At 66.5% G+C, this 57,492-nt stretch carries 48 protein-coding genes, 4 tRNA genes and 1 pseudogene (2 of these 53 only partly in view); 20 read left to right on the top strand and 33 right to left on the bottom strand.

Annotation, left to right across the window (positions count from 1 at the left end; all coding sequences use genetic code 11):
- Nucleotides 1-2,325, bottom strand: the 5' portion of a protein-coding gene (locus tag NJF35_RS07150) for an NAD-glutamate dehydrogenase (protein WP_253090880.1). 2,544 nt of this gene lie to the left of the window's left edge; the window shows 2,325 of its 4,869 coding nt (coding positions 1-2,325); its start codon is at nt 2,323-2,325; the stop codon falls past the left edge of the window.
- Between the two features lie 352 nt (nt 2,326-2,677).
- On the opposite strand from NJF35_RS07150, the gene NJF35_RS07145 reads away from it, so the two are divergent.
- Nucleotides 2,678-3,031 carry a hypothetical protein gene (locus NJF35_RS07145; RefSeq protein ID WP_225786977.1) on the top strand — a complete coding sequence of 118 codons (354 nt, stop codon included), beginning with the start codon at nt 2,678-2,680 and terminating at the stop codon, nt 3,029-3,031.
- Nucleotides 3,032-3,105: 74 nt separating this feature from the next.
- Here the strand turns inward: NJF35_RS07145 and hutH are convergent, their stop codons facing one another.
- From hutH to NJF35_RS07110, 7 genes are all read right to left on the bottom strand, one after another.
- Nucleotides 3,106-4,647, bottom strand: a complete 1,542-nt coding sequence (hutH, locus tag NJF35_RS07140; protein WP_225786978.1) for a histidine ammonia-lyase — start codon at nt 4,645-4,647, stop codon at nt 3,106-3,108.
- A gap of 95 nt (nt 4,648-4,742) precedes the next feature.
- Nucleotides 4,743-5,519, bottom strand: coding sequence for an ABC transporter ATP-binding protein (locus tag NJF35_RS07135; protein WP_225786979.1), 777 nt, complete (start codon nt 5,517-5,519; stop codon nt 4,743-4,745).
- 1 nt (nt 5,520) lies between these two features.
- On the bottom strand, nt 5,521-6,261 hold the full coding sequence (locus tag NJF35_RS07130) for an ABC transporter permease (protein WP_225786980.1): 741 nt from the start codon (nt 6,259-6,261) through the stop codon (nt 5,521-5,523).
- Between the two features lie 13 nt (nt 6,262-6,274).
- The gene (locus NJF35_RS07125; protein WP_253080989.1) at nt 6,275-6,979 is read right to left on the bottom strand and encodes an ABC transporter permease; all 705 of its coding nucleotides are present in this window, start codon (nt 6,977-6,979) and stop codon (nt 6,275-6,277) included.
- 107 nt (nt 6,980-7,086) lie between these two features.
- Entirely contained in the window at nt 7,087-7,929 is an 843-nt protein-coding gene (locus tag NJF35_RS07120; protein WP_253090879.1) for a transporter substrate-binding domain-containing protein, read from the bottom strand.
- A gap of 86 nt (nt 7,930-8,015) precedes the next feature.
- Complete coding sequence (locus NJF35_RS07115; protein ID WP_253090878.1) at nt 8,016-9,128, bottom strand: FAD-binding oxidoreductase; 1,113 nt, start codon at nt 9,126-9,128, stop codon at nt 8,016-8,018.
- Nucleotides 9,121-10,185 (bottom strand): aromatic ring-hydroxylating dioxygenase subunit alpha, encoded by a 1,065-nt coding sequence (locus tag NJF35_RS07110; protein WP_253090877.1) that lies wholly within the window; start codon nt 10,183-10,185, stop codon nt 9,121-9,123. Before NJF35_RS07110 ends, NJF35_RS07115 begins: the two co-directional genes overlap by 8 nt.
- A 153-nt stretch (nt 10,186-10,338) precedes the next feature.
- Here NJF35_RS07110 and NJF35_RS07105 point away from each other — a divergent pair, with 153 nt between their 5' ends.
- The 4 genes from NJF35_RS07105 (at nt 10,339) to NJF35_RS07090 (ending at nt 14,728) form a co-directional block, all read left to right on the top strand.
- Nucleotides 10,339-11,274, top strand: coding sequence for a LysR substrate-binding domain-containing protein (locus tag NJF35_RS07105; RefSeq protein ID WP_225786985.1), 936 nt, complete (start codon nt 10,339-10,341; stop codon nt 11,272-11,274).
- Nucleotides 11,275-11,348: 74 nt separating this feature from the next.
- On the top strand, nt 11,349-12,059 hold the full coding sequence (locus NJF35_RS07100; RefSeq protein WP_253080986.1) for a FadR/GntR family transcriptional regulator: 711 nt from the start codon (nt 11,349-11,351) through the stop codon (nt 12,057-12,059).
- Between the two features lie 103 nt (nt 12,060-12,162).
- A complete protein-coding gene (gene lhgO, locus NJF35_RS07095; protein ID WP_225786987.1) occupies nt 12,163-13,356 on the top strand; it encodes an L-2-hydroxyglutarate oxidase in 1,194 nt (397 codons plus the stop codon).
- Nucleotides 13,357-13,399: 43 nt separating this feature from the next.
- The gene (locus NJF35_RS07090; protein WP_225786988.1) at nt 13,400-14,728 is read left to right on the top strand and encodes an MFS transporter; all 1,329 of its coding nucleotides are present in this window, start codon (nt 13,400-13,402) and stop codon (nt 14,726-14,728) included.
- A gap of 127 nt (nt 14,729-14,855) precedes the next feature.
- Here the strand turns inward: NJF35_RS07090 and NJF35_RS07085 are convergent, their stop codons facing one another.
- Nucleotides 14,856-16,163, bottom strand: a complete 1,308-nt coding sequence (locus NJF35_RS07085) for a T6SS phospholipase effector Tle1-like catalytic domain-containing protein (protein ID WP_410900207.1) — start codon at nt 16,161-16,163, stop codon at nt 14,856-14,858.
- Nucleotides 16,164-16,391: 228 nt separating this feature from the next.
- Here NJF35_RS07085 and NJF35_RS07080 point away from each other — a divergent pair, with 228 nt between their 5' ends.
- The 9 genes from NJF35_RS07080 (at nt 16,392) to NJF35_RS07040 (ending at nt 28,888) form a co-directional block, all read left to right on the top strand.
- Nucleotides 16,392-17,351: an AAA family ATPase gene (locus NJF35_RS07080; RefSeq protein ID WP_225786990.1), complete on the top strand. Its 960-nt coding sequence runs from the start codon at nt 16,392-16,394 to the stop codon at nt 17,349-17,351.
- A 4-nt stretch (nt 17,352-17,355) separates the two neighbouring features.
- Nucleotides 17,356-18,300: a DUF58 domain-containing protein gene (locus NJF35_RS07075; protein ID WP_225786991.1), complete on the top strand. Its 945-nt coding sequence runs from the start codon at nt 17,356-17,358 to the stop codon at nt 18,298-18,300.
- Nucleotides 18,297-18,791: a DUF4381 domain-containing protein gene (locus NJF35_RS07070; RefSeq protein WP_225786992.1), complete on the top strand. Its 495-nt coding sequence runs from the start codon at nt 18,297-18,299 to the stop codon at nt 18,789-18,791. Before NJF35_RS07075 ends, NJF35_RS07070 begins: the two co-directional genes overlap by 4 nt.
- A complete protein-coding gene (locus NJF35_RS07065) occupies nt 18,784-19,860 on the top strand; it encodes a vWA domain-containing protein (protein WP_225786993.1) in 1,077 nt (358 codons plus the stop codon). Before NJF35_RS07070 ends, NJF35_RS07065 begins: the two co-directional genes overlap by 8 nt.
- A complete protein-coding gene (locus NJF35_RS07060) occupies nt 19,857-21,575 on the top strand; it encodes a vWA domain-containing protein (RefSeq protein WP_253090876.1) in 1,719 nt (572 codons plus the stop codon). Before NJF35_RS07065 ends, NJF35_RS07060 begins: the two co-directional genes overlap by 4 nt.
- Nucleotides 21,572-23,191 (top strand): BatD family protein, encoded by a 1,620-nt coding sequence (locus NJF35_RS07055; RefSeq protein WP_225786995.1) that lies wholly within the window; start codon nt 21,572-21,574, stop codon nt 23,189-23,191. The genes NJF35_RS07060 and NJF35_RS07055 overlap by 4 nt, the downstream gene beginning before the upstream one ends.
- A gap of 221 nt (nt 23,192-23,412) precedes the next feature.
- Complete coding sequence (locus tag NJF35_RS07050) at nt 23,413-24,651, top strand: exonuclease SbcCD subunit D C-terminal domain-containing protein (RefSeq protein WP_225786996.1); 1,239 nt, start codon at nt 23,413-23,415, stop codon at nt 24,649-24,651.
- Nucleotides 24,648-28,298, top strand: a complete 3,651-nt coding sequence (locus NJF35_RS07045; RefSeq protein ID WP_253090875.1) for an AAA family ATPase — start codon at nt 24,648-24,650, stop codon at nt 28,296-28,298. The genes NJF35_RS07050 and NJF35_RS07045 overlap by 4 nt, the downstream gene beginning before the upstream one ends.
- Nucleotides 28,295-28,888, top strand: coding sequence for a glutathione S-transferase (locus NJF35_RS07040; RefSeq protein WP_225787155.1), 594 nt, complete (start codon nt 28,295-28,297; stop codon nt 28,886-28,888). The genes NJF35_RS07045 and NJF35_RS07040 overlap by 4 nt, the downstream gene beginning before the upstream one ends.
- 178 nt (nt 28,889-29,066) lie before the next feature.
- Here NJF35_RS07040 and NJF35_RS07035 read toward each other — a convergent pair whose 3' ends face one another.
- From NJF35_RS07035 to NJF35_RS06985, 11 genes are all read right to left on the bottom strand, one after another.
- Nucleotides 29,067-29,246 (bottom strand): hypothetical protein, encoded by a 180-nt coding sequence (locus NJF35_RS07035; RefSeq protein WP_225786998.1) that lies wholly within the window; start codon nt 29,244-29,246, stop codon nt 29,067-29,069.
- Nucleotides 29,247-29,369: 123 nt separating this feature from the next.
- Entirely contained in the window at nt 29,370-30,500 is a 1,131-nt protein-coding gene (locus NJF35_RS07030) for a lactonase family protein (RefSeq protein ID WP_225787156.1), read from the bottom strand.
- A complete protein-coding gene (locus NJF35_RS07025) occupies nt 30,466-30,756 on the bottom strand; it encodes a DUF5629 family protein (RefSeq protein WP_225786999.1) in 291 nt (96 codons plus the stop codon). The genes NJF35_RS07030 and NJF35_RS07025 overlap by 35 nt, the downstream gene beginning before the upstream one ends.
- Before the next feature lie 65 nt (nt 30,757-30,821).
- Nucleotides 30,822-33,224: an efflux RND transporter permease subunit gene (locus NJF35_RS07020; protein WP_225787000.1), complete on the bottom strand. Its 2,403-nt coding sequence runs from the start codon at nt 33,222-33,224 to the stop codon at nt 30,822-30,824.
- A complete protein-coding gene (locus NJF35_RS07015; protein WP_225787001.1) occupies nt 33,221-34,249 on the bottom strand; it encodes a WD40/YVTN/BNR-like repeat-containing protein in 1,029 nt (342 codons plus the stop codon). Before NJF35_RS07015 ends, NJF35_RS07020 begins: the two co-directional genes overlap by 4 nt.
- Before the next feature lie 228 nt (nt 34,250-34,477).
- Nucleotides 34,478-37,150 carry an aminopeptidase N gene (gene pepN, locus NJF35_RS07010; protein ID WP_253090874.1) on the bottom strand — a complete coding sequence of 891 codons (2,673 nt, stop codon included), beginning with the start codon at nt 37,148-37,150 and terminating at the stop codon, nt 34,478-34,480.
- 13 nt (nt 37,151-37,163) lie between these two features.
- Nucleotides 37,164-37,994 (bottom strand): DUF2797 domain-containing protein, encoded by an 831-nt coding sequence (locus tag NJF35_RS07005; protein ID WP_225787003.1) that lies wholly within the window; start codon nt 37,992-37,994, stop codon nt 37,164-37,166.
- Entirely contained in the window at nt 37,991-38,251 is a 261-nt protein-coding gene (locus NJF35_RS07000) for a YeaC family protein (RefSeq protein WP_225787004.1), read from the bottom strand. The genes NJF35_RS07005 and NJF35_RS07000 overlap by 4 nt, the downstream gene beginning before the upstream one ends.
- A 13-nt stretch (nt 38,252-38,264) precedes the next feature.
- Entirely contained in the window at nt 38,265-39,143 is an 879-nt protein-coding gene (locus NJF35_RS06995; RefSeq protein ID WP_225787005.1) for a rhomboid family intramembrane serine protease, read from the bottom strand.
- On the bottom strand, nt 39,140-40,111 hold the full coding sequence (locus NJF35_RS06990; protein ID WP_225787006.1) for a metallophosphoesterase: 972 nt from the start codon (nt 40,109-40,111) through the stop codon (nt 39,140-39,142). Before NJF35_RS06990 ends, NJF35_RS06995 begins: the two co-directional genes overlap by 4 nt.
- Complete coding sequence (locus NJF35_RS06985; RefSeq protein WP_225787007.1) at nt 40,111-41,001, bottom strand: NAD(+) kinase; 891 nt, start codon at nt 40,999-41,001, stop codon at nt 40,111-40,113. Before NJF35_RS06985 ends, NJF35_RS06990 begins: the two co-directional genes overlap by 1 nt.
- Nucleotides 41,002-41,058: 57 nt before the next feature.
- Here NJF35_RS06985 and NJF35_RS06980 point away from each other — a divergent pair, with 57 nt between their 5' ends.
- Together NJF35_RS06980 and NJF35_RS06975 are read left to right on the top strand one after the other, a co-directional pair.
- The gene (locus NJF35_RS06980) at nt 41,059-42,048 is read left to right on the top strand and encodes a DUF1853 family protein (RefSeq protein ID WP_253090873.1); all 990 of its coding nucleotides are present in this window, start codon (nt 41,059-41,061) and stop codon (nt 42,046-42,048) included.
- Between the two features lie 487 nt (nt 42,049-42,535).
- Complete coding sequence (locus NJF35_RS06975; RefSeq protein ID WP_253080976.1) at nt 42,536-43,081, top strand: cytochrome b; 546 nt, start codon at nt 42,536-42,538, stop codon at nt 43,079-43,081.
- On the opposite strand, the gene NJF35_RS06970 is transcribed toward NJF35_RS06975, so the two are convergent.
- Nucleotides 43,072-43,971 (bottom strand): 1-aminocyclopropane-1-carboxylate deaminase/D-cysteine desulfhydrase, encoded by a 900-nt coding sequence (locus NJF35_RS06970; RefSeq protein ID WP_225787010.1) that lies wholly within the window; start codon nt 43,969-43,971, stop codon nt 43,072-43,074. The genes NJF35_RS06975 and NJF35_RS06970 overlap by 10 nt on opposite strands.
- A 135-nt stretch (nt 43,972-44,106) precedes the next feature.
- On the bottom strand, nt 44,107-46,143 hold the full coding sequence (locus tag NJF35_RS06965) for an NADPH-dependent 2,4-dienoyl-CoA reductase (protein WP_225787011.1): 2,037 nt from the start codon (nt 46,141-46,143) through the stop codon (nt 44,107-44,109).
- Nucleotides 46,144-46,569: 426 nt separating this feature from the next.
- On the opposite strand from NJF35_RS06965, the gene NJF35_RS06960 reads away from it, so the two are divergent.
- Entirely contained in the window at nt 46,570-47,538 is a 969-nt protein-coding gene (locus NJF35_RS06960; RefSeq protein ID WP_253080994.1) for an acetoacetate decarboxylase family protein, read from the top strand.
- A 39-nt stretch (nt 47,539-47,577) separates the two neighbouring features.
- Here the strand turns inward: NJF35_RS06960 and NJF35_RS06955 are convergent, their stop codons facing one another.
- Complete coding sequence (locus NJF35_RS06955) at nt 47,578-48,042, bottom strand: MerR family transcriptional regulator (protein WP_225787012.1); 465 nt, start codon at nt 48,040-48,042, stop codon at nt 47,578-47,580.
- Between the two features lie 132 nt (nt 48,043-48,174).
- Between NJF35_RS06955 and NJF35_RS06950 the strand changes: the two are divergent.
- The 3 genes and pseudogenes from NJF35_RS06950 to NJF35_RS06940 all read left to right on the top strand — a co-directional run.
- A pseudogene (locus NJF35_RS06950) lies at nt 48,175-48,512 on the top strand (alpha/beta fold hydrolase); the annotation flags it as partial.
- A gap of 272 nt (nt 48,513-48,784) precedes the next feature.
- The gene (locus tag NJF35_RS06945) at nt 48,785-49,906 is read left to right on the top strand and encodes a carbon-nitrogen hydrolase family protein (RefSeq protein ID WP_253090872.1); all 1,122 of its coding nucleotides are present in this window, start codon (nt 48,785-48,787) and stop codon (nt 49,904-49,906) included.
- A 4-nt stretch (nt 49,907-49,910) separates the two neighbouring features.
- A complete protein-coding gene (locus NJF35_RS06940) occupies nt 49,911-50,954 on the top strand; it encodes an AraC family transcriptional regulator (RefSeq protein ID WP_253080974.1) in 1,044 nt (347 codons plus the stop codon).
- 235 nt (nt 50,955-51,189) lie between these two features.
- Here NJF35_RS06940 and NJF35_RS06935 read toward each other — a convergent pair whose 3' ends face one another.
- The 10 genes from NJF35_RS06935 to NJF35_RS06890 form a co-directional block, all read right to left on the bottom strand.
- Nucleotides 51,190-52,110 carry a DUF2242 domain-containing protein gene (locus NJF35_RS06935; protein ID WP_253080973.1) on the bottom strand — a complete coding sequence of 307 codons (921 nt, stop codon included), beginning with the start codon at nt 52,108-52,110 and terminating at the stop codon, nt 51,190-51,192.
- Between the two features lie 200 nt (nt 52,111-52,310).
- Nucleotides 52,311-52,387, bottom strand: a tRNA-Asp gene (locus NJF35_RS06930).
- Nucleotides 52,388-52,525: 138 nt separating this feature from the next.
- Nucleotides 52,526-52,602, bottom strand: a tRNA-Asp gene (locus tag NJF35_RS06925).
- A gap of 102 nt (nt 52,603-52,704) precedes the next feature.
- Nucleotides 52,705-52,781, bottom strand: a tRNA-Asp gene (locus tag NJF35_RS06920).
- A gap of 79 nt (nt 52,782-52,860) precedes the next feature.
- Nucleotides 52,861-52,936, bottom strand: a tRNA-Val gene (locus NJF35_RS06915).
- 198 nt (nt 52,937-53,134) lie between these two features.
- Nucleotides 53,135-53,908 carry an SDR family oxidoreductase gene (locus NJF35_RS06910; RefSeq protein WP_225787016.1) on the bottom strand — a complete coding sequence of 258 codons (774 nt, stop codon included), beginning with the start codon at nt 53,906-53,908 and terminating at the stop codon, nt 53,135-53,137.
- Nucleotides 53,905-55,116, bottom strand: coding sequence for an O-succinylhomoserine sulfhydrylase (locus tag NJF35_RS06905; RefSeq protein WP_225787017.1), 1,212 nt, complete (start codon nt 55,114-55,116; stop codon nt 53,905-53,907). Before NJF35_RS06905 ends, NJF35_RS06910 begins: the two co-directional genes overlap by 4 nt.
- Before the next feature lie 15 nt (nt 55,117-55,131).
- The gene (purF, locus tag NJF35_RS06900; protein ID WP_253080971.1) at nt 55,132-56,637 is read right to left on the bottom strand and encodes an amidophosphoribosyltransferase; all 1,506 of its coding nucleotides are present in this window, start codon (nt 56,635-56,637) and stop codon (nt 55,132-55,134) included.
- A 42-nt stretch (nt 56,638-56,679) separates the two neighbouring features.
- Nucleotides 56,680-57,234: a CvpA family protein gene (locus NJF35_RS06895; RefSeq protein WP_225787019.1), complete on the bottom strand. Its 555-nt coding sequence runs from the start codon at nt 57,232-57,234 to the stop codon at nt 56,680-56,682.
- Nucleotides 57,235-57,406: 172 nt separating this feature from the next.
- Nucleotides 57,407-57,492, bottom strand: partial view of an SPOR domain-containing protein gene (locus NJF35_RS06890; protein WP_225787020.1) — the 3' end only. Its footprint extends 568 nt past the window's final position; only the last 86 of its 654 coding nucleotides appear in the window; its start codon lies beyond the right edge, outside the window; its stop codon occupies nt 57,407-57,409.

Below are 57,492 nucleotides of genomic sequence, written 5' to 3'. Positions count from 1 at the left end.
GTACGGCTTGTTCTGGCCATTGGCGTCCGGCTGGTAGAAGTTGGTGCGCAGGGTGGCCTTGATCAGGTCCAGGTAGCGACGCAGGATGCGGTCCTCGTTGAGCACCTGGACCTCGTCCAGGGCGCTGAGGATGGCCTGCTCCAGGCGCTGCTGCTTGTCGTCCAGGTCGTCCTGGGTGAGCTTGCGCGCCAGGTAGAAGCGGGTCTTGAACAACCGGGTCAGCTCGCGGGCGATGTCGGTGTGGTTGTTCAGGGTCGCGGCGATGTAGCCCAGGTCGAAGCCCAGGCGGATCTGCTTGAGGTAGCGGGCGTAGGCGCGCAGCAACGCCACGTCGCGCCACGGCAGGCCGGCGGTGAGCACCAGGCGGTTGAAGGCGTCGTTCTCGGCGTCGCCCTTGACGATGTGGATGAAGGCGTCCTGGAGGATGTCGTTGAGTTGCTGGATGTCCAGCTCCATGCCTTCGCTGTAGGTGAAGGCGAAGTCGTGGATCCAGAACTCACGGCCACTGGCGTGGCGCAGGCGATAGGGGAACTCGCCGAGCACGCGCAGGCCGAGGTTCTCCAGGATCGGCAGCACGTCCGACAGGGCCAATGGCGTGTCGGCGTGGTACAGTTTGCAGTGCAACTGGCGCTCGCTGAGCTGGGTCAGCGGTTGGTAGAAGCTCATCGCCAGCGGCTTGCTCTCGGACAATGCCAGCACGTGCTGCATGTCGACCACCGCCGAATGGGCGGCGAAGCGCTCGCGGTAGCCGGCCGGGAAGCCCTTGGGGAAGTCGGCGAGGATGTTGGTGCCCTGGGCCTCGCCGAAGTTCTCGATGACCAGCGCCGAATAGTCGTCGTGCCACGAGCGGCAGGCCTGGATCACCTCGTTCTCCAGCTGCTGCGGGTCGATGTCGATGCGGTTCTTCGGATCGACCCGCAGGATCAACTGCACCCGCGCCAACACCGACTCGGAGAAGAACGTCCAGAACTCGCAGTCGCTGGCCTTCAGGCGCTCCATCAGCACCTGCTGGATCTTCTGCCGCACCTCGGTGGAGTAGATCTCCCGCGGTACATAGGCCAGGCAATAGCAGAAGCGCCCGTACGGGTCCTTGCGCAGGAACACGCGGATCTTGTTGCGTTCCTGGATCTGCACGATGGCCATGACGGTGCTGAACAACTCGTCGATCGGCGTCTGGAACAGGTCGTCGCGCGGCAGCACCTCCAGCACCTGGGCCAGCTCCTTGCCCAGGTGGGCCTTGGGATCGAAGTGCGAGCGGCGCTCGATCTCGGCCACCTTGCCACGGATGTAGGGGATGGTGCGCACGCTCTCGCCGTACACCGAGGAGGTGTACAAGCCCATGAAACGGCACTCCTTGACCACCTTGCCATCGTCGTCGATCTGCCGGATCGACACGTAGTCGGGGTAGGCCGGACGATGCACGCGGCTGGGTTGCGAGGCCTTGGCGAACGACAGCAGGCGCGGCTCGCGCAGGTAGGCGACGGCGTAGTCCTCGATGCGCAGGTCATCGATGCCGAGCCCGGCGCGCAGCAGGCGGGTCAGGCCAAGGAACGAGCCCTCGTCGTAGACCAGGTGGCCGCCATCGGCGTCCGACTCGACGGTGAACTCCTCGTAGCCGAGGAAGGTGAAATGGTTGTCCAGCAGCCACGACAGGAAGCTCTGCACCTCGGCCTTGTCATGCTGCTCCGGGCCGAACCCGGTCTGCTCCACCAGCGCCAGCAGGTCGCGGACCTTGGCCTTCATCGGCTCGAAGTCGTCCACCGCCACCCGCACCTCGGCCAACACCTGGTCCAGCTCGCGGGTCAGGGTGTTGAGCTCGGCGGCGTTGGCGCAGCGGTCGATCTCCAGGTACATCAGCGACTCGTGGCTGATGCCCTCGCCCTGGGTACCCTTGGGCAGCAGCTCGAGCAGCTCGCCCTTGGCCCCGCGCCGAGCGCTCAGCACCGTGGTCTGCAGGGTGTGGATGCTGTAGCCGCGACGGTTGAGTTCGGTGCGCACCGAATCGACCAGGAACGGCAGGTCGTGGTGCAGCACCTCGACCACGGTGTGGGTCGACTGCCAGCCGTGGCGCTCGTAGTCGGGGTTGTAGACCCGCACCTGTGGCTGCGCGGGGTCGAAGCGTTCGATGATGCGCCAGGCAGAGAGGGTGCAGCCGGCCAGGTCGGACAGCCTGCGTTGGGTGAGTTCGTCCAGAGAGATGATGCCGAAGAACTGTTCGGCGAACAGGGCCACTTGTGGCAGTGCCTGTTCGCTGATGTGCTGCGCCAGGGCCGCTTGCAGTTGATGCTGGAAGTCGGCTTTGCTGGCTGCCGTGAAGAACGCCATCTGTGGTACTCCGCTTGGGCTTTGTTATGTGTGAAGCGTCGCGTGCGTCCGCCGTGTACGGATCAACGATAGCCAACCCGTGGCGACAGGACGATGAAAACCAGGCGTTTGGACGTGACCGGCACGCCCATCCGTTCCATGGATGGGCACCTGCAAAGACGACTGCCGCCTCGGGCCGTGGCTTTACGGGTGACCATCGACTGGGCAGCTTAACGACTGAGCGGTCATCACGGCTTGCAGCGCTGCGACAATTTCGGTCAAGGGGCGGTAACTTTCCGTTTATGGATGTTCGCGGGGCTGTCAGAATGGCCTTTCGTCCCCCGACCCCGCTCCATGCAACGGAAGCCACCCCATGCAACTGAAAACCGCCCTGCTCTTCGCCACCCCTTGCGACGAGGAGGAAGACAACATGGCGACCCTGTGCTGCCACAGCGACAGGGGCCAGATGTTCTTGCTCACCCGCTACCCGGACGAGGACACGGTGGACCTGACCCTGGACGACGAGCCGTCGACGCTCGATGGCCTGAAGGTGACCTTCAGCGCCACACGCCTGCTGATCGAGGTGGCGGCGGGGGATCGCGATGCACTCAAGGGCGCATCGCAGCTGGAAATCGTCCTGACATCGCCGGGGACGGACCTGATGGAGGTAGAGCAGACCCTGCGCAATATCCTCGACGGCACCGGCACCTACGTCAGCGAGCTTTAAGCTGCAAGCTTTCCGAGCCGCAAGCAGGCCTGTGTGAAGGCTGCTTGCGGTTTTTCAGTCCCTGCGGCTTGCAGCTATCCGATAGCCCCCTCGACCACGGCCAACACCTCGCCCTCGCGCAACTGCTCGGTCACCGCGACGATGTCCGGGTAGAACGCCCGGTCTTCGTCGGCCACCGGCACCCGGCTGCGTACCAGCTCATACAAGGCGCGGGTGGCGCTGGAGGCCTTGGCCGGGTCGTGGAAGTCCAGGGCCTGGCAGCCGACCAGCAGCTCGATCGCCAGCACCGACTCCAGCTTGCGCGACACCTGGTAGGCCTTGATCGCCGCGTTGAAGGCAAAGCTGACCGGGTCTTCCTGGTTGCCACAGGTCGAAACGCTGTCGATCGTCGCCGGGTGCGACAGCACCTTCATCTCGCCCAGCAACCCCGCCGCGGTGTATTGGATGATCATGTAGCCGTTGTTCAGGCCCGGGTTGCGCACCAGGAACGCCGGCATTTCGCTGAAGTGCGAGTTGACCATGCGGTCGGTACGCCGCTCGGAGATCTTCGCCAGGTTGGTCATCGCATTGCACAGGGTGTCGGCAGCCATGCCCACGAAGGAGCCGTCGAAATTCGCCCCGGAGATGGCGATGCCATTGCCCTCGGTGGTCGGGTAGATCACTGGGTTGTCGCCGGACGAGGCGATCTCGTTGTCGATGCAGGCCTGGGCATAGGCGATGAAGCGCTTGGAGGCGCCATGCACCTGGGGGATGGCGCGCAGGCTGTAGGTGTCCTGCAGACGGTAGTCGATGTGTTCTTCGATCAACCGACTGTCGCCCAGCAGGCGCTTGATGTAGCTGGCGGTCTGGGCCTGCTCGGCGTAGGCCTTGACCGAATGGTAACGGGGGTCGAAGGCGCGGATGGTCCCCTTGAGCACCTGCAGCGAGATCGCCGCGGCCACGTCTGCCGCCTGGGCGGCCTGGTTGGCGTTGTACTGGGCCAGGGTGGCGATGGCGGTGACCGAGGTCGTGCCGTTGAGCATCGCCAGGCCTTCCTTGCACTGCAGCTCGATCGGCTGCAGGCCCACTTGGCGCAGCGCCGCCGCGCCATCGATCCAGTCGCCCCCCGCGACCCGGGCCTTGCCCTCGCCGATCAGCACCAGGGCCAAATGGCCTTCAGGGCCCAGGTAGCCCACCGAGCCCTCGCCCGGCGCGAATGGCATGACATCGTGGTTGAGCAGGCCGGCAATCTGTTCGAGCAAGGCCATGCGCACGCCGGAGAACCCCTTGCCCAGGCTGACCAGGATCATCAACTGGATCGCCCGCACCTGCTCGCGATTGAGCGGCTCGCCCACCGACACCGCATGGGAGCGCACGATGTTCACCTGCAGGGTCTGGGCATCTTCCGGCGAAATGACATGGCGGACGTTGTCGCCAAAACCGGTGGTCACGCCATAGACCAGGCGGTTTTCCGCCAGAAAACGCTCGACCAGGCCGCGCGAGCGGTCGACCCGGGCGCGATAGGCATCGGAAAACCGCACCTTCGCCGAGTAACGGGCGACCGCGATGAACTCCTCGAGGGAAGGCTTGGCGTCGTCCAGGGTAACGGTGGCAATGTCTTTCGGGTGAATACGCATGATGCTCTGCTCTCTCTACTCATTGGCCTTTTTCAGGGCGCAGGAAGCCCGTCCTGTTCAGGGACAGGCGAAAAACGTCGGGTAACCGGGGGGGCTCAGGCCTGGCTGAGGATGAACCGGCTGAAACGCTCCGAGCGCTGGTCCTTGAACATCTCCTCTGGCGTGCCCTGGGCTTCGATCAGCCCCTGGTGCATGAACACCACGCGGTTGGAGACGTTGCGGGCGAAGCCCATCTCATGGGTCACCACCAGCATGGTCCGACCCTCTTCGGCGAGCGCTCGCATCACCTTCAGCACTTCGCCGACCAGCTCCGGGTCGAGCGCCGAGGTGGGCTCGTCGAACAAGATGACCCGTGGGCGCATCGCCAGGGTGCGGGCGATCGCCACGCGCTGCTGCTGGCCCCCCGAGAGGAACGCCGGGTAGTGGTTGCGCTTGTCCGCCATGCCGACCTTCTCGAGCAGCGCCTCGGCCTGTTCGAGGCACTCGGCGCGCGGCCGCTTCTGCACATGCAGCGGCCCTTCGATGACGTTCTGCAACACCGTCATGTGCGACCACAGCCCAAAGCTCTGGAACACCATGCCAAGCTCCGGGCGCAGGCGGTCGACCTGGCGCCGGTCGGCGGGCACCGGCAGCCGGTGGCGCCCCCGCTTGAACGCGATCTGCTCGCCGGCGACACGGATCTCGCCGGCGTCCGGGGTTTCCAGCAGGTTGATGCAACGCAGGAAGGTGCTCTTGCCCGAGCCACTGGAGCCGAGGATCGACACCACATCGCCCTGGTACGCCTCCAGCGAGATGCCCTTGAGCACCTCCAGGCTACCGAAGGACTTGCGGATATGTTTCACCTGCAGTACCGGATCGTTGCCAATAGTCATGTCAGTTACCCCTTCGCACGCTGAATGCGTACTTTCTTGTCGTTGTTCGCGTGGCCGCCGGCTGCCGGGGAGACAGCCAGCGCTCGAGCCACGCCAGTGTGCGGACGATCAGGAAGTTCAGAACCAGGTAGATGAGCGCTGCGCAGAGGAACACCTCGAGCGTGCGGTAGGTTTCCGAGATGATTCGCTGGGCCACGCCCGAGATCTCGTAGACCGTCACCAGGCTGGCCAGCGAGGTGGCCTTCATCATCAGGATGATTTCCGTGGAGTAGGCCGGCAGGCAGCTGCGCAGGGCGATCGGGATGATGATCCGCCGCGCCAGCAGCCCGCCAGACATGCCCGCCGCCCGCCCCGCTTCGACCTGTTGCGCCGGCACCGCCAGCAGGCCACCGCGGAAGATCTCCGCCATGTAGCCCGCCGTGCACAAGGCCAGGGCGATCACCGCGCAAGCCAGCGGGTCGCGCAGCACCGGCCACAACGGGCTCTGGCGCACCTCGGGGAACTGGCTCAGGCCGTAGTACAGCAGGAACAGCTGGATCAACAACGGCGAGCCGCGAAACAGGAAGATGTAGCCACGCGCCAGGTGACGCAACGCGGCCACGTCGCAGACCCGCAGCCACACCACCAGCAGCGCCAGCAGCGTGCCAACGGCCACCGAGGCGGCGAACAGCACCAGGGTGGTCGGCAAGGCCCGCAGCAGTTGCAGCAGGGTGTCGCACAAGAACGCAAAGTCGATGGACATGTCGAGCCCCTCTTCAGCCGCGGCGCAAGGTTCTGCCAAGCCGCAGCTCGGCACGTGAGAACACCAGGTTGGAAACCCCCGTGAGCAGCAGGTAGAGCGCGCACCCGGTCATGAAGAACAGCACGAACTCCCCGGTGGAGGCCGCGGCGACCCGGCTGGCGCGCATCAGCTCGACCAACCCGGTCACCGAGATCAGCGCCGAGTCCTTCAGGCTGATCTGCCAGACCCCGCCAAGCCCCGGCAAGGCAAAACGCAGCACTTGCGGCGCGATGATCCGGCGAAAGCGCATCAGCATCGGCATGCCGATCGCCTTGGCCGCCTCCAGCTCGTTGCGCGAGACGGCCTGGAAGGCGCCACGGTAGACCTCCGCCTGGTAGGCGCCAGAGACCACGCCGACCGCCAGCGCCCCCACCAGGAAAGCCGGCATGCCGATGAAACCCTCGGCGCCGAACAGTTGGCCGACCTGGCCCACCAGGGCCGAACCACCATAGAAGAACAGATAGATCACCAGCAGTTCAGGTACCCCCCGAAACACCGTGGTGTAGGCATCGCCCAACACCCGCAGCAGGCCGTTGTCCTGAAGTTTCGCCGCCGCCACCAGCGCGCCGAGCAGCGCACCGACCAACAAGGCGGCCAGGGTCACCAATAGCGTCATGAGCGCGGCCAGCAGCAGCACGCCGCCCCAGCCCTGTGCGCCAAATCCGAGCAAATCGATCACGTGTACGCCCACCCATAGCCATGTCAGGGAGCGGTCGGCCGAGGCCGCCGCGTGCAGTGCCTGCGTCGCCGGGCCTCAGGGCCGGTGCCCGGCGACGCCCCAGAGGTTCAGGGGGTTGGCGGGGTGAAGTCGTGCTTGAACCACTTGCGGCTCAGCTCGCTGATGGTGCCATCGGCGATCAACGAGGCAATCGCCGCATCCAGCTTGGCCTTAAGCTCCGGCTCGCCCTGGCGGATGCCGAAAGCCTCGCCTTCGCCCCAGATCGACCCGTTGATCGCCGGGCCCACCAGCACCACCTCGCTGCCGGCGCGTTGCATTTCCCCGGCGAGAAAGCCCAGGTCCTCGAACACCACGTCGACGCGACCGTTCTTCAGGTCCATCAGCGGCTCCGGTGGGGTCTTGTACTCGCGGATGGTCGCCACCTTGCCGAACTGGTCATGGATGAACGTGCTGTACACGGTGCCCGAGACGATACCTATGAGCTTGCCTTCGAGCCGTTTGCGCAAGTCATCGACCCTTGGCGTGTCCTGCGCCGGGTCGCCCTGCAGTTGCAACGTGCCATCACCCAGGTCGATGCCGCTGGAGCGCAGGGCAACGAAGGTGGCCGGTGCCTTGGTGTAGGGGCGCGAGAAGTCGATCACCTGGCGCCGCTGCGGGCTGATCGCCAGGGCATCCATGACCACGTCGAACTTGCCGGCCTTAAGGCCCGGGATCAGGCCATCCCAGTCCTGGGCGACGATCTTGCAACGGACCTGCATGCGTTCGCACAGCACCTTGGCCATCTCCGGCTCGAAGCCATCGAAGGTGCCATCCGGGCGGGTGCGGTTCCAGGGTTCGTAGACGCCCTCCGTGGCGATCTGGATGCTGTCCCAGTCCTTGGCTGGGGCGTTGAAACTGGTCAGGGCCATCAACAGCGAGCAGGCGGCGAATCCGATTTTCTTGTTGTTCATTCTTATTCTCCGATGCGAGACCACGAAGGTCGTAAAGGGCACGCAGGGCACGTCTTTCGGTGGGGTTACCTCCATTGGCCAGTGGTCTAGCGCCTGCCCAATGCCAGCACGACCGGCGAGGTCGGCCGGGCGCAGCACAGCAATACCTGGCCCGCCTCGGGCTCGGCCAAGGGCGCTTCAAGGTACTCGACGGTGCCGCTGAGCAGCGGCGTCATGCAGGCACTGCACAACCCCGCGCGGCAACTGAAGGGCGGCGACAGCCCTGCCTGCTCGGCGCAGTCGAGCAGCGATGGGCAAGACGCCTCCCAGGTGACCGACCGGCCCGAGGGCTCGAAGCGCACCGTCAGTTCACCCTGCGCCTGTGCGCTGGGTGTGGCCACGCTGGCCACGGCGGGGGCCTCGTCCTCGTCCAGGACAGTCGCCGGCCCGAAGAACTCGTAGCGAATCCGCTCGCGCTCGATGCCCAGGCCACGCAGCAAGCGCCAGTTGGCCTGCATGAACGGCCTGGGCCCACACAGGTAGACGTCGTAGTCGTCCAGCGGCAGCAGCGCCTGCAGGGTTTCGCGGCTGACCAGCCCACTGCTGTGGTGATGGCCATTGCGCACGTCGGCGTCGCTCGGCGCCCGGTAGCAGAAGTGCACACGAATCCCGGCACGCTTGGCCGCCAGGGCCAGCACTTCCTCACGCAAGGCATGCACGCTGCCGTTCTCGCAGGCGTGGACGAAATACACCGGCCGCGCCGAATGGGTCGCCAGGCGATGCAACATGCTCACCATGGGCGTCAGGCCGACGCCACCGCTGAACAGCAGCACCGGGCGGGTGCTTTGCTCATCGAGGACGAAGTTGCCGGACGGGCCGGCAACCTCCAGTTGCCCACCCACCTCCAGCGCCTCGTGCAAAAAGCTCGAGCCCACGCCGGCCGGCACGTCGGGCAAGTGCGCCGGCGCTCGCTCGTGCTTCACCGAGATACGCAGTTGCTCCGGGGTATCCGGGTCGCTGGACAGGCTGTAGGCACGCAGCAACTGCGGGCCCTGGGCCTGGGGAATGCGCACCACGATGAACTGCCCGGGGCGAAAGGCGATGCGGCCATCGTTCATGGCGGGCTTGAGCAACAACGAGGTGATGGTTGCGCTCTCCCGTACCTTCCCTGTCACCTGGAAGCGCGCGAAGCCCTTCGCGGCGGGAATGGCATCAAGCATGAGCGTTCACCTCGACGGTCGCGACCAGCCCGTGGGCGGCCTGCTGCTCTTCGCGAATCAGGCGCTCCATGCCACGGCGAAAACGCAAGGGGCCAGAATCGATGGCCAGGTCGATGTTCGGCGTCTGGCGCTGCCTCATGCCCGCATGCACCGCCGCCAGCACCACCCGGTCCTCCTCGAAGGCTCGACGCACATCGGCAGCGAACTGGCGGGAGACCTCCTGGTCGTCTGCGTCGAAATTGCGCAACTGGAACCAGTAGTAACGGGTGCGGTTCTCGTCGACCGGCGTCATGAAGTTGTAGGAGTCCATCAGGAACGCCTTCTCATGCAGCGCTCCGCCCTCCCCGCCCGTACCGGCCGGGGTGTGCACGCCCTTGATGATCGCATGGGCCGGGTAGCGCACCTCGTAGTACTGCAGACGGTCGCAGCGGCCTTCGAACTTCAGGTACTGGCGATAGAACGGCGCCACATCGATATCGCGCAGCCAGCGCGAGACCACCACGCCGTCGTCGTTCACCTGGGTCTGCAACGGCTCCGACTCACAGGCCGAGGTACCGAAGGTGCTCTGGTGGACCCAGGCCACGTGGGAGGGGTCGAGCAGGTTGTCGGTCATGTACAGGTAGTTGCAGTCGATGGTCATCGAATCGCCACGGTTGACGCCCCAGGCCGGGTCGTCCCACTCGGGGATGTCGAGGAGCTTGCTGCGGTCGGCCAGGGCCGGCTCGCCCATCCACAGCCACACCAGGCCGTAGCGCTCTTCTACCGGGTAGCTGCGGACTTTCGCCGCCTGCGGAATGCGCGACACGCAGGCGGCCTTCACACAGGTGCCGGCGCCGTCGAAGGTGAGGCCGTGGTAGCCACACTCGACCACATCGCCGTGCAGGCGCCCCATCGACAGCGGCAGCTTGCGGTGCGGGCACGCATCCTCCAGGGCCACCACTGCGCCGTCGGCCTTGCGGTAGAGCACGACGGGCTCGCCGAGCAGAGTGGTGGCGTGCAAGGCCTGCTTCACTTCGGTGTCCCAGGCGGCGGCGTACCAGGCATTTCTCAAGAACATGGCATGAGGCTCCTGTTGTTGTCATGGGCTGCATCAGGTTCTTGAAACACAGCCTAGGCCTGGGTGAAACAAAAGAATATGTGGTGTTTTCTGTTGATTTATTAAGTTTTTCTAAACTAAAAATAGGCCTGTCCCCACAGCTGAGAGCCCGTCATGAGCCAGCTCCCCCCGTTACGCGCACTGGAAGTCTTCGAAGCCGTCGGCCTGTGCGGTGGCATCACCCAGGCGGCCAAGCGCCTGGGTATCTCCGCCGGCGCCGTCAGCCAGCAGATGAAGATCCTCGAGCAAGCCGTTGGCCTGAGCCTGACGGTCAAGGAAGGCCAGCGCCTGCGCCTGAACGCCGCCGGCCAGCGCTTTCACGAAGGCTGCAGCCAGGCGTTCGAGCGCTTGCGCGCGGCCTATGCGGGGTTGGAACGCTCGAAGAACACCAGCAACCTCTACATCAGCGCCCTGCCCTCGCTGTTGTCGAAATGGCTGGCACCGCTGGTGGCCGAGTGGCAGGCGGCATTCCCTCAGTTGAGCATCTACCTGGACGGCACCCACACCGAACCGTCCGAGGCCCACGCCAATGGCGTGGACTTTCGCCTGAGCTATGGCGCCGGCATGCATGACGACCAGCACACCCTCGAACTGTTCCGCGATTGCGTGGTACCGGCGTGCAGCCCAGCCTTGCTGGACGCGAAGGTCGACGCCGACCGCCTGCTCGCGCTGCCGTTGATCACCATCGACTGGCGGCCGAAGTTCGATTCACCGCCGTCCTGGGAGGAGTGGTTCGCCACGGCTGGCATCGGCGAGGTGCAAATCGCCAACTACCGGATCTACTCGCTGTCTTCCATGGCCATCCAGGCTGCCATCGACGGGCAAGGCATCGTCCTTGCGCAGTACTCGATGATCAGCCGGGATGTCGACAGCGGCAAACTGATGCTGCCTTGCCTGCGGGCCCTGCCCATGCCAGCGTCCTATTACCTGACCTGGAACCCGGGCAGCATCCACCACGGTCACTGCCGAGCCTTCCAGCGCTGGCTGATCGAGCGCGGGCGTGACCAGCAGGAAGTCACGCAGCGGTTGCTGGCCGAATCCCCGGCATAACGCATTGAATCGATTGACAACAGGGCCCGGACACAGGCATTGTCTGACAACCTGATCAATAGGCAACCGTTTCCATGCTAGAGCTCCAGCGCCCCGACACCCTGGTCGAACGGGTCGTCAGCGCCATCCGTGCAGAGATCGATTCCGGCCGCCTGGCCGCCGAATCGCGCCTGCCCACCGAACAGCAACTGGCCGAGCAGCTCAATGTCAGCCGCTCGGTGGTGCGCGAAGCGGTGGCGCAGCTCAAGGCCGATGGCGTGCTCATCGCCCGCCGCGGGCTCGGCTCCTACATCTCCCAGACTCCCAGCGGCACGGTGTTCCGCTTCCCCGGCAGCCAGGGGCGCAAGCCAGACCTGGTGCAGATGTTCGAGATGCGCCTGTGGATCGAGACCCAGGCCGCCGCCATCGCCGCCCGCCGCCGCGACGCGCACGACCTGGCGCGCATGGCCACGGCCCTGCAGGAAATGCTCGACAGGCGCAGCGACTTCAGCGCCGCCTCCGCCGCCGACGTGGCCTTCCACCGGGCCATCGCCGAAGCCAGCAAGAACGCGTACTTCGTGGCCTTCCACGACTTCCTCGGCGGCCAGTTGGCCGCCGCGCGCCGCAACGCCTGGGAAAACTCCGCCGCCCACTCCGTGGGCGGCTCGGCCGACGCCAATCGCGAGCACCAGGCGCTGTACCAGGCCATCGCCGATGGCGACCGCCAGGCCGCCGCGGCCTGCGCCGAAGCGCACCTGCGGGCCTCGGCCAAGCGCCTGAAGATCGACCTCCCCGCCCTCGACTGACACCCGGAGAACGCCTGGCAGCCTGGCGAGGTTTTCACGCGCACTACTTAGTCTGACAACCTGATAAGCAGATCCACCGACAAGAAATCCAAGGTACCCCTGCATGACCTACGACTACTGCATCATCGGCGGCGGCATCGTCGGCCTCGCCACCGCCATGGCCCTGCTCGAGCAGCGTCCCGGCGCGTCCCTGCTGATCCTGGAAAAGGAAGCGAGCCTCGGCCGCCACCAGACCGGCCACAACAGTGGCGTGATCCATGCTGGCATCTACTATGCTCCGGGCAGCCTCAAGGCCGACCTGTGCAAGCGCGGCGCCCAGGCCACCAAGGACTTCTGCAGCGAGCACGGCATCGCCTTCGACGTCTGCGGCAAGCTGCTGGTGGCCTCCAACGACCTGGAAATGCAGCGCATGCAGGCCCTGTACGAGCGTTCGCAGCAGAACGGCCTGAAGGTCGAGCGCCTGGACGCCGCCGAGCTTGGCCGCCGCGAACCCAACATCGTCGGCAAGGGTGCGCTGTTCCTCGATGCCACCGGCATCGTCGACTACAAGCAAGTGTGTACGGCCATGGCCCGGGTGATCGAGCGGGCCGGCGGCGAAGTCCACCTGAGCACCAGCGTGCGCGCGATCGAAGAACACGGCACGCATGTCGAAGTGCGCAGCGACGCGCAGACCTGGCAGGCACGCCAGCTGGTGGCCTGCGCCGGCCTGCAGTCCGACCGCCTGGCGCGCCTGGCCGGGGTGAAGATCGACCACCAGATCATCCCTTTTCGCGGTGAGTACTACCGCCTGCCCGCGAGCAAGAACCAGGTCGTCAACCACCTGATCTACCCGATCCCCGACCCGGACCTGCCGTTCCTCGGCGTGCACCTGACGCGGATGATCGACGGCAGCGTCACCGTCGGCCCCAACGCCGTGCTCGGCCTGGGCCGGGAGAACTACCGCAAGTTCTCGGTGAACTGGCGCGACGTCGCCGAGTACGCACGCTTCCCGGGTTTCTGGAAGACGATCTGGAACAACCTCGGCTCTGGCACCACGGAGATGAAGAACTCGCTGTTCAAGCGCGGCTACCTGGAGCAATGCCGCAAGTACTGCCCGTCGCTGGAGGTCGAGGACCTGCTGCCCTACGAGGCCGGCATCCGCGCCCAGGCGGTGATGCGCGACGGCACCCTGGTGCACGACTTCCTGTTCGCCGAGACGGCGCGCATGGTGCACGTCTGCAACGCTCCGTCGCCAGCTGCCACCTCGGCCATCCCGATCGGCCAGATGATCGCTGCCAAGATCCTCGAGGCCCGCTGAACCCTGCTGCACACCCCACTACAAAGACAATAAGGAACCTTCGATGTCGGTACATGAGGCGGCCCTGGCCGCGACGGAAACCCCGCAACAGCAACGCAAGCGCCTGCGCAAGGTGGCAGCGGCGACCATCTTCGGCTCGATGCTGGAGTGGTACGACTTCTACCTGTACGCCACGATGGCGGCGATCGTCTTCTCACAGATCTTCTTCGACGCCAGCAACCCGGCGGTGGCCTCGCTGCTGGCGTTCTCCACCTTCGCCATCGGCTTCATCGCCCGCCCCTTCGGCGGCATCCTGTTCGGCTACCTGGGCGACCGCTTCGGGCGCAAGCAGGTGCTGGTGATCACCTTCTGCATGATGGGCGTGTGCACCGCACTGATCGGCCTGATCCCCAGCTATGCCACGATCGGCATCTGGGCGCCGATCATCCTGGTGGTCATCCGTATCATCCAGGGCCTGGGCGCCGGCGCCGAACTGTCCGGCGCGGCGGTGACCTCCTACGAGCACGCCAGCGAAGGCAAGCGCGGCAGCCAGGGTGCTTGGCCGGCGCTGGGCCTGAACCTGGGCCTGCTGCTGTCGTCGCTGACCGTGTACCTGCTGACCATGAACGGCAATGCGTTCCTCATGGCCGGCGGCTGGCGCATCCCCTTCATCGCCAGTATCGCGCTGGTCGGCATTGGCCTGTGGGTACGTCGCAGCATCCCCGAGACGCCGGACTTCAAGGAACTCGACCAGGCCAAGGACAAGCCCCAGGTGTCGCCGCTGAAGCTGCTGCTGCGCAACGACCTCAAGGGCCTGGCCGTGGTGTTCTTCGTGGCCATCGGCTACAACGCCCTGAGCTACATCTTCAAGACGTTCTCGCTGGCCTACCTGACCCAGTTCAAGGGCGTCCAGGCGCATGTCACCTCGCTGTCGGTGACCATCGCCAGCCTGGTGGCGATCTTCGCCGTGCCGTTCTTCGGCTGGCTGTGCGACAAGTGGAGCAGCAAGATCGTGCTGATGCTCGGCGGCGTGTTCTCGGCGCTGTTCGCCTATCCGTTCCTGCAGTTGCTGAGCACGGGTGAACCGACGCTGATCTACGTGGCCATCGGCATCGGCACCGGGATCCTCGCGCCGATGATGTTCGCACCGCAGGGTTCGTTCCTCAGCCGGCAGTTCCCGACCCAGACACGCTCGTCAGGGTTCGGTACCGGGCGGGAGATCGGCACGGCGGTGGCCGGTGGCCTGGCACCGCTGGGCGGCCTGGCCCTGGTGGCTGGCTCGGCGACCCATTCCACCGATGGCGTGGCGCTGATCCTGGCGATTTCCGGGGTGCTGGTGGTGGTCTTCGCCCTGTGCGACCAGGGGCGCAAGCACTCCACCGCGAAGAACTGAGGGCTGCCTAGGCCAGTTAAAGCTTTACAGTCGCAATTGGGGCCGCTCCAGGTACCGCGCTCAATGGCAGAACAGCGCTGTACCTGAGCGGCCCCAGGATGCCAAAAGCACCACATGCCAGGCCCGCTCACCCCACTGGATTCACATGCATCACCCGCCCGCCTTCCGCCGGCCGGTCGACGAACATCACCTCCAGTTCGCTGTTGCGCAGCCCCTTGAGTGCATTCCAATGCGCCGAAGCATGGATGTACCGCGCCTCCAGCAAGTGCCGCTCCTCCTCGCTCAAACCCGGACCAGCGCTACGCCCCAGGGCGAAGTCATGCAATTTGGCACTGATCCCCAGCAACGCCTCCGGCAACCGATACGCCGCCTCGCGCGCCTCCACCTCGGCGAACGGCACCCCACCGCGCACCGCCAGCTCACGCATGATGCGCAGATAGATCCGCGACAAATGCCCCAGTACCTCACGCTCCCGATAAACCGCCGCATACACGCGCTTTTCCGGCCCATCCTGCCTGCAACGCCGCTCGACAGGCACCTCCCAGGTCAGGACCCGGGGCTGCGGCCCCGGCATGCCCGCATACTCCGCCGCCAACTGCCTGGTGGCGATGGCATACGCCCGCGTCCGCTCCGCTGGCGTGCGCGCAGGCACCAGGTTCGATCGCGGCTTGCTCAGCAGGACGCGCTCGGTCATCCGTTCCAGGTAGCCGCCGCCGATGTCCGAATGGACCCCGGGCACGACGATGTCGTGCCCGCTACGCACCAACGGGAAGTTGTGCCGCCTTTCATCGCCAGCCACCAGTTGCACGACCTGGCGCGCAATACCCTCGCCCAGGCCGAGGCGCAACCCGCCGTAACGGTCGTTGGCAGGGCTGAAGTTGCCTTGCCACGGGGCGACGATGGCCGCCACCGTGTCGAACAGGCCGATGAAGTTGATCGTCACAGGCCACGCCAGCAGGCAGGCCGAGCCCTCCTGCAACTGGTTGGCCAGGTGGCGGGCCGCCGCCGCCCCGCGACTGAAGCCGAACAGGTCCAGCTCGACCCCTGCCACGGGGCCCTGCGGTTGCCCTGCACGCCAGCGCCGCAATTGCCCGGCAACCACCGCCAGCGCCTCGGCCACTCGTGCCTCGATCCCCGTCTGGCCACGCCCGGTGGCCTGGGCGAGCGCCGAGTCGGGCGCGCCTTGCGTGGTGCCGATGCCCTCGACATAGACCTTGAAAAAGACCCTGTCCGCAAGTGCCTCCACAGCCCCGACCGGGTACAGCCCGTACAGCAGCGCCACGTTGCTCGGGGCATTGGCATAACTGCCGCCGCGTTCGGGCGATGCTCCCGCGTGCATGCCGTTGCCCAGGTTGTTGCCGGTGCCGTCGAAGAACACCCCCACCCGCAAGGTGAGCGGATGGGGCGTGCCGGAAACGATGCGTTGCAGGTCCATCGGTGGGGTCCTCATTGTCCAGGACCGACAATGAGGCAGCCTCGCGGCGCACGCGGGAACCCGCAGATTCCACAGGTAGTCAGCGATTGTTCGACGACCCGCGCCTGCCCCCTGGAGAATTTTCCATGCCGCCATTGGTCGGCACGGGCCCGGATGGATTAAAGTATCAGCCCCTGCCCGGACGCCGCTGTGCCAGCACGCCCGGCTCATTTCCAGGAACCCTCGACGATGGAACACCGTGAGGCGCTGATCGCGCTGCGCACATTTCTTTCCTCCCAGATCCTTGGCCAGGAGAAGCTGGTCGAGCGCCTGCTGATCGTGCTCCTGGCCGACGGCCACATGCTGGTCGAAGGTGCGCCCGGGCTGGCCAAGACCAAGGCCATCAAGGAACTGGCCGAGGGTATCGAGGCACAGTTCCATCGCATCCAGTTCACCCCTGACCTGTTGCCGGCCGACATCACCGGCACCGAGATCTACCGCCCGGAAACCGGCAGCTTCGTGTTCCAGCAGGGGCCGATCTTCCACAACCTGGTGCTGGCCGACGAAATCAACCGTGCCCCGGCCAAGGTCCAGTCGGCGCTGCTCGAGGCCATGGCCGAACGCCAGGTCAGTGTCGGCCGCAGCACCTACGAGCTGTCGCCGCTGTTCCTGGTCATGGCCACGCAGAACCCGATCGAGCAGGAAGGCACCTACCCGCTGCCCGAAGCCCAGCTCGACCGTTTCCTCATGCACGTGAAGATCGGCTTCCCGGACGCCGCCGTCGAACGGCGCATCCTCCAGCAGGCCCGGGGCGAGGCGCTGGGCGGCGAGGCCAAGCCGGAGCGGCGGGTCAGCCAGCTGGCGATCTTCGCCGCGCGCAAGGAGATCCTCGGCCTGTACATGGCCGACGCCGTGGAGGAATACCTGGTGCAGTTGGTGATGGCCACCCGCACCCCGGCCAAGTTCGATACCGAGCTGGCCGACTGGATCGCCTATGGCGCCAGCCCACGCGGCTCGATCGCCCTGGACCGCTGCGCACGCGCCCATGCCTGGCTGGCCGGGCGCGACTTCGTCAGCCCCGAGGACATCCAGGCCGTGCTGTTCGACGTGCTGCGCCACCGCATCATCCTGTCTTTCGAGGCCGAGGCGGCGGGGATCGACCAGGACCGTGTGGTCCAGCGCATCCTCGACGTCGTCGCCGTCGCCTGACCCCATGCCCACCGCGCGAACGGCCGAACCCGGCATCCGCATCGGCCTGGCCGAGCTGATCGACATGCGCCATCGCGTGCGCGAGATCCAGCTGTTCTCCCGGCCCGGCCAGCGCAGCCCGCTGGTCGGCCTGCACCACTCCAAGCTGCGCGGGCGCGGCGTGGACTTCGACCAGGTGCGCGTCTACCAGGCCGGCGACGATGTACGCAACATCGACTGGCGTGTCACCGCGCGCACCCAGGAGCCGCACACCAAGCTGTTCCACGAAGAGCGCGAGCGGCCGATCTTCATCCTGGTCGAGCAGAGCCAGCGGCTGTTCTTCAGCTCCGGCCTGATGTTCAAGTCGGTGCTGGCGGCCCAGGCCGCAGCGCTGTTCGGCTGGGCCGCGCTGGGCCACAACGACCGCATCGGCGGCCTGGTGTTCGGCGACAACGAGCACCACGAGATCAAGCCACGGCGTAGCAAGCAAAGCCTGCTGCAACTGCTCAACCGCCTGGCCAAGGTCAACCAGGCGCTGCACACCGAGGCCCAGCCCCAGGCCGACAGCCTCGGCCTGGCCTTGCGCCGGGCCCGCGAGGTGCTGCGCCCGGGCAGCCTGGCCATCGTCATCTGCGACGAACGCGCCTTGAGCGACAGCGTCGAACAGCACCTGTCGATGCTCTCGCGCCACTGCGACCTGCTGCTGATGCCGGTTTCCGACCCGCTCGACCATGCCCTGCCGGCCGCCGGCCTGCTGCGCTTCGCCCAGCGCGGCGCCCAGTTGGAGCTCGACACCCTCGACGCCAGCCTGCGCCAGGCCTATCGCCAGCAAGCCGAGTCGCGCGTCGAGCGCTGGGAACTGCTGGCGCAGAAACTGCGGATACTGCTGATGCCCCTGAGCACCCAGAGCGAGATGATCGAGCAACTGCGCGAGCACCTCGATGCCCAGCGCCCCGGGAGCCCTCAATGAATCCGCTGGACCCGTTGCAACCGCTGATCGCCCCGCCGGGCATCGGCCTGTGGCCACCCGCGCCCGGTTGGTGGGTGCTGCTGGCCATGCTGCCGCTGCTCGGCTGGGGCCTGTGGCGCTTGCGCCACTGGCGCCCTGGCAAGCGTCGGGTGGTGCGCGCCGAGCAGCCGCTGGACCCGATACGCCAGGAGGCGCTGGCCGAGCTCGCCCGCCTGCCCCGCCCCTACGACGGTGCCCCGGCCGGCGCCTGGCTGCAGCAGATCAACGCCCTGCTCAAGCGCCTGTGCCGCAACCACTACCCCGGCGCCAACAGCCACACCCTCAATGGCCGCCAATGGCTGGCCTTTCTCGACAACCGCTGCCCCGCCGCCGGCCTGACCCGCTGGATGGTGCTGGTCGAAGGCGCCTACAAGCCCGAGTGCAAGCTCGACGACAAGGCCATCGCCGGGCTCGCCCAGGCGGTCGAAACCTGGATCCGCAAGCATGTTTGAACTGGCCTGGCCGTGGGTCTTGCTGCTGCTACCGCTGCCCTGGCTGGCGCGCCTGGTGCTGCCCGCCGCCGACAGCGGCGAGCCGGTGCTCAAGGTGGGTTTCCTCGATGAACTGGAAGGCCTGGCCGGGCGCCGCGCCCGCCTCAACCTGCCGACCTGGCGCCAGCAGGCCCCCTTCGTGCTGATCTGGCTGCTCCTGCTGCTGGCCGCTGCTCGCCCGCAATGGCTGGGCGAGCCGGTGCCGGTCGCCGCCAGCGGCCGCGACCTGCTGGTGGCGGTGGACGTCTCCGGCTCCATGGACTATCCCGACATGCACTGGCAGGACGAGGACATCAGCCGCCTGGACCTGGTCAAGGCGCTGCTCGGCGACTTCCTCCAGGACCGCCAGGGCGACCGGGTGGGGCTGATCCTGTTCGGCAGCGAAGCCTACCTGCAGGCGCCGCTGACCTTCGACCGGCGCACCGTGCGCACCTTCCTCGACGAGGCGCAGATCGGCATCGCCGGCAAGAACACCGCCATCGGCGATGCCATCGGCCTGGCGGTCAAGCGCCTGCGCCAGCGGCCGGCGCAGAGCCGCGTGCTGGTGCTGGTGACCGACGGCGCCAACAACGGCGGGCAGATCCACCCGCTGACCGCCGCGCGCCTGGCCGCCCAGGAAGGCGTACGCATCTACACCATCGGCATCGGCGCCAACCCCGAAGCCAGCGGTACGCCCGGCCTGCTCGGCCTGAACCCGAGCCTGGACCTGGACGAAGCCTCGCTGCGGGAGATCGCCGAGCTGACCCACGGCGCCTATTTCCGCGCCCACGACGGCGCCGAGCTGGATGCCATCGGCGATACCCTCGACCAATTGGAGCCGGTGGCCCAGCAACCGACCCAGGCGCGCACCGCCAAAGCCCTGTATGCCTGGCCACTGGCCCTGGCGCTGCTGCTCAGCGTGCTGCTGGTGGCCGCCGCCCAATGGCCGGACAACCGGCTGCAGCGCCTGCTGCGTCGGCCGCGCTTCCTGCAGCCGCACCCGGAGTGGCGCCAGCGCCTGCAACGCCTGCGCCTGAGGAGGCGGCGATGATCGAATTCTGGCCGCAATGGCTGCGCCCGCTCTGGCTGCTGGTGGTGCCGCTGCTCGCCTGGCTGCTGTTCAAGCGCTGGCATCGGCGCAAGCGCGCCGGGCGTTGGCAACTGATCCTGCCGCCACAGTTCCATGCCGTGCTGCTCGGCGGCGGCAGCGGCAGCACCAGCAAGCTGCCCTGGATCGCCCTGGGCCTGGCCTGGTTGCTGGTCGTCCTGGCCCTGCTCGGCCCGAGCTGGCAACGCCTGGAGGAAACCCGCCAGCGCCCGGCCGACCCGCTGGTGATCCTGCTCGAACTGACCCCGCAGATGCTCGCCGAGGACAGCCCGCCGAACCGCCTGGAGCAGGCCCGGCGCAAGATCCTCGACCTGCTCGAGCATCGCCGCGACAGCCAGACCGCGCTGGTGGTCTATGCCGGCAGCGCACATACCCTGGTGCCGCTGTCCGACGACCTGGGCACCACCCGCAACCTGCTCGAGGCGATCGATCCGTCGATCATGCCGCAGCCCGGCCAGCGCGCCGACCTGGCCGTGCAAAAGGGCCTGGCGCTGCTGGCCCAGAGCGGCCTGGGCCAGGGCCGCCTGCTGCTGGTCGGCTCGGCGCTGAGCCCACAGGAGCGTGATGGCATCCTCCAGGCCCTCGGCCGCCAGGGCCCGAGCCTGCTGATGCTCGGTATCGGCAGCGCCGAAGGTGCGCCGGTGCGCCAGGCCAACGGCGAGTACCTCAAGGACGACCAGGGCGGCATCCTCCTGCCACGCCTGGACAGCGCCAGCCTCAAGGCCTTCGTCGCGGGCACCGGCGGGCGCTACCGGCATGCCCGCATCGACGACCTGGACCTGCGTGGCCTGGGGTTGTTCGACACTCCCCACATCCTGCGCAACGACGGCCAGACCCTGCAGCTGGACAGCTGGGCCGACCAGGGCTACTGGCTACTGCTGCCGCTGTTGCTGCTGGCCGCCTGCGCCGGCCGACGCGGCTGGTTGTTCTGCCTGCCGTTGCTGCTGGCGCTGCCGCAACCGGGCCAGGCCTTCGAGTTCGACGACCTGTGGCTGCGCCCCGACCAACAGGGCCAGCGCCTGCTCGAGCAACAGCGCCCCGCCGAGGCGGCCCAGCGCTTCGAAGACCCACAGTGGCGCGGCATGGCGCTGTACCAGGCCGGCGACTTCGAAGGCGCGGCCCAGGCCTTCGCCCAGGGCAACAGCGCCGCGGCCCACTACAATCGTGGCAATGCCCTGGCCCGCGCCGGTGCGCTGGAAGCCGCCCTGGACGCCTACGAACAGGCCCTGGAGCGCCAGCCCGACCTGCAGCCTGCCCTGGACAACCACGCCCTGGTCCAGCAACTGTTGCAACAGCGCCAGGCCAAGGCCGAGGAACGACCGGCCAGCAGCGATGCCCAAGGCACGCCCGGCAGCGAGACCGACGGCAACAGCAGCTCGGCCGCCAACCAGGCCCAGGGCACGCCCGGCAACGAAGAGCAGGCCGCGGCCGAACAGCCCGGCGAAGGCACTGGCGAGCACCAGGCCCAGGCTGGCAACCAGCCCGGCGACGACGACGGTGTCACCCAGCCGCCGCAACGGCCCGTGTCGACCAGCCTCGACGCCGAGCAGCGCCAGGCCCTGGAACAGTGGCTGCGGGAGATTCCCGACAACCCGGCCCAGCTGCTGCGGCGTAAATTCTGGTACGAACAGCAATTGCATCAGGAAACCCCACGATGAGCCGCTTCGGCGTCTTCCTACTCAGCCTGCTGTGGCTCGTCCAGGCCCAGGCGCAACCGGCCCTGCAGGCCAGCGTCGACCGTACCCGCCTGGAAGCCGGCGAAACCCTGGAACTGACCCTGGAAAGCCAGGACATCACCCAGTTCGGCAAGCCGGACCTGCGCGCCCTGGAGGGCGACTTCGAGGTCCGTGACACGCGCCAGCTCAACAGCCTGCATACCCTCGACGGCGAGACCCGCGCCAGCACCCGCTGGATCATCACCTTGCTGCCACGGCGCAGCGGCAGCCTGCGCATTCCCGAGCTGCAGCTGGGCCAGTCGCGCAGCCAGCCCATCGAACTGCAGGTGCTCCAGGCCGATGCCAGCCGCCCTGGCAGCGCCGCCCAGGTGTTCGTCGAAGCGACCCTGGACAGCACCGAGGTCTACGTCCAGGCCCAGGCCGTGCTGACCCTGCGCATCTACCATTCGGTGTCGCTGTACGACGACAGCAGCCTCAGCCCACTGCAACTGAACGATGCCAAGGTCGAGCCGCTGGGAGAGTCGCGCACCTACGAGAAAGAGATCGACGGTGTGCGCCACGGGGTGATCGAGACACGCTACGCGATCTACCCGCAGCACAGCGGCAGCCTGGAAGTCCCGCCGCTGACCTTCACCGCCACGGCGGCCGACGGCGGCGAGCCAACGGCCGGCATGCCCCGGGTCGGGCGCCAGGTGCAGGTCAGCTCGCTGCCGCTGCACCTGACGGTGCGACCGATTCCCAGCGCCTGGCCAGCCGACACGCCCTGGCTGCCGGCACGCAGCCTGGCCCTGGAAGAACACTGGAACCCGGACCCGGCCCGCCAGCCGACGCAGATCGGCGACTCCCTGACCCGCAGCATCACCCTGCGCGCCGAAGGGCTGTCGAGCACCCAGTTGCCCCCCCTGCCGGCCACCGAGACCTACGGCCTACGCCGCTACCCCGACCAGCCGCTGCTGCGCAACGAGATCAACGAGCGCGGCATGATCGCCAACCGCGAGGAGCGCGAGGCCCTGGTGCCGACCCACAGCGGCGACCTGGCCCTGCCGGCTCTCGAGGTCACCTGGTGGAACACCCGCGAGGACCACCTGGAACACAGCAGCCTGCCGGCGCGCACCCTGCAGGTGCAGGACAACCCGGCGCTGAGCGCCGAGACGCCGGTGGGCGATGGCAGCAGCGCCTGGCTCTGGGCCTGGCAACTGGCGACCCTGGTCCTGGCCCTGACCACCCTGCTGGGCTTTGCCCTGTGGTGGCGCGCCCGCTCGCAGCCGGCGGTGCTGCGCGCTGCCCAGAGCGGGCCGAGCCCGCGCACCCTGCTGGACGACCTCAAGCGTGCCTGCCAGGCCAACGACCCCCAGGCCACGCGCCAGGCGCTGGACGCCTGGGCACGCCAGCAACCGGAAACCCTGGCCGAGATGGCCGCCCGTTTCGTGCCCTTGTCCGATGCCCTGGATGGCCTCAACGGCGCCCTGTACAGCGAGAGCGGCCAGTACTGGCACGGCGACGAGCTGTGGCGCGCCATCGGCGCCATCCCACCGGCCGAGCAGGTGCTGGCGCCTGCTGGGGAAACCGGGAGCTTGCCGCCGTTGTATCCGAAATGATCAAAGCCTCTGGGTTCTAGAGGCCAGCGACACCGTTGGGTTTGGCTAATGCTGGGGCCGCTTCGCGCCCCTGCACCCTATTCCCGCGCACGATATCGAGCCTGCACAAAACCACTTGGGTTAACATACCGTCCTCGCTCGCCGGCCACCCCGGCCACTCAATGAACGCCCAACGACCAGGTGAGGCACAAGCTTTCCTGCTCCCATCCAACGGATCATCCATGCGTCTGTTTCACACCTCCGACTGGCACCTGGGCCAAAGCCTGCATGGCCAGGACCGCGACTTCGAACACGCCTGCTTCCTCGACTGGCTGCTCGGCCAACTACGCCTGCGCCAACCCGATGCCCTGCTGATCGCCGGCGACATCTTCGACACGGTCAACCCACCGGTCAAAGCCCAGGAGCGGCTCTACGACTTCATCGTCCAGGCCCACGAGCAACAGCCGAAGCTGGACATCGTGATGATCGCCGGCAACCACGACTCCGGCTCGCGCATCGAGCTGCCGGCAGCGCTGATGCGGCGCCTGCGCACCCATGCCCTGGGCCGGGTGCACTGGCTCGACGAGGGCCAGCTGGACGCCGAACGCCTGCTGATCCCGCTGACCAATGCCCGTGGCAAGGTCTGCGCCTGGTGCCTGGCCCTGCCCTTCCTGCGCCCGGCGGAGGTCACCGGCCCACAACTGGGCGACGACTACCTGCAAGGCATCACCCAGGTGCACCAGCAATTGATCGCCGCCGCCCAGGCCAAGCGCAAGAAGGACCAGGCGCTGGTCGCCATCAGCCATGCGCACATGGCCGGCGGCGCAGTCTCCGAGGACTCCGAGCGCAGCCTGATCATCGGCAACGCCGAGGCCCTGCCGGCACGCCTGTTCGACAAGGCCATCAGCTACGTCGCCCTGGGCCACCTGCACAAGCCGCAGCGGGTCAACCGCGAAGCACGCATCCGCTACAGCGGCTCGCCGATCCCCCTGTCGTTCGCCGAGATCGGCTACCCGCACCAAGTGCTCGAGGTGGAGCTCGACGGTGCCGAGCTGGTCAGCATCGAGCCGCGCCTGGTGCCGCGTGCCGTGGCCCTGCAACGCATCGGCCCGGCGCCGCTGGGCGAGTTGCTCGAGCAACTCGCCGAGTTGCCGGTGGTCGACCTGCTCGAAGACCCCAACCGCCAGCCCTGGCTGGAGGTGCGCGTGCGCCTGGACGAACCGCAGCCCGACCTGCGCCAGCAGATCGAGGCCGCCCTGGCCGGCAAGGCCGTGCGCCTGGTGCGCATCGGCGCCGAGTACGCCGGGCGCGGCAACCAGGACGATGACGAGCTGGCGTTCGTCGAACTGGCCCAGATGACCCCGCAAGACCTGTTCAGCCGGGCCTGGGAGCAGGCCTACGGCAACCCCGTCGACGAACAGGCACTGGCCGACTTCGCCCTGCTGCTGCAGGACGTCCAGCTGGAGGAGGAGCAGCCATGAAGATCCTTGCCATTCGCCTGAAGAACCTGGCCTCCCTGGCCGGGCCGATCGACATCGACTTCACCGCCGAGCCCCTGGCCAGCGCCGGCCTGTTCGCCATCACCGGGCCCACCGGCGCCGGCAAGAGCACCCTGCTCGATGCCCTGTGCCTGGCCCTGTTCGGCACCGTGCCGCGGCTCAACGACATCGGCCGGGAAGCCAAGGTGCCGGACGCCGACGGCGAGATTCCGACCTACGATCCGCGCAACCTGCTGCGCCGAGGCACCGGCAGCGGCCATGCCGAGGTCGACTTCGTTGGCATCGACGGCCGCCGCTACCGCGCCCGCTGGGAGGCCAACCGCGCCCGCGAGAAGGCCAACGGCAAGCTGCAGCACAGCCGCCAGAGCCTCTACGACCTGGACAGCGAGCAACTGCTGGGCAGCGGCAAGAACGAGTACAAGCAACTGGTCGAGGCACGCCTGGGCCTGAACTTCGAGCAGTTCACCCGCGCGGTGATGCTGGCCCAGAGCGAGTTCGGCGCCTTCCTCAAGGCCGACGACAAGGAGCGCAGCGAACTGCTGGAAAAGCTCACCAACACGGCGATCTACACCCGCCTGGGCCAACGCGCCTTCACCAAGGCCAGGGATGCCGGCGAAGCCCACCGGGCCCTCGAGGCGCAGGCCAGTCTCCTGCTGCCGATGGCCGCCGAGGCCCGTGCCGAGCTCGACCAGCGCCTGGAACAGGCCCAGCAGCAGTTCAAGGCCGAGCAGGCACGCGAGCGCCAGCTGGAGCAACAACGGGCCTGGCTGAACGAGCGACAGCAGCTGCAAGCCCAGCACAGCGAGGCCGGCGAAGCCCTGAAAGCGGCCGAACAGGCATGGCAGCAACTGGCCGACCAGCGCCTGGACCTGCAACGCCTGGAGCGCCTGGCGCCACAGCGGCACCAGTTCCATCGTCAGCAGGCCCTGGCCGCCCAGCTTGCGCCCCTGGCCACGACGCTCGAACAACAGCAGCGCCAGCAGGAAGCCCTGCAGGCCCAGACGGTCGAGCTGGAGCAAGCACTGGCCGTTGCGCGCCAGGCCCTGGCCGAGGCCCAGGCCAACCAGGGCGAGAACACCCCACGCCTGCGCCAGGCCTTCGCCGCCCAGGACAGCCTGACCCGCCTCGACCAGGAACTGGCCAGGCTGCACGCCGCCGGGCAGCAGGCCGACCAGACCGTTGTCGAAGGCCAGCAACAGCTGCAACAGCTCGAACAACAGCAGCAGCGCAGCCTCCAGCAACTGGCGCAGATCGAAACGGCACTGGCCGAGAGCGCTCCGCTCGCGGCCCTGGGCAATGCCTGGCAGGCCTATCGCGGCCAGCTCCAGCAGCTGTTGCAGATCGGCAATCGGCTCAGCCAGGGGCGCGACGAGCTGCCGGGCCTGCAGGCGCAGGCCAGCCAGGCCAATGCCCAATGGCAGGAACAGCGCGATGCCTTCGAGCTGCTGTTCCGCGAAGCCGGCGCCGAACCCCAGGCCCTGGCCGAACAGCTCGACCTGCTCGGCAGCATGCTGCAGGACAACCGCAAGCAACAGCGCGCCGTGGAGGAACTGGCGCGCCTGCACGCCCGCCAGCAAGAACTGCAGCACAGCCTGCATGCCCTGCGCGAACGCCAGCAGCACGCCCTGCAACAGCGCCAGCAACTGATCGGCGAAGGCCAGGCGGCCAAGACCGAGCTGGAAGCCGCGGAGCAGGCCCTGGCCCTCACCCGCCAACTGCTCGAACGCCAGCGCCTGGCGCGCACGGCCAGCGTCGAGGAACTGCGGGCGCAACTGCGCGACGGCGAACCCTGCCCGGTGTGCGGCAGCGCCGAGCATCCCTATCACCAGCCCGACGCCCTGTTGCAGAGCCTGGGCCGCCATGATCAGGCCGAAGAAGCAGCGGCCCAGGCCCAGGTGGACACCCTCAACGCCCGCCTGGTGGAACTGCGCACCCAGGTCGGCGTGGTCAATGGCCAGATCAAGGAGTACCAGCACCAGCAAGCCCAACTGGGCGAACAACTGCCCCCCCTGGAGCAACAGCTCGCCGCCCATGCCCTGTGGCCGGCGCTTTGCGCCAGCGCCGAGGACGACAAGGGCCGCGCTGCCTGGCTGGAAGCGCAGCTGCGCCGCCTGGACGAGGAGATCGGCCGTGACGAGCAACGCCAGGCCGCCCTGCTCACCCTGCAGAAGGACGCCGCACGCCTCAACCAGCAATTGCAGGCCGCCAGCGAGGCCCAGCAACAGGCCCAGCGTCGCCTCGACCAGCAGCACCAGGCCCTGGCCGCCGACCAGGAGCGCCTGGAGCAGGCCCTGGCCGACTTTGCTGGTGTGCTGCCTGCCGATATTCTCCAGGCCCTGCGCGACGAGCCCTCGCACACCTTCCTCGCCCTCGACCAGCAGGTCACCCAGCGCCTGCAACAACTCGAACAACAGCAGGAAGAACAGCAAGAGCAGCAACAGCGCCAGCAACAACTGGAGCGCCTGCACGACCAGCAGCAATCACGCCTGCAGCGCCAGGCGGAGTTGCAACAGCAAATCGCCAGCCTCGCCGAACAACAGCAGCGAGCTCGCACCACGCTGGGCGAACTGCTGGGCGAGCATGCCAATGCCGAGGCCTGGCAGCAGCACCTGGAGCAGCAGGTGGAACAGGCCCGCGCCGGCGAAGCCGATACCGCCCAGCGCTTGCAGGATGCACGCACCCAGGGTGTGCAACTGGCCGGCGAACGCAAGGCCAACGCCGCCCGCCTGCAGACGCTCGAACAGGAACACCAGCAGTTGCAGGGCGAGATCGCCCAATGGCGCGCCGCCCACCCCGAACTGGACGACGCCGGCCTGGACCGCCTGCTGGCCATGGATGAGGCCCAGTTGGGCGACCTGCGCCAGCACCTGCAAGCCGCCGAGAAGGCCGTCGAACAAGGCCGCGTGCTGCTCCAGGAGCGCGAACAGCGCCTGCAGCAGCATGCCGCCCAGGGCAATGTCGAGGCCTCCGTCGAAGACTTGGAGCAACGGCTTGGCGAACTGCGCGAGCAGTTGGCCACCCAGGAACAGCAATGCGCCGAACTGCGCGCCCAACAGGCCGACGACCAGCGCCGCCAGCAGGCACACCAGGCCCTGGCCGAGGAAATCGAGCAGGCGCGCCAGGAGTGGCAACGCTGGGCTCGGCTCAATGCGCTGATCGGCTCGGCCACCGGCGACGTGTTCCGCAAGATCGCCCAGGGCTACAACCTCGACCTGCTCCTGCACCATGCCAACAGCCAGTTGCGCCAGCTGGCCCGGCGCTACCGCCTCAAGCGCGGCGGCAGTGCCCTCGGCCTGCTGGTGCTGGACACCGAGATGGGCGACGAGCTGCGCTCGGTGCATTCGCTGTCCGGCGGCGAGACCTTCCTGGTTTCCCTGGCCCTGGCCCTGGGGCTGGCATCCATGGCCTCGAGCACCCTGCGCATCGAGTCGCTGTTCATCGACGAAGGCTTCGGCAGCCTCGACCCCGAGTCGCTGCAACTGGCCATGGACGCCCTCGACGGCCTGCAGGCCCAGGGACGCAAGGTCGCGGTGATTTCCCACGTGCAGGAGATGCACGAACGCATCCCGGTACAGATCCAAGTGCGCCGCCAGGGCAACGGCCTGAGCGAGGTGGAGGTGTGCGGGTGATCCTCTACTCGTTCCGCCGCTGCCCCTGGGCCATGCGTGCGCGCCTGGCGTTGCGCTATGCCGGCTGCCCGGTGGAGATCCGCGAGGTGGCGATGAAGCACAAGCCCGCCGAGCTGCTGGCGCTGTCGCCCAAGGGCACGGTGCCGGTGCTCGATACTGGTGAGGGGGTGCTGGAGGAAAGCCTGGACATCATGCGCTGGGCGCTGGAACGCCACGACCCCCAGGACTGGCGCCTGCAGGCCGACCCTGCCGCTGCTGCCCAAGGCGAGGCGCTGATCGTGCGCAACGACAGCACGTTCAAGGCGCAGGTGAACCTGTACAAGTACGCCGAGCGTTATCCCGAGCAATCGCGGGCGCACTACCGCCAGCAGGCCGAACCCTGGCTGGCCGAACTGGAGGCGTTGCTCGCAAGCCGCCCCTACCTGCTCGCCGACCACCCGAGCCTGGCCGATGCGGCTCTGCTCCCCTTGATGCGCCAGTTTGCCGGGGTCGAACCGCAATGGTTCGCCGAGGCGCCTTACCCGCGGGTGCGCAGCTGGTTGCAAGGGTGGCTGGATTCAGCGTTGTTCCAGGCCATCATGGCTCGGTAGCGGAGTCTTTGGGGCTGCTGCGCAGCCCCGCCACTCAGATCGCCAGGATCGGCGAAGAAAACAGCAACAGCACCACCGCCGCGATACGCCACATCATGCTCCACCTCCCGGAGAGTCAATAATCCAGCGTCAAATTCAAACACATGGCGTTGTGCTATTACCAGACCCTTTTCACGCTTCAGTGACTGTTCTTGCCGCTCAGCGCCGCATGGAAGTGCGCACTTTGCTGCAGGTACTTCTCGGTGTAGCTGTGGGTGGCGGACGATTTGCTACGCACCTCGACCTGGGCATGGGCCGGCAGGACGACGGAGGCGGAAATGGCGGAAGCGGCGATGACCGGAAAGAGATTGAAGTTCATGCGGGCTGCCCTCGACTTCGGTGGTTTGACAGTGGCCCCGATGGGCCTTGGGTCAAACTTACGCCGCCGAGGCTGTGCGCAGAAATTCATTGCGGCAGTAACGATTATCACGCCGATTGATAATCACTCGATGAACTTGAGGTCTGAGGGGGCCGCCTGGGGCAGGGTCTGCACGGTCTCGCCGAGCATGCCGCTGCGCGGATCGCGACGCATCACCACGATCTGGTCGCTCTTCTGGTTGGCCACCAGCAGGAAGTTGCCGCTGGGGTCGAGGCTGAATTCGCGCGGGTGATCGCCCTCCACCGAGCGGCGCTGCAAGAAGGTCAGCTGGCCATCGTCCTTGCCCACGGCATAGACCACGATCTCGTTGGCCGTGCCGCGGTTGCTGACATACAGGAAGCGCCCGTCGGCCGACAGGTGCAAACCTCCCGCCGCCTTGGCCGCAGCCTCCTGGCGCTCGGTCAGGGGCAGGCGCTGGCGCTCGTTCAGTGCACCGTCCTGGACGTCGAAGGTCACCACTTCGCCGCTCATTTCCAGGGTCAGGTAGGCATGCTGGCCCTTGGCATCGAACAGCAGGTGGCGCGGCCCACTGCCGGGCGGCAACGCCACCGAGGCGGGAATCGCCGGGCTCAGCGGGCGTTCGGTACTGGCGCCATCGTAGCGGTAGATGAACACCTTGTCGGCGCCCAGGTCGCTGGCATAGAGGTGGCGCCCCTCGGGCGACAACACCACCGAGTGCACATGGCCACCGACCTGGCGCTCGGCGTTGACCTTGCTGGGCGCATGGCGCAGTTGCTGGACCACCGGCTTGAGCTTGCCGTCGCGCGCCACCGGGATCACCACCAGGCTGCCACCCGGGTCGGGGGCGACGGCGTAGTTGGCGACGAACAGGTAGCGCTGGTCATGGCTGAGGCTGGCGTGGGTCGGCTCATCACCCAGGCTTGCCACCTGGTTGAGCGGCTTGATCTGGCCCTTGGCACTGAGCGAGAAGCTGCTGACGTGCCCCTTCGGCGTCTCGTTGACCGCGAACAACTGGCGCTGGTCGGCCGAGAGCACCAGCCACGAGGGGCTCACGCTCTTGACCACCTGCTGGGGCTTGGGTTCGATCCGGCCACTGCGCGTGTCGAACGCATAGCGGTAGATCCCCTGGCTGGCGCCCTCGGTATAGCTGCCCACCAGCAAGGTGGCAGCGTGGGCATCGATCGCCAGGCCCATGAGGCTAGCGCTCAGCAGGTGCTTCCAGGTCCGCTTCATCATCGTCATCTTCCGAGGCGCGCAAGGCACTCATACAGACTAGCCGATGCTCGCCCTGGTCATCGTCGAGGCGCCAGTCGTCGCCTTCGGCCACGGCAGCGGCGATCTGCTCGGTGGTGAAGTGCCAGCGACGGAGCTGGCGCCCGTCCATGCACTCGACGGTGAGGCCCGAGGCGTCGAAGGTGAAGTCGAAGGCGTGCAGGCCGTCGATCAGGAGCATGTCGCAGGTGTGCAGGGCGGTGGCGAGGGTGGTCATGGGGATACCCGGAAAGAAATAGGTGGCCATTATAGCCAGGGGCCGCATGGCGGCCCCCTTTTTGATCAATGCGCGAAGATCGACCCGCCCTCCTTGCCCGCCAGCTTGTGCGGCTTGATCAGGAAGCGCGCCAGCGCCGGTAACAGCCACAGGGCGCCGAACATGTTCCACAGCAGCATGAAGGTCAGCATCAGGCCCATGTCGGCCTGGAACTTGATCGCCGAGAAGATCCAGGTGCAGACACCGATGGCCAGGCACAGGCCGGTGAACAGCACGGCCTTGCCGGTGGAGCGCAGGGTCTCGTAGTAGGCCTCCTGCAGCGGCAGGCCGGCGCGCAGGAAGCTTTCCAGGCGGCTGTAGATGTAGATGCCATAGTCCACGCCGATACCCACGCCGAGGGCCACCACTGGCAAGGTGGCGACCTTCACGCCGATGCCCATGAAGGCCATCAGCGCGTTGCCCAGCACCGAGGTCAGCACCAGCGGCAGGACGATGCACAGGGTCGCGGCGAAGGAACGGAAAGTGATCAGGCACATCACCGCCACGCAAATGTACACCAGCACCAGGATGGTCAGCTCGGCCGACTTGATCACCTCGTTGGTGGCAGCCTCGATACCGGCGTTACCGGCCGCGAGCAAGAACTGCAGGTCGTCGCGGTTGTGGCTGTCGGCGAAGGCCTTGGCCACCGCGGTGACCCGCTCCAGGGTCTCGGCCTTGTGGTCGTTGAGGAACACCAGCACCGGCGCCAGGGAGCAGTCGGCGTTGTACAGGCCGTCGGCACGGGCGATGGAGTTGTTGAGGATGTCCGGGTTGCGCGACAGGGTTTCCCACTTCAGGCTGCCCTCGTTCATGCCCTTGATCACCTGCTTGGACACGGTCACCAGGGAAATCGCCGATTGCACCCCCGGGGTGTTCTCCATGGTCCACATCAGCTCGTCGATCGGCGCCATGGTCGAGTGGATCGAACAGCTCTCCGACGGGGTCTTGACCATGATCACCAGCACATCGGAGCTGGTCGAGTAGTTGCTGATGATGAAGTTGTTGTCCTGGTTGTAGCGCGAGTCGGGACGCAGCTCCGGGGCCCCCTGGTCGAGGTCGCCGATCTTCAGGTTCTGGCTGTACCAGAGCCCGCCGGCGAAAGCCAGCAAGGCCAGGCCGACGGACACCGGCGCCACCTTGGGGCTGGCGAAGTTGGACAGCAGGCGCCAGAACGGGTGCTCGCGGGTCGCATCCTTCTTGCTGCGGGCGATGGCCTTCTGGCTGATGCCCACGTAGGAGATCGCCACCGGCAGCAGGATCAGGTTGGTGAAGACGATCACCGCCACGCCGATGGAGGCACCGATGGCCAGCTCGCGGATCACCCCGATGTCGATGATCAACAGGGTGATGAAGCCCACGGCATCGGCGAGGATGGCGATCATCCCCGGCAGGAACAGCTGGCGGAAGGTGCGCCGGGCAGCGGTCAGGGCGTTGTCGGCGCCGCTCGACTGCAGGGCGATGCCGTTGATCTTCTGCACCCCATGGGAGATGCCGATGGCGAAGATCAGGAACGGCACCAGCATCGAGTACGGGTCAAGGCCGAAGCCCACCGCGTGCATCAACCCCAACTGCCAGACCACCGCCACCAGGGTGGTGATGAGCACGGCGATGGTGCTGCGGATGCACCAGGTGAACCAGTACAGCAGCGCCCAGGTGATGGCCAGGGCCACACCGAAGAACATCGCCACCATCACCAGGCCGTCGATCAAGTCGCCGACTTTCTTGGCGAAGCCGACGATGTGGATCTTCACGTTGGGGTTCTGGGCCTGGAACTTGTCGCGGATCTTCTCTTCCAGCTGGTGCGAGAACTGCTGGTAGTCGAGCGCCAGCAACTTGCCCTGGTCCTGCGGGTCCGGGTAGTTCTCCAGCAGCGGCACGTCGACGATGCTGGACTTGAAGTTGTTGGCCACCAGGCGCCCGACCTGGCCAGACTTAAGCACGTTGTCGCGCAGCGCATCGAGGCTTGCGGGCGAGCCGTCGTAGGTGTTGGGGATGACCTCGCCACCGGCGAAGCCATCCTCGGTGACCTCGGTCCAGCGCACGCTCGGGCTCCACAGCGACTTCAGCCCCGCGCGGTCGACGCCGGGGATGTAGAACACCTCGTCATGGATCTGCCGCAGGGTCTCCATGTAGTCCTTGTCGAAGATGTCGCCGTTGACCGCCTCGACCGAGATGCGCACGGTATTGCCGAGGTTGGCCAGGTCGTTGCGGTGCTCGAGCATCTGTTCGATGAACGGATGCTCCAGCGGGATCATCTTCTCGAAGCTGGTGGACGGGCGGATCTGCGTGGCCTGCCAGAACAGGAAGATGCTCACCAGCAGGCACAGGAAGATGACCACCGGCCGGTTGTTGAAGATCAGCCGCTCGAGCAGGGTGGCCTTGTCCTGGTGGTGCTGCTGGTGCATGTCGAATGTCTCCCGGTGGGTCATGGCTGCACCTCCTCGGCACCTTCGGCGGTGGCCAGGTGCACGCCGCCCTGGCCGACCAGCAGCAGGCGACCGTCGGCCAAGCCACTGACCCCTGCCAGGGCGATGCGATCGGCCCGGTTGTAGACCGTGAAGGTCTGGCCGTCGTCGTGGCTGCGCAGCACGCTGCCGCCATTGCCGACCAATACCAGGCTGCCATCATCGAGAAGCGTAGCGCTTGCCAGGCCGAATTCGAGCGGGCCACGGGCGGCTTCGACGTCGATCGATTGCCAGCTGTCGCCGAAATCACTGGAACGCAGCAGGTTGCCGCGCAAGCCATAGGCCAGCAAGGTACGTGGCTGTGCGGTACCGATCACGCCGAACAGCGACCCCTCGTAGGGGCTTTCGACCGTGGACCAGGTCTGGCCGTCGTCGCTGGAGCGGAACATGCTGCCCTGCTCGCCGACGATGAACAGGCCGGCGTCCTTGACCCTGGCGATGCCGTTGAGGTGCAGTTGGTCGGGGTTGTCCAGGCGCTCGGCGACGTCCTGCCAGTGCTGGCCGCCGTCGGTGGTCTCCAGCAAGGCGCCGTAGGCGCCCACGGCGAAACCGTGGCGGGCATCGAGGAACCAGACATCGAGCAAGGGGGCTTCGCGGGCGAGGTCTTCGAACTGCTTGCTCCAGGTGGCGCCGCCGTCGTTGCTGGCGAGGATCTGGGCGTCATGGCCCACGGCCCAGCCGCGCTTGTCGTCGAGGAAGAACACCGCCGTGAGCAGTTGCCGGGTGGGCACCCGGGCCTGGGTCCAGGTCTTGCCCTGGTCGTCGGAGAACAGGATATGGCCACGGTCGCCCACCACCACCAGGCGCTTGCCGGCGTGGGTGGTGTCGATCAGCAGGCTCTGGCTGGCCTTGGCCGACTCCGTCGAATACGCCTCGGCCGCCGCCGCGCCCACACTGCCTGCCCACGTTCCCAGTGCCAGCGCCAGCATCGCGCCAGCCGCCAGTGACCAGGCACCACGCCTGGCATCCGCCATCAGCCGTTCCCTCATGACCGTCCCCTGTTGTGTTCTTGTAGTGGGTCAATCTATTGGCAGGTACTGCGAAAACCCTGTTCCAGAGCCCTGCAATAGCTTGGGGGCCATCCTATCGGGGATATCGGCAGAAAGACAACGAGTGGGACGTTATGTTTTGTTAAGCATCTGAAGGGATCGCGGGGCCGATCAGTCAAGACATCGGTGATCAATCGGGGCTGCTTTGCAGCCCCGTATCGACCCGTCCTACGCCAGGCTCTTGCTCACCACTTCATACACATCGCTGGACAGCGCTCCCGACGCCAGGATCCGCTCCAGCTCGCCACGCATCAACGCCTGGCGCGCAGCATCGTACTTGCGCCAGCGGGTCAGCGGCGCCAGCTGGCGCGAGGCGATCTGCGGGTTGAAGGCGTTGAGTTCGATCACCAGGTCGGCGAGGAAGCGATAGCCCGAGCCATCGGCGGCATGGAAGTTCACCAGGTTCTGCCCGGCGAAGGCGCCGACCAGGGCACGCACCTTGTTGGGGTTCTTCAAGGTGAAGGCCGGGTGCTGCATCAGCGCCTTGACCCGCGCCAGGCCACCCGGCAGCGGGCTGGCGGCCTGCACGCTGAACCACTGGTCCATGACCAGCGGGTTGTCCTTGAAGTGCTCGGCGAAGGCCTCCAGGGCCTTGGCCCGCTCGGCCTCGAACGGCGAGTTGACCAGCACCGCCAGGGCGGTGAGGCGCTCGGTCATGTTGTCGCACTGGTCGAACTGCTCCAGGGTCGCTTCCAGCACCTCGGGCCTGCCGCTGAGCATCAGGTACGACAGCGCGATGTTCTGCAGGCTGCGGCGGGCGAAGTGCTCGGCCTCGGCGACGTAGGCGGTGTTGCGCGACACCTCGCGGTTGGCCTGGTAACGCGCCCACAGGGCATCGAACAGTTGCTCGGCGATCTGCTGGCGGGCGAACTCGCGGGCGGCGTGGATGGCGTCGACGTCGGCCACCTGGCTGATCTCGGTGAGGTAGGCCTCGCCCGGCAGCGAGAGCATCTCGGCGACCATGGCCGCGTCGAGCGCTTCGTTGCCCAGCACGGTGCCCAGCGCATCGACCAGGCGCTGGTCGAGGCTGAGCGCCTCGCCACGCTGGTGCTGGCCGATCAGCTCCTGCAGCACCTGCACCGACAACTGCTGGCCCGCTTCCCAGCGGTTGAAGCCATCGCTGTCGTGCTGCATGAGGAACATCAACTGGTCGCGGTCGTAGGGGAAGCCCAGCTTGACCGGCGCGCTGAAGCCGCGCAGCAGCGACGGCAGCGGCTTGGCGGCGATGCCTTCGAAGGTGAAGGTCTGCTCGGCCTCGGTCACCGACAACACGCGGCTGGTGCCCTGGGGCACGGCTTCGCCGGCCAGGCGCAGCGGCAGGTCGTTGCCTTGGGCATCGAGCAGGCCCAGCTCCACCGGGATCACGAACGGCTGCTTCTGGACCTTGTCGGGCGTCGGCGGGCAGCTCTGGCGGAAGGTCAGGCTGTAGGTCTGCGCCGCGGCGTCGTAGGCCTCGCTGACCTCCAGACGCGGGGTGCCGGCCTGGCTGTACCAGCGCTTGAACTGGGTCAGGTCGACGCCGTTGGCGTCTTCCATGGCCTTGATGAAGTCGTCGCAGGTCACCGCCTGGCCGTCATGGCGCTCGAAGTACAGGTCGCTGCCCTTGCGGAAACCCTCGGTGCCCAGCAGGGTGCGGACCATGCGCACCACTTCGGCACCCTTCTCGTACACGGTCAGGGTGTAGAAGTTGGAGATCTCGATGAAGCTGTCCGGGCGCACCGGATGGGCCATAGGGCCGGCATCCTCGGCGAACTGGTGGGTGCGCAGGTAGGCCACGTCCTCGATGCGCTTGACCGTGCGCGAGTTCATGTCGGCGCTGAACTCGGCATCGCGGAACACCGTGAAGCCTTCCTTGAGCGACAGCTGGAACCAGTCGCGGCAGGTCACGCGGTTGCCTGACCAGTTGTGGAAGTATTCGTGGGCCACCACGCCTTCGACCCGTTGGTGGGCGGCATCGGTGGCGGTCTCGGCGCGGGCCAGCACGCAACTGGAGTTGAAGATGTTCAGGCCCTTGTTTTCCATGGCGCCCATGTTGAAGTCGTTGACCGCGACGATCATGAAGATGTCCAGGTCGTACTCCCGGCCATAGACCTCCTCGTCCCAGCGCATGGACTTCTTCAGGCTGGCCATGGCGTGGTCGCACTTGTCGATGTTCTCCGGCTCGACGTAGATGCGCAGGGTGACGTCCCGGCCGGACTGGCGGGTGAAGCTGTCCTCGACGCACCACAGGTCGCCGGCGACCAGGGCGAACAGGTACGCCGGCTTCATGAACGGGTCTTCCCAGGTCGCCCAGTGCCGGCCGTCTTCGCCCTGGCCTTTTTCGAAGGTGCCGCTGCCGACCGGGTTGCCGTTGGACAGCAGCACCGGGTAGCGATGCTGCTCGGCGATCACCGTGGTGGTGAAGGTGCTCATCACGTCCGGGCGGTCGAGGTAGTAGGTGATCTTGCGAAAGCCCTCGGCCTCGCACTGGGTGCAGAACATCTTGCCGGACTTGTACAGGCCCTCGAGGGCCGTGTTGCTTTCCGGGTGGATCTTCACGCTGGTGTCGACGGTGAAGCGCTCGGCCTTGGGCTGCAGGGTCAGGCTGTCATCGTCGAGCTGGTAGTCACCGGCGGCCAGGGGCTGGTCGTCCAGTTGCACGCCCAGCAGCTCCAGTTGCTGGCCATCGAGCACCAGCGGCGGCAGGCCCGCGCCACGCGCGGGGTTGCGGCGCATGACCAGTTGCGCATGGACCAGGCTGTGGTCCTCGAACAGCTCGAAGGTCAGGTGCGTCTCGTCGATCAGGTACTCGGGCGCCTGGTAGTCCTTGAGGTAGATCACTTGCGGTTGTTCGGTACGCATGGTGGCGGTCCTTTTACTGGTGCACGGCCAATTGGTAGGCCGTGTACTTGCGAATGTTGATCACGCCGGTGTCGAAGATCAGGTACTGGCCCTTGATACCCAGCAGCGTGCCTTCGGCCACCGGGTTCTTGTCGAGGTTGAAGCTGACGATCTTCGACGGGTAGGCCTCGACCGGGTAGCGCATCTCGACCACCTCGGCATCCGGCAACGGCTGGATGGCCTGCAGGCCGAAGCGCTCCTGCAGGGCGCGCAGGCCCTCGGCACAGGCGTCGAAGATCCGCTCGCGGATGGCCGGCAGGTCCAGCGCCTCGGCATCGCCCTTGAGCAGGGCACGCCAGTTGGTGCGGTCCGGCACCTGGCTGCGCAGCAGGTCCTCGACCAGCCCGGACTGTTGCCGGGTGGCCACGCGCAGGATCGGCAAGGCCTGGCTGGCGCCCTGGTCGAGCCAGCGGGTGGGCAGTTGGGTGGCCCGGGTGATGCCGACCTTGATGCCCGACGAGTTGGCCAGGTACACCACGTGGTCGGTCATGCAGAACTGCTCGCCCCAGGACGGTTCGCGGCAGGTGCCGGCGTCGTAGTGGCATTTTTCCGGGGCCATGATGCACACATCGCACTGGGCCAGCTTGGTCATGCAGGGGTAGCAGTAGCCCTGGCTGAAGCTGGTCTTGGTGCGCTTGCCACAGTGGGTGCAATGGATGGCGCCGAGGTACTCCAGGCGCAGGGACTTGCCGATCAGCGGGTTGACCGGCACCTGCTCCTCGCCCAGGCGAAAGGCGTACTGCACGACCGGTGCTTCCAGGCGTACCGCCATCTTGCTCAGAGAGCCACGTGCGAGTTCGATCAATGTACCGAGTCCGACTTGAACAGGAGGTTGGCGATCGGCGCCGACTTCGAGGCGCATTCCTGCGGGCCCATGTAGCCGGTGCGCTGCTCCTCCGGGAGGTTCTTCATCTCCCAGGCGATCACCGCCTGCAGCGACAGTTCCTTCTGCTCGGGGGTGAGCTTGCGGCCGTCGGCCCATTTGCCGATCTCCACGGCCGTCTTCAGGCTTTCGTAGATCTCCGGGGTGATGTTTTCGATCATTTGCGCGAACGTGGACATAGCGTCTCCTCAGTCAGGCCGACAGTTTACGCCGGGCAAGCGCCCCACCCAAGAGCCCGGTCAGGCATCCGATGAGCAGCCCGCCAACGTGGGCAGCATTGGCGATCTGGCCGAAGCCCAGCTGGCTGACCACACCGCTCAGGCACACCAGCAGCCAGATGAGCATCATCGCCAGCACGCCCCTGGGCAGGCTGAACAACGGGTTGGGCGCCAGCCACTGGTACAGCCAGACATGCCCGAGCAAGCCGTAGAGCACCCCGGACAAACCGCCGAACAGGCTGGGGCCGCCCACGAAATGCTGGGCCAGGTTGGAAACCAGGCTGAACAGCAGGGTCAGCAGCAGGAGCCTCCAAGGCCCCTGGCGCAGCTCGATACGTCGCCCGAGCTCCCAGTACCACAGGCCGTTCATCGCCAGGTGCAGGATGCCGAAGTGCAGCAGCATGGGCGATACCAGCCGCCACCACTGGCCCTCGGCCAGGCCCTGGGCCAGCGGGGTGAAGTACAGGTAGTCGCCCTGCACGTGAAATTGCAGGAAGGTGAACCAGCCGATGGTCGAGAGGCTCTCGCCCAACCCTGTGAGGCCAGCCACCACCAGGCACAGCAGGAGGACGGCGACGGTGACCTTGCAGGCGCGGGCCTGCTCCGCCAGCGACGGCGGCCTCGGGCCGTTCTCCGCCAGAGCGGTGCCCTCGGGCAGTTCCAGGTCGGCATTGCCATCGGGGAAGCGCTGGTACAGTTGGCGCACGTCGTCGGCCAGGTGCGGGGGCGCCCAGAGCACCTGCTCCTCGCCCTCCTCGACCACCCGGTGCGGCACCTGCAGGCGCCGCAGCAGGGCGACGAAGCCACTGAGGTCGACCGCAAGCGGCAGGCGCATCACTTCGATCACATTCATTGGCTGGCCTGCGGACGGTCGACGTCGACCCAGACGAACTTGTGCGGGTCGATGCGTGTCTCGTCGTCCAGCCGATAGGCCGCCAGCTTGCCGTACAGCACCGCGCTGTAGTCCAGGCAGGCGAGGTTGTCGCGGATCGGTGCCGGCCGGCCGCTGCGCCAGTAGTGGCCGACGAACAGCAGCGGCTCGTCCTCGGCGTAGCGCAGCAGAGCGTTCTTCTCGCTGCGGCTCAGTGGCGTGCGGGCCACCTCTTCGGGCAGGGCGTCGGGCTGGAACACGATGTCCCCGTAGGTCTTCGGGTCTTCCTCCCAGAACTTGGTACGGAAGAAGGCGCGGGTCAGGCCGTCGCCGCCAGTCAGGGTCAGGCCGTCCGGCAGGCGCATGTCGGTGCCACGCAGCAGGCGGTTGCACACGGTCGCGGCGAAACTGCCGGAAACCGCCGAGGCCTGGACGAAATGCGCGTCGATGCAGCCGTCCGGGTACTGCTGGCGCAACGGCTCGATCAGCCGCGGGTCCCAGCAGGCATGCACCAGGCGGAAACGGCCGGCGTCGAGGAACAGCGGCAACTGGTAGAACCACTGCAGGAAGTCGTGCCAGTCGCCGGGGTGCTGGGCGAACTGGGTCAAGGTCTCGTCGATCAGGCGGGCATGGCGCGGGGTGTGCTCGCGGACGAAGGTCTTGCCGCTGCCGGGCAACGCCGGGGTGACCCAGCCCAGAGCGTTGTACTCATGGTTGCCCATGATGCAGAAGGCCTGGCCGGCCTCGACCATGTCGTGGACGATGTGCAGCGCTTCGCGGATGCGCGGGCCGCGATCGACGATGTCGCCGAGGAACAGGGCCTGGCGCCAGGGATGGCGCCAGACGCCGCCCACGCGCTTGTAGCCCAGGGTATCGAGCAGGCGTTCGAGGGTCAGGGCACAGCCGTGCACATCGCCGATGATGTCGAAACTTCGCGCCGGATCGAGCATCAGTCGCCTCCACCTCCAAGGCGGCTGCCCCAGCCAAGCTTGGTGCGGCAGACCTCGTAGTAATTGTGGTCCAGCGGGTGGATCAGGCGCAGCTTCTGCGGCTTCTTGCTCACCGTGATGGTGTCGCCGGGCGCGCAGGTGAAATGGTTCTGGCCGTCGCAGGAAACCTGCGGGTAGATCTGCAAGTCCTGGGACACGACGATCTTCAGCTCGCTGTTGCCGTCCACCACGATCGGCCGCCCGGACAGGGTATGCGGGTACATGGGCACGATGACGATGGCGTCGAGCTTGGGGTGCATGATCGGCCCGCCGGCGGACAGTGCGTAGGCGGTGGAGCCGGTCGGCGTGGCGACGATCAGGCCGTCGGCCTTCTGGCTGCAGACGAACTGGCCGTCGATGTAGATCTCGAACTCGATCATCCGCGTCGACTTGCCCGGGTGCAGCACCACGTCGTTGAGTGCGTCGCCCTGGCCAATGGCCTCGTTGTGGCGGCGTACCTCGGCCTGCAGCAGGAAGCGGTTCTCCACCAGGTAATGGCCGTCGAGCACCTCGGCGACCTTGACCTCCAGCTCGTCGGGACGGATGTCGGTGAGAAAGCCCAGGCTGCCACGGTTGATCCCCAGCACCGGGATGTTGTGCCGGGCCAAGGCGCGGGCGGCGCCGAGCAGGCTGCCGTCGCCGCCAACCACGATGACCAGGTCGCAGACCTCGCCCAGCAGCTTGCGTGTGGAGGTCTGCAAGCCATGGCCGGGCAGGACTTCGGCGATGGTGTCCTCGAGGATCACGTGCAGGTGGCGCTCGAGCAGGAATTTTTTCAGGCGGCGGATGGTGTCGAGCACCTGGGAGCTGCCGAGGCGGCCGATGATACCGATATTGCGAAATTGCTCCATGGTGCTCCTGCGAGGCTCTGCGGCGGGTGACGGGCGCATGGCGCCGATGCCGGGATTATGGGCGAAACGACCCGCCAGCGGCAAACCGGCTATGCTCGCAGGATGACGCCCTTCGCCGATCTGCACGCCCTGCCCCGCCAGTTGCGCCAACCTGCGGTGCGCGACCTGGCCTGGGCACTGGTATCGCCCCCGTTGCTGCGCGCGCCGCCCTGCCGCCAGCGCCATCCGCTGGCGGCCAGTGCCTGGGCCGACGATCCGCAGCGCCTGCGCCAGTGGCTGCTGGCGCTGGATGCCGACGACCAGCCCCTGCGCAGTTGGCTGGCCCGGCTCACCAGCCGCCGCCTGGGCCTCTACTACGAAAGCCTGTGGCAGTTCGCCCTGGGCCAGGCCCCGGGCATCGAGCTGCTGGCCGCCAACCTGGCGATCCGCGAAGGTGGGCATACCTTGGGCGAGCTGGACATCCTGCTGCGCGACCGCGAGGGCGTGCATCACCTGGAACTGGCGATCAAGCTCTACCTCGGGCCGGTGGGCGACGCAGGCCATGACCCGGTGCACTGGCTCGGGCCTGGCTGCCACGACCGCCTGGACCTGAAGCTCTCGCACCTGACCGGGCACCAGCTGCCGATTTCGGCACGCCCGCAGAGCCGCCAGGCGCTGGCGCGACTGGGGGTGGACGAGGTGCAGGCGCACCTGTGGCTGGGTGGCTACCTGTTCTACCCCTGGCCCGGGCAGGCCGAGGCGCCGACCGGGGCTGAGCCGCGCCACCTGCGCGGTCGCTGGCTGCACCGGCGCGACTGGCCGGCCTATGCGGCTGGCTGCACCCCTGGCCGCTGGCAGGCCCTGCCGCGTCACGCCTGGCTGGCGCCGGCGCGGGTACAGGCACAGGACAGCTGGTTGCCGGAACGGTTCGAGGCTTGGCTCGAAGGGCTGGACGACATGGCGCCCGCGCAACTGCTGGTCAGGTTGCAGGCCGCTGAGGACGGAGCCTGGGAAGAAACCGAGCGGCTGTTCCTGGTGGCTGACCGTTGGCCCCACCTGCCGGGGTGAAACCGCGCGCACCCTGGGGCCGCTTCGCGCCCCATCGCCGGCAAGCCGGCTCCCACAGGGTTAGCGCCGAACTTCAGGATTGCGCCATACCTGTGCAGGCTGTGTGAAAACCTCCAATGCTTTTTCAGGATCGCGCTTCTACGCGAAAGCTGGAAAAGCTTGGCTGCTCAACTAACCCAGAATACGCGTAGAAGCGCGATTTTCAGGTTGTTTTTTGAACAGCCCGATTGCTCGGAGGGTTTTCACACAGCCTGTACACAGTCCTCTGCATGACACAGATTGGTGAACACCGCTGGACCCTGTGGGAGCCGGCTTGCCGGCGATGGGCTGCAAGGCAGCCCCACTCGCTCTGAACTCGGGCCCACCGCGAATGAGCTGCAAAGCAGCCAGAACACGACTTGGCTCAAGGAAAAATCCCAAACCAGCGATTAGAGTGGAAAACACGCGCCGCCAGAGCGCCATCCCGAGCTGATGACGAGGACCGACCATGGTTTCATCCACACCCGCCGCGCACTATGCGCGCCTGTCCATCGCCCTGCACTGGCTGATGCTGGTGCTGCTGGCCGCCGTCTACGCCTGCATCGAGCTGCGCGGGCTGTTCCCCAAGGACAGCGCCGAACGCGACCTGATGAAGACGCTGCACTTCACCCTGGGCCTGACGGTGTTCGTGCTGGTATGGCTGCGCCTGGCCATGCGCCTCGCGCGCCCCACCCCGCCGATCGTGCCCCGGCCACCGGCCTGGCAGACCGGCCTGGCCCACCTGGTGCACATGCTGTTGTACCTGATGATGATCGGCCTGCCGTTGGCCGGCTGGTTGATCCTCAGCGCCGCCAACAAGCCGATCCCGTTCTATGGCCTCGAACTGCCGGCGCTGATCGCCCCCGACCCGGACCTGGCCAAGTTCATCAAGGGCTGGCACGAGCGGATCGGCAGTTGGGGCTACTGGCTGATCGGTTTGCATGCCCTGGCAGGCCTCTACCACCACTATGTGCGTCGCGACAACACGCTGCTGCGCATGCTGCCCTACAAGTAGCCACGCCGGCCCTGCAGGCCGCCGGTATGCAGGAAGATCAGCCGCGTGCCTGGCGCGAACCGCCCGGCCGCGGCCTGCTCGCGCAGGGCCATCAGCGCCTTGCCGGTGTAGACCGCCTCCAGCGGCAGGGCTGTCTGGCGCTCGGTTTCGTCGATGAAGGCCAGCAGTTCATCGTCGATACGGGCAAAACCGCCACGGCAAGCTTCGTGCAATACGTAGCCGCGGGCGCCGGCCAAGGCCGCCACATTCTGCGGCGCGCCATGCTCCCTGGGTACCGCCAGGGCGCCATGCACCGGGTGCCGGCCTGCTTCGGCCAGGACGATGCCGGCGAGGGTCGTGCCCGTGCCGGCAGCCAGCCACCAGGCGTCGTAGTCGTCCCAGCCCACGGCAGCCAGCTGCGTCCTGCCCTGTTCGACGATCAACCCGCAGCCTTGCGCCCCTGCCAGGCCGCCACCACCCTCGGGGATGCAGTGCCAGCCTGGATAGCGCGCCTGCCAAGAGTCCCAGAAACCCGGCTCATGACGTGCCCGGTAGCCACCATAGCCCAGCCAATGTAGCGCCATGCCCAAGTCCTGGAGATCGCGCACCGTCGGAGTGTCTCGGGGATGACCACGCAGCAGGCCAGCGGTGGCGAACCCAAAGCGCTTACCGGCTGCCGCCAGGGCATGGAGGTGGTTGGAGTGATCGCCACCGAGGCTGATCAGGCCGGGCGCGCCGGCTGCCCGGGCTTCGTGCAGGTGATGGCGGAGCTTGAACCATTTGTTGCCGCTGAGCAGCGGGTCGACCAGGTCCAGGCGCAGCACCGCGACCTCGACGCCGGCCTGGTCGAGCCAGGGCAAGGTCAAGGGTTGCAAGGGGGCTTGAGGGAGATTGGAAAAGGCTGGAGACATTGGGCGAGTCTATCAGGTGCTGGCACGCTGCTGGTCAGTTGAGACATGCGCGCCTCTAGGGCCCAGCAAAGCTGCCTCATGTGCGGTTGGCCCAGGCCCTGTACAAGTGGGGCTGCTTTGCAGCCCATCGCCGGCTCACAGCTCCGCCGCCAGCCTCGCCCCCTGGTTGATCGCCCGCTTGGCATCCAGCTCGGCGGCCACATCGGCGCCACCGATCAGATGCACCGACTGCCCCGCCGCCAGCAGCCCTTCGTGCAGTTCACGCAGCGGCTCCTGGCCGGCGCAGATCACCACGTTGTCCACCGCCAGCACCTGCGGCTCGCCCTCGCCGATACGCACATGCAGGCCGTCGTCGTCGATGCCCAGGTACTCGACGCCGTTGAGCATCTGCACCTGCTTGTTCTTCAGCCCGGTACGGTGAATCCAGCCGGTGGTCTTGCCCAGGCCGTCGCCGACCTTGGATTTCTTGCGCTGCAGCAGGTACACCTGGCGGGCCGGCGCATGCGGCTCGGCCTTGATGCCGGCCACGCCACCGCGCGCCTGCAGCTGCGTATCGATACCCCACTCCTTCCAGAACGCGGTACGGTCCTGGCTGGTCGCCACGCCCTGGTGCACCAGGTACTCGGACACGTCGAAACCAATGCCGCCAGCACCGATCACCGCCACGCGCTCGCCCACCGGCTTGCGCTCGAGCAGCACGTCCAGGTAGCTGAGCACCTTGGCATGCTCGATACCCGGGATCGCCGGAGTGCGTGGGCTGATGCCGGTCGCGAGGATGACCTCGTCGAAACCACCCGCCACCAGTTCGGCCACGCTGACACGGGTGTTCAGGCACAACTCGACCCCCGTACGCTTCACCTTGTTGCGGAAGTAGCGCAGGGTCTCGAAGAACTCCTCCTTGCCCGGTACCCGCTTGGCCACGTTGAACTGCCCGCCGATCTCGCCAGCGCCATCGAACAGGGTCACCTGGTGCCCGCGCTCGGCGGCCACGGTGGCTGCGGCGAGGCCGGCGGGGCCGGCGCCGACCACGGCGATGCGCTTGGCCTGGGCGACAGGCAGGTAGTTCAGCTCGGTCTCGTGGCAGGCGCGCGGGTTGACCAGGCAACTGGTGAGCTTGCCGCCGAAAGTGTGGTCCAGACAGGCCTGGTTGCAGCCGATGCAGGTGTTGATCTCGTCGGCACGGCCCTCGGCGGCCTTGTTGACGAAGTCCGGGTCGGCGAGAAACGGCCGGGCCATGGAAACCATGTCGGCATCGCCCTCGGCCAGCACCGCCTCGGCCACCTCCGGGGTGTTGATGCGGTTGGTGGTGATCAGCGGGATCTTCACCACGCCACGCAGCTTGGCGGTCACTTTGCTGAACGCCGCACGCGGCACCTTGGTGGCGATGGTCGGGATGCGCGCCTCGTGCCAGCCGATACCGGTGTTGATCAAGGTGGCGCCGGCCCCCTCGATGGCCTTGGCCAACAGGACGATCTCGTCCCAGGTACTGCCGCCCTCCACCAGGTCGAGCATCGACAGGCGGAAGATGATGATGAAGTCCTCGCCCACCGCCTCACGCACCCGACGGACGATCTCCACCGCCAGGCGCATGCGGTTCTCGTAGCACCCTCCCCAGCGGTCGGTACGCTGGTTGGTGTGGGCGGCGAGGAACTGATTGATGAAGTAGCCCTCCGACCCCATGATCTCGACGCCATCGTAACCGGCGCGCCGGGCCAGCACGGCGCACTGGACGAAGTCGGCGATCTGCTTCTCGATGCCCGCCTCGTCCAGTTCTCTGGGTTTGAACGGGTTGATCGGTGCCTGGATGGCGCTGGGCGCCACCTGGCGTGGGCTGTAGGCATAGCGCCCGGCATGGAGGATCTGCAGGCAGATCTTGCCACCGGCGGCATGCACGGCCTGGGTGACGATACGGTGCTGCTCGGCCTCTTCCTCGGTGCTGAGCTTGGCCGCTCCGGAATACACGCCGCCTTCGTCGTTCGGCGCGATGCCACCGGTGACCATCAGGCCGACACCGCCCCGGGCACGCTCGGCGAAATAGGCAGCCATGCGCTCGAAGCCGCCGGGGCGCTCCTCCAGGCCAGTGTGCATGGACCCCATCAGGGTGCGGTTGCGCAAGGTGGTGAACCCCAGGTCGAGCGGGGCCAGCAAGTGTGGATAGCGGTCGGCGGCCATGGAAGAACTCCCCATGAGGCATGATCACGGAATGCGGGTACCTCGGCCGGCATGGCGGGCCCCGTCGTTTGTCTGGCGTCGACATTAAACAGCCGTTTGAACGCGCTCAATGATCGAAACAGACAACTTGATGATCCTGCTGCACAGCCCCTCAGTGGCTGGCCGCCCGGCTTGCACCCCGGTCTGAGCTGACTCGGGCCTTGTGTCGCGATAGGGGCATTTGCCAAATCCAACACTGTAGCGCCGAAAAAGACGCCCCCTCAGCCCTTGATATTAAAGTTAAGTTAAACGTTAGGGTGAACGTGAAAGACCTACCCGGCATACCGCCGAGCGAAATCCCTGGCCGCACGCCTCGAGCGTGATGCCCCGTCCTGGAGATACTGACACGTGAAACTCGGAACCGTCGCCACACTGACTGGCATACTCCTGACCCCCCTAGCGAACGCCGCCCTGGCAGACGCCAACGGCCTCCCCAAGCACGCCGACACCACGGTGATCGATATCGCGGGTCACCCGGTGCCCGTGCTCAAAGGCGGGCTGTACGACCGTTACCGCTCCAACCCTCCCCTGTCGGTGATCCAGGCCCAAGCGCCAGGCATGGACTTGAGCTGGTTCAAAGGCCTGGAAAAAACCAAGGTCGATATGGGGTTCGAGTCCTACTCGCCGAACTTCTACTACCAGAACAGCCGCGTGACCGCTGTCTACACGGCCGATCTCGAACGCCTGCGCGCATTGATACCGGCCCAGGTGCTGGAGCAGGTGCAGCCCCTGCAGGTATGGCCGGGGCGGGGCCTGGTGGCGTTCACGGCCTACACCTACGACTACTGCGACAACGACAGCTACAACGAAATCGCGCTGTCGATCATCACCAACAAACCTGGCAAAGCGAATCTCGGGCCCTTCACCCTGATCGGGCAGTCGCTGTCGAAAGACTTCTGGGGTTACGTACTCAAGCTCCCAGTGAACACGGAGCTCGCACGTGTGCGGGGCGTGGTGGGCTACAACCTGCCGAAATGGCTGACAGACATCAACCGCCGAGAGGAAGCCGCGACGGTCTCGTACGACCTCTTCGACGACCAGACCGGCAAGGTCGATGTGACCTTCAAGGCGAAGAAACTCGACGGCCTGTCCCATGAAGCCGACCTGGTGACGAACAGCTTCACCAACCTCGACCACGACGGCCAGTTGACCTACGGCTATGCAACGTCCAGGCAGACCCGCCATGCATCGAGCATGAGCGCGGACTCGGCAGAGCTGGTGCTCGGTGAAGGCAGCCTGTCGACCTACATCCGCTCGTTGAAGCTGGGCAAGCTGGTGAAATACGAATACGTGCCCGAGTTCCAGAGCGCCCTGTATGCGCCCAAGCCACTGGCAGCGCTGAACGCGGGCAAGTGATGACGATGCAGGCGGCGACAGCCCGCGTCGACGCCCGCCCTACTTCAGCGCCCTGCCAGCTTGCTCATGTGCAGGCGCAACGCTCGCCTTGCCCAGGGCGATCTCTTCGCGCAGCCGATTCAACACCCGCTGGGTATTGTCCACGCACGGCATGCCCTCGGGCTTGCTCTGGATGACATCGATCACCAGCAGCAACTGCTCCTTGTTGTGTGCCAGGCGCTGTTGCAGCACTTCGATTTCCTCGACCTTGCGCTTGAGCCCCTGGAGCAGTTCGTCATGCTGCCAACCGTTCGAATCGACCGGCAACAGGTGGCGGATCTCTTCCAGGGAAAACCCGGCCGCCTGGGCACTGGTGATCATCTCCAGCACCCACACCGCGTCGGCCGAATAATCGCGGTAGCCGTTGGCCTTGCGCGCGACCGACTGGATCAGCCCGCTCGCCTCGTAGAAGCGGATGCGCGAAGGGGCCAGGCCGGTGATCCTGGCCAGCTCTCCGATTCTCATGGGACACACCTTCTGAAATGGATTGACCTTAAAGTGCACTTTAATCCTGGAGTCCTGCAGAGCCAAGGGGCGAAGTGGCTGAAGCCCCCCCCCCGACCCGTTGCACTTAGCTCATAACAAGGCTGTGGTCGCCCGTTCCATGGCTATAACCGCCCAGGCGCCAAAGCGGACCAGGGCGTGATCCTCAACTGGCGGCGCCAGGGCATGATGGGCTGTGCCATCGCGCACTACGACGGGATCGTCGCCTTCTCCCAGACCGACTTCACCGAAAGCCTGAAAAGCGTGACGGTGCCGGTGCTGGTGATGCATGGCGATGACGACCAGATCGTGCCCTATGACAACTCAGGCCCGCTCTGCGCCAAGCTGCTGCGTAACGGCACACTCAAGACCTACGCCGGCTTCCCCACGACATGCCGACCACTAACGCCGACGAGATAAACGCCGACCTGCTGGCCTTCATCCTTAGCTGAACCCTGCGGTGCGAGTGCAAGCCGCCCACTCCAGCCTTTTAAGCGCCCAGGCCACTGGCATTGACCCAGGTCCAAACCCTATCATCGACCAGGCTTATCCTTTACCCTTCCGTAACCCTGCAGCCCCTGGTGCATCAGTCGTTTTCAGGTGTTGAACAGGGCCATCGTTCGAGATTCAATGCATCGAGCGCCCGAGGTTTCGTGGAAAAATGCCCAGTATCCGTTCGATTTTCCACGTGGCCATTCCCGTTCCCAGCGAAAACTAAAGCTTCATGCGAAAACTCCTGGCAGGCGCCCTGGCGCTGGTGATGATCGCCGCCCTCTGCGGCTATGGTTTCTGGACCCAGCAACGCCCGGAAGGCCATTACCTTTCCGACCTGCGCATCGAGCTGGCGCTCAACCACGGGGTGCCGGGCGAACAGGGCAACCTGCTGGGCATCGAGCCGTTGCTCTACCCCAGCGACTACCAGAACCTGCAACGCCTGCACCGCAAGCTTTCCGCCTACCTGGAACAGGCCCGCGCCCTGGGGCTGGTCGGCCCGCGCACCGTGGTGGTGTTGCCGGAGCATATCGGCACCTGGCTGTGGGCCCGGGGCGAGAAGAACGAGCTGTACCAGGTCACCCAGCGCCGCGAGGCGTGGCAGTGGCTGGAGCTGAGCAACCCGCTGCGCTACGGCCTGGCCATGCTCGGCGCCACCGGTGACGACCGCCGCGCCGACGCCCACCTGCGCATGAAGGCGCAGCAGATGGCCGCCGACTACCAGCAGTTGTTCGGCGGCCTGGCCAAGGAATTCGGCGTGACGTTGGTGGCCGGCTCCATCGTGCTGCCCGCCCCCCATGTCGAACACGGCGTGCTGCGCACCGGCAGAGGCCCGTTGTTCAACAGCAGCCTGGTCTTCGCCGGCGACGGCTCGGTGCTCGGCCAGCCGCAGCGCCAGCAGTACCCGGACAGCGAGATGCGCCGCTATGTCCAGGACGGACGCCAGCATCCCCTGCAAGTGCTGCAGACCCCCGCAGGGCGTCTCGGCGTGCTGGTGGGCAGCGACAGCTGGTATCCAGAAAACCATCGGCAGTTGGCCCGTCAGTCGGTGGAGCTGATCGCCAACCCGGCATTCCTCAGTGGCAAGGACAGCTGGAGCGCCCCCTGGCGTGGTAATCGCCACCAGCGAGCCGCGGCCGAGCTGCCGTTGCAGCGCGGCGAGGTCAGCGAGCAGACGGCCTGGCAGCAATTGACCCTGGGCGCCACCCATGCCGGGGCCACCAGCATGAGCGTGTTCCTGCGTGGCCAGTTCTGGGAGCTGGGCAGCGATGGGCAGGGCTTTGCCAACCGTGCCGGCGAGCAGTTGGCCGGCAACCCGAGCCACGGCGCCCGCCTGCTCAACCTGTGGCTGTGACGCGATGCCACGCCCCCGCGTACGCCTGGGTGACCTCTCGGTAGGCTTCGTCCAGCCCTTGGACGAGGCGCTGCGCCAGCTCGGCCACGACCCGGCGCCCTTGCTGCTCCGCTATGGGCTGGATGCCGCGCGCCTGGGCGAGGCCGGCGCACGCCTGTCGATCCCGCGCTACATGCACCTGGGCCATGCCGCCATCGAGCGCTGTGGCGATCCGGCCCTGGGGCTACGCATGGGCAGCCTGAGCCGCCTGGCCCAAGCCGGCCTTGCCGGCGTCACCGCGGCCCAGGCGCCCTGCCTGGGCGAGGCGGCACGCACCCTGCTGCGCTTCGAGCCGCTGTACGCGGCCAACTATCGGGGCCGTTCGAGCTTCATCGAAGACGCCCAGGGCGCCTGGCTGCGCTTTTATTCCATCAGCCCCTACAACGCCTACAACCGCTTCGTGGTCGACTCGCTGCTGGCCGGCTGGCTGGCGCAACTGTCGGGCCTGGCCGGCGTGCCGGTGCAGGCCGAGCGCATGGAAATCGAGTTCGAGGCGCCCGCCTATGCCGCCCAGTACCAGGCCCTGTGCTGCGCGCCGGTGCAGTTCGGCGCCGCCAACAACCAACTGCGCCTGAGCCGGGCCACCCTGGAACGCGCCAACCCGCAGCATTGCCCAAGCACGTGGCAGCACCTGTTGCAGCTGTGCGAAGCGGAACTGGCCCAGCGCACCCGCATCCGCAGCCTGGGCGAACGCATCACCCACCTGCTCGGCCCCTTGCTCAACGGCGGGCGGGAACCGAGCCTGGAAGAAGTGGCGCAGCGCCTGCAGTTACCGAGCTGGACCTTGCGCCGCAAGCTGGCCGAGGAAGGCACCCGCTTTCGCGACCTGCTCAACGACACGCGACGCGACCTGGCCGAGACCTACATCCGCGATACGGAGCTGGCCTTTGGCGAGATCGCCTATCTGTTGGGGTTCGCCTCGGCAGAGGCCTTCCAGCGCGCCTTCAAGCGCTGGACCGGCCTGACGCCGGGGGCGTTTCGCCGCAACCAGCGGCGGGCGGGCACTTAGAGCTCGGTGGCGTCGTCCGCCGGCTCGGGGGTATCCAGTTGGTATGCCTGGTCTTCGAGCAGCTCTTCCTGATACTCATCCATAGGCCTGCGTCCTCTTCACTCGTTTGCACTCTCGGGTCATGCCGCCACCCTAGGCTGGCCAGGTGAAGGAATCATGACAACTCCATGAGTGGTAAACGTAGCAGGCCTCCTGGAAGTTATCCCATCGCACCTGTAACAGCGGATGAGCGCCGCTACAGGGGCTCAGGCGAGGCTTGCGGGGCGGGTTCCGCCTCGGTTGCCGGCAGCTCCTGCTGCACCTGGATCGGCGCCGGATCGCTGGGGGGTGCTATCGGCTGGGAGCCTTGGCTGTCGTCCACCGTGGGCGCCGTCGGCACCTCGCTGGCCGGCGCCGCGGCCTGTGCTTCAGCCGCGCCAGGTTCCACGGCCTCGCTCGCGCTGGGCTGGGCAGGCGCTGGCTCGGCCAGGGAAGGTGCGGCTGGTGCCGAGGGGACAGCCTGGGCTGCCACCGGCATGGCCGCCGGCGGGGCAACCGGGGCCTGCACCTGCTCCGGCAAGCCAAGGTCGGCAGCCGGCTTCTCGGCCTTGGGCGCCTCGGCCTTGGGCTTTGCCTTCTTCGCCAGTTTGGGTTTGGGCAGGTAGCTCTCCACCAGGGCGAAATAGCGATCGTAGAACTGCGGTGCCGTCACCGTCTCGCTGGCCACCTTGACCATGGAGTCGTCGGTCGAGCCGATCGGCATCGACACCGAACCGAGCACACCTACGCCCAGGCTGGCCGAGGTATTGGATTTTTTCAGGGTGTAGCGGTCCTGCAGCGCGTTGGCGAACATGGTCGAACCCTGCTCGTCGTTGCTGTCGGGGGCGCAGGTGACGTTGAAGCTGATCTGCAGGTGGTTCTCGCTGTTCTGCTGGAAGCTCTTGTTGCCGTTGACCTGGTTGGCGCCACTGCTGGTGATGATGTAGCCCTGGCTCAGCAGGGCACGCCGGGCCGCCTCGCAGGAGCCGGCCTCGCTGACCGGGAAGCTGCGCGAGAAGGTGCCCGAGTCGTCGAAGTTCTCGTGCTCGTAGACTGCGGGTTTCTTCGAGGAACAACCGGATACGCCCGCCAGCACAAGGGCCAGCCCGAGCGCACCGAAGACGGATGATCTGGACATCGTGGATTCCGGGGGTAGGACAAACGGTGCTTATTGTGCAACACCTGGCGCATCACTGAAACCGCGACGCTCGTCTCACCAGGCAAAATTCATGATCGCTCGTCAGGTAGCCAGTGGAAGCTGCCTCGGAAAGCAAAAAAGCGACCCTGAGGTCGCTTTCTGGCGAGCTTCGAGGTGTTCAAGGGACCTCGAGGCGAAGATGGCGCAGCGGACGGGACTCGAACCCGCGACCCCCGGCGTGACAGGCCGGTATTCTAACCGACTGAACTACCGCTGCGTATCGCTCAGGCCTGCGCCTGATTGAAACTGGGATCTGACCTTCCAGCGGCGATCGCACAAAAGGCAGGCACAAAAAAAGCGATGCTCGATCGCTTCTTGTGTTGCTTCGAGAAGTTCAAGGGCCTCGAAGCGAAGATGGCGCAGCGGACGGGACTCGAACCCGCGACCCCCGGCGTGACAGGCCGGTATTCTAACCGACTGAACTACCGCTGCGTATCGTTCAGGCTTGCGCCTGATTGAAACTGGGATCTGGCCTGAAGACCTTGCCGGTTCTTCAGACCCCAGACCGGTGACCAGCACCCATCTGAAGAAAAGTGGCGCAGCGGACGGGACTCGAACCCGCGACCCCCGGCGTGACAGGCCGGTATTCTAACCGACTGAACTACCGCTGCGCATTGTGGACTTGCGTCCGGTTCCTCTCAATTGGCTTCATCGTACGAATCGGCCTGGGTCAGGAACAATCTCAGGAAGTGGTGGGTGGTGACGGGATCGAACCGCCGACCCTCTGCTTGTAAGGCAGATGCTCTCCCGGCTGAGCTAACCACCCGTTGGTGCGTTTGCTTCGCTGAGGCCGCGAAATTTACGCAGGTACCGGAGCTAAGTCAATAGCCCCATTGAATTTTTTTTCAAACAAGCAGCAAGCGTCGAGCAGCAAGCGGCAAGAAAAAGCCCGCTGCCCTCCCCGTCGATGCTAGATCCATAAAAACGAAAAAGGGACCTTCTCGGTCCCTTCTTGCCGCTTGGCTCAGCTATAGATCATCTTGCGCGTCATGCCGCCATCGACCACGAACTCCTGGCCGGTGACGAACCCCGCCTGGCGCGACAGCAGCCAGGCCACCAGGGCAGCGACGTCTTCCACGGTCCCTACCCTGCCCGCTGGATGCTGGGCATGGTCGGCCTCGCTCAAGGGTTCGGCGCGCCGCTCGGCAGGGTCGCGTGCATCGATCCAACCCGGGCTGACGGCGTTGACGCGAATCTCCGGGCCCAGGCTCATGGCCAGGGCATGGGTCAGCGCCACCAGGCCACCCTTGCTCGCGGCATAGGCCTCGGTGTCCGGCTCCGATTGCCTGGCACGGGTCGAGGCAAGGTTGACGATGGCCCCGCCATGGGCGCGCAAATACGGCGCACAGTGCTTGGCCAACAGCATCGGGCCGCTGAGATTGACCGCCAGCACCCGGTTCCACTGGGCCAGCGACAGGCTTTCGAGCGTCTGGTTGTGCGGATTGGCGATCGCCGCGTTGCACACCAGCGCATCCAGGCGGCCGAACTGCCCCAGCACCTCGGCCACGCCGGCACTGACCTGGGCCTCGTCTGCGACGTCCATGGTCACGAACCAGGCGTTGTCGCCAAGGGCCTTGGCCACCTTCGCGCCACGCTGGCGATCCAGGTCGCTGAGCACCACCTGCCAACCTTCGCAGATCAGCCAGGCGGCGATGCCCAGGCCAATGCCGCGCGCGGCACCGGTGACCAGGGCTACCCGACCGTTATGGTCCGGTTCGCCGCCCTTCCAGTCGATCACAGCGCCGCCAGCCCACGCGCCAGGTCGGCTTGCAGGTCGGCGACGTCTTCCAGGCCGACGGCAACGCGGATCAGGCTGTCGCGGATACCCGCCGCCTCACGCTCCTGCGGTGTCAGGCGACCGTGGGAGGTGCTGGCCGGGTGGGCGATGGTGGTCTTGCTGTCACCCAGGTTGGTGGTGATGGAGATCATCCGGGTGGCGTCGATGAAGCGCCAGGCGCCCTCCTTGCCGCCCTTGACCTCGAAGCTCACCACCGCGCCGAAGCCGCTCATCTGGCGCTTGGCCAGTTCGTGCTGCGGGTGGCTTGGCAGGCCGGCGTAATGGACCTTCTCCACGCCCTCCTGCTGCTCCAGCCATTCGGCGAGCGCCTGGGCGCTTTCGCAGTGCGCACGCATACGCAGCTTGAGGGTTTCCAGGCCCTTGGTGAAGATCCAGGCGTTGAATGGGCTGAGGGTCGGCCCTGCGGTACGCAGGAAGCCCACCACTTCTTTCATCTGCTCGCTGCGCCCGGCCACCACGCCGCCCATGCAACGGCCCTGGCCGTCGATGAACTTGGTCGCCGAGTGGAACACGATGTCAGCGCCGAGCTTGAGCGGCTGCTGCAGCGCCGGGGTACTGAAGCAGTTGTCCACCACCAGCATGGCGCCGCGGGCGTGGGCGATCTCGGCCAGCGCGGCGATATCCACCAGTTCCGCCAGCGGGTTGGATGGCGACTCGACGATCAGCAGCTTGGTATTGGCCTTGATGGCCTTTTCCCAACCGGCCAGGTCGACCAGTGGCACGTAGTCCACCTGCACGCCGAAACGCTTGAAGTACTTCTCGAACAGGCTGATGGTCGAACCGAACACGCTCTGCGACACCAACACATGGTCGCCGGCGCTGCACAGCGACATGACCACGGCAAGGATCGCCGCCATGCCGGTGGAGGTGCCCACGGCCTGCTCGGCGCCTTCCATCGCCGCCAGGCGCTCCTCGAAGACGCGCACGGACGGGTTGGTGTAGCGCGAGTAGACGTTGCCCGGCGTCTCGCCAGCAAAGCGCGCGGCCGCATCGGCGGCGGTGCGGAAGACATAGCTGGAGGTCAGGAACAGCGCTTCGCTGTGCTCTGCCTCCGGTGTACGGTTCTGACCGGCGCGCACCGCCAGGGTGTCGAAACCGACACCCTCGAGGTCGCTGTCCAGTCGCCCGGCATCCCATTGATCCGTCATGCCGTCGCTCCCAAATCAGTTGTTGTAGAGGTCGATGATCGCGCTGACGGCCTGGTTCTTCACCTTGGCCGCGTCGTTGCGCGATTGCTCGATGCGCTCCAGGTAGGCTTCGTCGATGTCGCCGGTGACGTATTCACCGTCGAACACCGCGCAATCGAAATGCTCGATCTTGATCTTGCCGCCCCCGACCGATTCGATCAGGTCAGGCAGGTCCTGGTAGACCAGCCAGTCGGCGCCGATCAACTCGGCCACCTGGTCGGTGGTACGGTTGTGGGCGATCAGTTCGTGAGCGCTCGGCATGTCGATGCCGTAGACGTTGGGGTAACGCACCGCAGGGGCCGCGGAGCAGAAGTAGACGTTCTTCGCCCCGGCTTCGCGGGCCATCTGGATGATCTGCTTGCAGGTGGTGCCGCGCACGATCGAGTCGTCCACCAGCATCACGTTCTTGCCGCGGAACTCCAGCTCGATGGCATTGAGCTTCTGGCGTACGGACTTCTTGCGCGCGGCCTGGCCGGGCATGATGAAGGTACGGCCGATGTAGCGGTTCTTGACGAAACCTTCGCGGAACTTGACGCCCAGGTGGTTGGCCAGCTCCAGCGCCGCGGTGCGGCTGGTGTCGGGGATCGGGATGACCACGTCGATGTCGTGGTCCGGACGCTCGCGGCGGATCTTCTCGGCCAGCTTCTCGCCCATGCGCAGGCGCGCCTTGTACACCGAGACGCCGTCCATGATCGAGTCCGGGCGGGCCAGGTAGACGTGCTCGAAGATGCACGGCGAAAGCTTCGGATTGTTCGCGCACTGGCGGGTGTGCATCTGCCCTTCCTCGGTGATGTACACCGCTTCGCCCGGCGCCAGGTCGCGGATCAGGGTGAAGCCGAGGACGTCCAGTGCGACGCTTTCCGAGGCGATCATGTACTCGACGCCTTCGTCGGTGTGGCGCTGGCCGAAGACGATCGGGCGGATGCCATTGGGGTCGCGGAAGCCGACGATGCCGTAGCCGGTGATCATCGCCACCACGGCATAGCCACCGACACAGCGGCTGTGCACGTGGGAAACCGCGGCGAACACGTCTTCCTCGGTCGGCTGCAGCTTGCCGCGCACGGCCAGCTCATGGGCGAACACGTTCAGCAGCACTTCCGAGTCGGAGTTGGTGTTGACGTGGCGCAGGTCCGACTCGTAGATCTCCTTGGCCAACTGCTCGACGTTGGTCAGGTTGCCGTTGTGCGCCAGGGTGATGCCATAGGGCGAGTTGACGTAGAACGGCTGGGCCTCGGCCGAGGTGGAGCTGCCCGCGGTCGGGTAGCGCACGTGGCCGATGCCCATGTGGCCGACCAGGCGCTGCATGTGGCGCTGCTGGAAGACGTCGCGCACCAGGCCGTTGTCCTTGCGCAGGAATAACCGGCCGTCGTGGCTGGTCACGATACCGGCAGCGTCCTGGCCGCGGTGCTGGAGCACGGTTAGCGCGTCATACAGCGCCTGATTGACGTTCGACTTACCGACGATACCGACGATGCCACACATGCGACGCAACCCCTACTTTGATGAAACTTGAGTGAAAAGCGCTCAGGGCTTGCTGGGCCCGAGCAACTGTTCCTGGAACGGAAGATCAGCCGGTGCGCTGATCCCACTGGACATCCACTGGCTGGTGAACCCCAGGATCAGGTTCTTCGACCAGTCAGCGACCAATAGAAATTGTGGTATCAGGCGCGATTCCTGCCACCACGGGTCCTGTTGTACCGGCCCCAGGCTCAACAGCCCGATGGCCACCACCACCAGCAAGGCCCCCCGCGCGGCGCCGAAGGCCATGCCGAGGAAACGATCGGTGCCGGACAGCCCGGTCACGCGGATCAGCTCGCCGATGAGGAAGTTGATCATGGCCCCCACCAGCAGGGTGGCGACGAAAAGAATGGCACAGCCGGCGATGATGCGCGCCGAGGGTGTCTGGATGTAGCTTTCCAGGTACTGCGACAGCGACCCGCCGAACATCCAGGCGACCGCACCGGCAATGATCCAGATGAGCAGGGACAAGGCTTCCTTGACGAAGCCGCGCTTGAGACTGATCAGTGAGGAAATGGCGATGATCGCGATGATCGCCCAATCAACCCAGGTAAATGCCACGGTGTTGCCTACAGACGTTTGAGGCGGCGCATTTTACCAGAGCGGCGGGCTGGGGGTAAGCGGAATGTCGGGTTTACGCGAACCCTTGTAGGAGCGGCCTTGCCGGTCCGGTGCCCCGGAAAGGCCGCTCCTACAAGGGGCAGTGCGCCCTGCAGGGCAGTTGTCGTGCAGCTCAGCTGCGCTCCGGCTGGAAGCGCACCACGAAGCCCTTGAGGTTGTGCTGGCGGTTGATCACATCGCGCAGGCGCTCGGCCTCGG

This window comes from Pseudomonas guariconensis (assembly GCF_024127895.1).
GTDB classification, from domain to species: Bacteria; Pseudomonadota; Gammaproteobacteria; order Pseudomonadales; family Pseudomonadaceae; genus Aquipseudomonas; species Aquipseudomonas guariconensis_B.
Note: the sequence above shows the minus strand (reverse complement) of the source record. Positions and strands in the feature narration are given on the sequence as shown.

Coding starts and splice junctions, on each gene's coding strand:
- NJF35_RS07100 (WP_253080986.1), top strand. CDS start 11,349: ATGCTAGAGCTCCAGCGCCCCGACACCCTGGTCGAACGGGTCGTCAGC.
- NJF35_RS07085 (WP_410900207.1), bottom strand. CDS start 16,163: ATGGACCTGCAACGCATCGTTTCCGGCACGCCCCATCCGCTCACCTTG.
- NJF35_RS07030 (WP_225787156.1), bottom strand. CDS start 30,500: ATGAAGCGGACCTGGAAGCACCTGCTGAGCGCTAGCCTCATGGGCCTG.
- NJF35_RS06945 (WP_253090872.1), top strand. CDS start 48,785: ATGCGAAAACTCCTGGCAGGCGCCCTGGCGCTGGTGATGATCGCCGCC.
- NJF35_RS07145 (WP_225786977.1), top strand. CDS start 2,678: ATGCAACTGAAAACCGCCCTGCTCTTCGCCACCCCTTGCGACGAGGAG.
- NJF35_RS06970 (WP_225787010.1), bottom strand. CDS start 43,971: ATGTCTCCAGCCTTTTCCAATCTCCCTCAAGCCCCCTTGCAACCCTTG.
- NJF35_RS07015 (WP_225787001.1), bottom strand. CDS start 34,249: ATGAGGGAACGGCTGATGGCGGATGCCAGGCGTGGTGCCTGGTCACTG.
- NJF35_RS06940 (WP_253080974.1), top strand. CDS start 49,911: ATGCCACGCCCCCGCGTACGCCTGGGTGACCTCTCGGTAGGCTTCGTC.
- NJF35_RS07025 (WP_225786999.1), bottom strand. CDS start 30,756: ATGACCACCCTCGCCACCGCCCTGCACACCTGCGACATGCTCCTGATC.
- NJF35_RS07130 (WP_225786980.1), bottom strand. CDS start 6,261: ATGTCCATCGACTTTGCGTTCTTGTGCGACACCCTGCTGCAACTGCTG.
- NJF35_RS07075 (WP_225786991.1), top strand. CDS start 17,356: ATGCCCACCGCGCGAACGGCCGAACCCGGCATCCGCATCGGCCTGGCC.
- NJF35_RS07050 (WP_225786996.1), top strand. CDS start 23,413: ATGCGTCTGTTTCACACCTCCGACTGGCACCTGGGCCAAAGCCTGCAT.
- NJF35_RS07000 (WP_225787004.1), bottom strand. CDS start 38,251: ATGTCCACGTTCGCGCAAATGATCGAAAACATCACCCCGGAGATCTAC.
- hutH (WP_225786978.1), bottom strand. CDS start 4,647: ATGCGTATTCACCCGAAAGACATTGCCACCGTTACCCTGGACGACGCC.
- NJF35_RS07065 (WP_225786993.1), top strand. CDS start 18,784: ATGTTTGAACTGGCCTGGCCGTGGGTCTTGCTGCTGCTACCGCTGCCC.
- NJF35_RS06955 (WP_225787012.1), bottom strand. CDS start 48,042: ATGAGAATCGGAGAGCTGGCCAGGATCACCGGCCTGGCCCCTTCGCGC.
- NJF35_RS07110 (WP_253090877.1), bottom strand. CDS start 10,185: ATGTTCTTGAGAAATGCCTGGTACGCCGCCGCCTGGGACACCGAAGTG.
- NJF35_RS07070 (WP_225786992.1), top strand. CDS start 18,297: ATGAATCCGCTGGACCCGTTGCAACCGCTGATCGCCCCGCCGGGCATC.
- purF (WP_253080971.1), bottom strand. CDS start 56,637: ATGTGTGGCATCGTCGGTATCGTCGGTAAGTCGAACGTCAATCAGGCG.
- NJF35_RS07090 (WP_225786988.1), top strand. CDS start 13,400: ATGTCGGTACATGAGGCGGCCCTGGCCGCGACGGAAACCCCGCAACAG.
- NJF35_RS07045 (WP_253090875.1), top strand. CDS start 24,648: ATGAAGATCCTTGCCATTCGCCTGAAGAACCTGGCCTCCCTGGCCGGG.
- NJF35_RS07135 (WP_225786979.1), bottom strand. CDS start 5,519: ATGACTATTGGCAACGATCCGGTACTGCAGGTGAAACATATCCGCAAG.
- pepN (WP_253090874.1), bottom strand. CDS start 37,150: ATGCGTACCGAACAACCGCAAGTGATCTACCTCAAGGACTACCAGGCG.
- lhgO (WP_225786987.1), top strand. CDS start 12,163: ATGACCTACGACTACTGCATCATCGGCGGCGGCATCGTCGGCCTCGCC.
- NJF35_RS07055 (WP_225786995.1), top strand. CDS start 21,572: ATGAGCCGCTTCGGCGTCTTCCTACTCAGCCTGCTGTGGCTCGTCCAG.
- NJF35_RS06980 (WP_253090873.1), top strand. CDS start 41,059: ATGGGCGAAACGACCCGCCAGCGGCAAACCGGCTATGCTCGCAGGATG.
- NJF35_RS06975 (WP_253080976.1), top strand. CDS start 42,536: ATGGTTTCATCCACACCCGCCGCGCACTATGCGCGCCTGTCCATCGCC.
- NJF35_RS07115 (WP_253090878.1), bottom strand. CDS start 9,128: ATGCTTGATGCCATTCCCGCCGCGAAGGGCTTCGCGCGCTTCCAGGTG.
- NJF35_RS06965 (WP_225787011.1), bottom strand. CDS start 46,143: ATGGCCGCCGACCGCTATCCACACTTGCTGGCCCCGCTCGACCTGGGG.
- NJF35_RS06935 (WP_253080973.1), bottom strand. CDS start 52,110: ATGTCCAGATCATCCGTCTTCGGTGCGCTCGGGCTGGCCCTTGTGCTG.
- NJF35_RS07105 (WP_225786985.1), top strand. CDS start 10,339: ATGAGCCAGCTCCCCCCGTTACGCGCACTGGAAGTCTTCGAAGCCGTC.
- NJF35_RS07035 (WP_225786998.1), bottom strand. CDS start 29,246: ATGAACTTCAATCTCTTTCCGGTCATCGCCGCTTCCGCCATTTCCGCC.
- NJF35_RS07120 (WP_253090879.1), bottom strand. CDS start 7,929: ATGAACAACAAGAAAATCGGATTCGCCGCCTGCTCGCTGTTGATGGCC.
- NJF35_RS07020 (WP_225787000.1), bottom strand. CDS start 33,224: ATGACCCACCGGGAGACATTCGACATGCACCAGCAGCACCACCAGGAC.
- NJF35_RS07060 (WP_253090876.1), top strand. CDS start 19,857: ATGATCGAATTCTGGCCGCAATGGCTGCGCCCGCTCTGGCTGCTGGTG.
- NJF35_RS06985 (WP_225787007.1), bottom strand. CDS start 41,001: ATGGAGCAATTTCGCAATATCGGTATCATCGGCCGCCTCGGCAGCTCC.
- NJF35_RS06995 (WP_225787005.1), bottom strand. CDS start 39,143: ATGAATGTGATCGAAGTGATGCGCCTGCCGCTTGCGGTCGACCTCAGT.
- NJF35_RS06905 (WP_225787017.1), bottom strand. CDS start 55,116: ATGACGGATCAATGGGATGCCGGGCGACTGGACAGCGACCTCGAGGGT.
- NJF35_RS07080 (WP_225786990.1), top strand. CDS start 16,392: ATGGAACACCGTGAGGCGCTGATCGCGCTGCGCACATTTCTTTCCTCC.
- NJF35_RS06990 (WP_225787006.1), bottom strand. CDS start 40,111: ATGCTCGATCCGGCGCGAAGTTTCGACATCATCGGCGATGTGCACGGC.